General features: G+C 66.0%; 60 protein-coding genes (1 of these 60 only partly in view). 46 read left to right on the top strand and 14 right to left on the bottom strand.

Annotation, left to right across the window (positions count from 1 at the left end):
• The 8 genes from rpoB to ACHAAJ_RS12935 form a co-directional block, all read left to right on the top strand.
• Positions 1–2,868: the 3' portion of a DNA-directed RNA polymerase subunit beta gene (rpoB, locus tag ACHAAJ_RS12970; RefSeq protein WP_435728609.1), read on the top strand. Its footprint begins 639 nt before the window's first position; the window shows 2,868 of its 3,507 coding nt (coding positions 640–3,507); the start codon falls outside the window, past its left edge; it ends in the stop codon at positions 2,866–2,868.
• A gap of 135 nt (positions 2,869–3,003) precedes the next feature.
• Complete coding sequence (locus tag ACHAAJ_RS12965; RefSeq protein WP_435728608.1) at positions 3,004–6,894, top strand: DNA-directed RNA polymerase subunit beta'; 3,891 nt, start codon at positions 3,004–3,006, stop codon at positions 6,892–6,894.
• Positions 6,895–7,364: 470 nt separating this feature from the next.
• Positions 7,365–7,739 carry a 30S ribosomal protein S12 gene (gene rpsL / locus ACHAAJ_RS12960; protein ID WP_071894958.1) on the top strand — a complete coding sequence of 125 codons (375 nt, stop codon included), beginning with the start codon at positions 7,365–7,367 and terminating at the stop codon, positions 7,737–7,739.
• Positions 7,739–8,209 carry a 30S ribosomal protein S7 gene (rpsG, locus tag ACHAAJ_RS12955; protein WP_435728607.1) on the top strand — a complete coding sequence of 157 codons (471 nt, stop codon included), beginning with the start codon at positions 7,739–7,741 and terminating at the stop codon, positions 8,207–8,209. The genes rpsL and rpsG overlap by 1 nt, the downstream gene beginning before the upstream one ends.
• A gap of 84 nt (positions 8,210–8,293) precedes the next feature.
• Positions 8,294–10,408, top strand: a complete 2,115-nt coding sequence (fusA, locus tag ACHAAJ_RS12950; protein ID WP_435728606.1) for an elongation factor G — start codon at positions 8,294–8,296, stop codon at positions 10,406–10,408.
• Between the two features lie 237 nt (positions 10,409–10,645).
• Positions 10,646–11,836 carry an elongation factor Tu gene (tuf, locus tag ACHAAJ_RS12945; RefSeq protein WP_435728605.1) on the top strand — a complete coding sequence of 397 codons (1,191 nt, stop codon included), beginning with the start codon at positions 10,646–10,648 and terminating at the stop codon, positions 11,834–11,836.
• Positions 11,837–12,020: 184 nt separating this feature from the next.
• Complete coding sequence (locus ACHAAJ_RS12940; RefSeq protein WP_435728604.1) at positions 12,021–14,357, top strand: hypothetical protein; 2,337 nt, start codon at positions 12,021–12,023, stop codon at positions 14,355–14,357.
• On the top strand, positions 14,339–15,859 hold the full coding sequence (locus ACHAAJ_RS12935; RefSeq protein WP_435728603.1) for a hypothetical protein: 1,521 nt from the start codon (positions 14,339–14,341) through the stop codon (positions 15,857–15,859). Before ACHAAJ_RS12940 ends, ACHAAJ_RS12935 begins: the two co-directional genes overlap by 19 nt.
• A 48-nt stretch (positions 15,860–15,907) precedes the next feature.
• Here ACHAAJ_RS12935 and ACHAAJ_RS12930 read toward each other — a convergent pair whose 3' ends face one another.
• Entirely contained in the window at positions 15,908–16,285 is a 378-nt protein-coding gene (locus tag ACHAAJ_RS12930) for a VOC family protein (protein WP_435728602.1), read from the bottom strand.
• A gap of 81 nt (positions 16,286–16,366) precedes the next feature.
• Between ACHAAJ_RS12930 and ACHAAJ_RS12925 the strand changes: the two genes are divergently transcribed.
• The 24 genes from ACHAAJ_RS12925 to map all read left to right on the top strand — a co-directional run bounded on the left by ACHAAJ_RS12925 (position 16,367) and on the right by map (position 29,778).
• Positions 16,367–16,513 carry a hypothetical protein gene (locus ACHAAJ_RS12925; RefSeq protein ID WP_435728601.1) on the top strand — a complete coding sequence of 49 codons (147 nt, stop codon included), beginning with the start codon at positions 16,367–16,369 and terminating at the stop codon, positions 16,511–16,513.
• 410 nt (positions 16,514–16,923) lie between these two features.
• Entirely contained in the window at positions 16,924–17,232 is a 309-nt protein-coding gene (rpsJ, locus tag ACHAAJ_RS12920) for a 30S ribosomal protein S10 (RefSeq protein WP_003803825.1), read from the top strand.
• Between the two features lie 18 nt (positions 17,233–17,250).
• Positions 17,251–17,904: a 50S ribosomal protein L3 gene (rplC, locus tag ACHAAJ_RS12915; RefSeq protein WP_435728600.1), complete on the top strand. Its 654-nt coding sequence runs from the start codon at positions 17,251–17,253 to the stop codon at positions 17,902–17,904.
• 1 nt (position 17,905) lies between these two features.
• Positions 17,906–18,511: a 50S ribosomal protein L4 gene (rplD, locus tag ACHAAJ_RS12910; protein WP_435728599.1), complete on the top strand. Its 606-nt coding sequence runs from the start codon at positions 17,906–17,908 to the stop codon at positions 18,509–18,511.
• Positions 18,508–18,813, top strand: a complete 306-nt coding sequence (rplW, locus tag ACHAAJ_RS12905) for a 50S ribosomal protein L23 (RefSeq protein WP_435728598.1) — start codon at positions 18,508–18,510, stop codon at positions 18,811–18,813. The genes rplD and rplW overlap by 4 nt, the downstream gene beginning before the upstream one ends.
• 30 nt (positions 18,814–18,843) lie before the next feature.
• On the top strand, positions 18,844–19,683 hold the full coding sequence (rplB, locus tag ACHAAJ_RS12900; protein ID WP_435728597.1) for a 50S ribosomal protein L2: 840 nt from the start codon (positions 18,844–18,846) through the stop codon (positions 19,681–19,683).
• 12 nt (positions 19,684–19,695) lie between these two features.
• Positions 19,696–19,977: a 30S ribosomal protein S19 gene (gene rpsS / locus ACHAAJ_RS12895; RefSeq protein ID WP_435728596.1), complete on the top strand. Its 282-nt coding sequence runs from the start codon at positions 19,696–19,698 to the stop codon at positions 19,975–19,977.
• A gap of 56 nt (positions 19,978–20,033) precedes the next feature.
• The gene (rplV, locus tag ACHAAJ_RS12890) at positions 20,034–20,399 is read left to right on the top strand and encodes a 50S ribosomal protein L22 (RefSeq protein ID WP_435728595.1); all 366 of its coding nucleotides are present in this window, start codon (positions 20,034–20,036) and stop codon (positions 20,397–20,399) included.
• A 1-nt stretch (position 20,400) separates the two neighbouring features.
• Positions 20,401–21,231, top strand: coding sequence for a 30S ribosomal protein S3 (gene rpsC, locus ACHAAJ_RS12885; protein ID WP_435728594.1), 831 nt, complete (start codon positions 20,401–20,403; stop codon positions 21,229–21,231).
• Entirely contained in the window at positions 21,232–21,648 is a 417-nt protein-coding gene (rplP, locus tag ACHAAJ_RS12880) for a 50S ribosomal protein L16 (RefSeq protein ID WP_435728593.1), read from the top strand. It begins immediately after the preceding gene.
• A 3-nt stretch (positions 21,649–21,651) separates the two neighbouring features.
• A complete protein-coding gene (rpmC, locus tag ACHAAJ_RS12875) occupies positions 21,652–21,981 on the top strand; it encodes a 50S ribosomal protein L29 (RefSeq protein WP_435728592.1) in 330 nt (109 codons plus the stop codon).
• Entirely contained in the window at positions 21,981–22,271 is a 291-nt protein-coding gene (rpsQ, locus tag ACHAAJ_RS12870; protein ID WP_435728591.1) for a 30S ribosomal protein S17, read from the top strand. Before rpmC ends, rpsQ begins: the two co-directional genes overlap by 1 nt.
• 338 nt (positions 22,272–22,609) lie before the next feature.
• Positions 22,610–22,978, top strand: coding sequence for a 50S ribosomal protein L14 (gene rplN, locus ACHAAJ_RS12865; RefSeq protein WP_264270837.1), 369 nt, complete (start codon positions 22,610–22,612; stop codon positions 22,976–22,978).
• Positions 22,979–22,980: 2 nt separating this feature from the next.
• Positions 22,981–23,343 carry a 50S ribosomal protein L24 gene (gene rplX / locus ACHAAJ_RS12860; RefSeq protein WP_435728590.1) on the top strand — a complete coding sequence of 121 codons (363 nt, stop codon included), beginning with the start codon at positions 22,981–22,983 and terminating at the stop codon, positions 23,341–23,343.
• A complete protein-coding gene (gene rplE / locus ACHAAJ_RS12855; protein WP_435728589.1) occupies positions 23,343–23,912 on the top strand; it encodes a 50S ribosomal protein L5 in 570 nt (189 codons plus the stop codon). Before rplX ends, rplE begins: the two co-directional genes overlap by 1 nt.
• Positions 23,913–23,974: 62 nt before the next feature.
• Positions 23,975–24,373 carry a 30S ribosomal protein S8 gene (gene rpsH / locus ACHAAJ_RS12850; protein WP_343900011.1) on the top strand — a complete coding sequence of 133 codons (399 nt, stop codon included), beginning with the start codon at positions 23,975–23,977 and terminating at the stop codon, positions 24,371–24,373.
• 19 nt (positions 24,374–24,392) lie between these two features.
• Entirely contained in the window at positions 24,393–24,929 is a 537-nt protein-coding gene (gene rplF, locus ACHAAJ_RS12845) for a 50S ribosomal protein L6 (protein ID WP_435728588.1), read from the top strand.
• Positions 24,930–24,931: 2 nt separating this feature from the next.
• Positions 24,932–25,303 carry a 50S ribosomal protein L18 gene (rplR, locus tag ACHAAJ_RS12840; RefSeq protein WP_435728587.1) on the top strand — a complete coding sequence of 124 codons (372 nt, stop codon included), beginning with the start codon at positions 24,932–24,934 and terminating at the stop codon, positions 25,301–25,303.
• A complete protein-coding gene (gene rpsE / locus ACHAAJ_RS12835; protein ID WP_435728586.1) occupies positions 25,300–26,025 on the top strand; it encodes a 30S ribosomal protein S5 in 726 nt (241 codons plus the stop codon). The genes rplR and rpsE overlap by 4 nt, the downstream gene beginning before the upstream one ends.
• A gap of 2 nt (positions 26,026–26,027) precedes the next feature.
• The gene (rpmD, locus tag ACHAAJ_RS12830) at positions 26,028–26,234 is read left to right on the top strand and encodes a 50S ribosomal protein L30 (protein ID WP_435728585.1); all 207 of its coding nucleotides are present in this window, start codon (positions 26,028–26,030) and stop codon (positions 26,232–26,234) included.
• Between the two features lie 2 nt (positions 26,235–26,236).
• Positions 26,237–26,692, top strand: coding sequence for a 50S ribosomal protein L15 (rplO, locus tag ACHAAJ_RS12825; protein WP_435728584.1), 456 nt, complete (start codon positions 26,237–26,239; stop codon positions 26,690–26,692).
• A 269-nt stretch (positions 26,693–26,961) separates the two neighbouring features.
• Positions 26,962–28,266 carry a preprotein translocase subunit SecY gene (gene secY, locus ACHAAJ_RS12820; protein ID WP_435728583.1) on the top strand — a complete coding sequence of 435 codons (1,305 nt, stop codon included), beginning with the start codon at positions 26,962–26,964 and terminating at the stop codon, positions 28,264–28,266.
• Positions 28,263–28,841, top strand: a complete 579-nt coding sequence (locus ACHAAJ_RS12815) for an adenylate kinase (protein WP_435728582.1) — start codon at positions 28,263–28,265, stop codon at positions 28,839–28,841. The genes secY and ACHAAJ_RS12815 overlap by 4 nt, the downstream gene beginning before the upstream one ends.
• 106 nt (positions 28,842–28,947) lie before the next feature.
• Positions 28,948–29,778, top strand: a complete 831-nt coding sequence (gene map / locus ACHAAJ_RS12810; RefSeq protein ID WP_435728581.1) for a type I methionyl aminopeptidase — start codon at positions 28,948–28,950, stop codon at positions 29,776–29,778.
• 101 nt (positions 29,779–29,879) lie between these two features.
• On the opposite strand, the gene ACHAAJ_RS12805 is transcribed toward map, so the two are convergent.
• Positions 29,880–30,824: a hypothetical protein gene (locus ACHAAJ_RS12805; RefSeq protein ID WP_435728580.1), complete on the bottom strand. Its 945-nt coding sequence runs from the start codon at positions 30,822–30,824 to the stop codon at positions 29,880–29,882.
• A 498-nt stretch (positions 30,825–31,322) separates the two neighbouring features.
• On the opposite strand from ACHAAJ_RS12805, the gene infA reads away from it, so the two are divergent.
• The 9 genes from infA to ACHAAJ_RS12760 all read left to right on the top strand — a co-directional run bounded on the left by infA (position 31,323) and on the right by ACHAAJ_RS12760 (position 40,157).
• Positions 31,323–31,544, top strand: coding sequence for a translation initiation factor IF-1 (gene infA / locus ACHAAJ_RS12800; protein WP_068731548.1), 222 nt, complete (start codon positions 31,323–31,325; stop codon positions 31,542–31,544).
• Between the two features lie 78 nt (positions 31,545–31,622).
• On the top strand, positions 31,623–31,736 hold the full coding sequence (gene rpmJ / locus ACHAAJ_RS12795; protein ID WP_030148013.1) for a 50S ribosomal protein L36: 114 nt from the start codon (positions 31,623–31,625) through the stop codon (positions 31,734–31,736).
• Between the two features lie 159 nt (positions 31,737–31,895).
• The gene (rpsM, locus tag ACHAAJ_RS12790) at positions 31,896–32,270 is read left to right on the top strand and encodes a 30S ribosomal protein S13 (RefSeq protein ID WP_373971189.1); all 375 of its coding nucleotides are present in this window, start codon (positions 31,896–31,898) and stop codon (positions 32,268–32,270) included.
• A gap of 42 nt (positions 32,271–32,312) precedes the next feature.
• Complete coding sequence (gene rpsK, locus ACHAAJ_RS12785; RefSeq protein ID WP_435728579.1) at positions 32,313–32,714, top strand: 30S ribosomal protein S11; 402 nt, start codon at positions 32,313–32,315, stop codon at positions 32,712–32,714.
• Between the two features lie 165 nt (positions 32,715–32,879).
• Positions 32,880–33,890, top strand: a complete 1,011-nt coding sequence (locus tag ACHAAJ_RS12780) for a DNA-directed RNA polymerase subunit alpha (protein WP_435728578.1) — start codon at positions 32,880–32,882, stop codon at positions 33,888–33,890.
• A gap of 83 nt (positions 33,891–33,973) precedes the next feature.
• Positions 33,974–34,531 carry a 50S ribosomal protein L17 gene (gene rplQ / locus ACHAAJ_RS12775; RefSeq protein ID WP_435728577.1) on the top strand — a complete coding sequence of 186 codons (558 nt, stop codon included), beginning with the start codon at positions 33,974–33,976 and terminating at the stop codon, positions 34,529–34,531.
• 107 nt (positions 34,532–34,638) lie between these two features.
• Entirely contained in the window at positions 34,639–35,592 is a 954-nt protein-coding gene (locus tag ACHAAJ_RS12770) for a tRNA pseudouridine synthase A (protein WP_435728576.1), read from the top strand.
• A 221-nt stretch (positions 35,593–35,813) separates the two neighbouring features.
• Positions 35,814–36,710 carry a hypothetical protein gene (locus ACHAAJ_RS12765; RefSeq protein WP_435728575.1) on the top strand — a complete coding sequence of 299 codons (897 nt, stop codon included), beginning with the start codon at positions 35,814–35,816 and terminating at the stop codon, positions 36,708–36,710.
• Positions 36,711–36,836: 126 nt separating this feature from the next.
• Positions 36,837–40,157, top strand: a complete 3,321-nt coding sequence (locus ACHAAJ_RS12760) for an SH3 domain-containing protein (protein ID WP_435728574.1) — start codon at positions 36,837–36,839, stop codon at positions 40,155–40,157.
• A 780-nt stretch (positions 40,158–40,937) separates the two neighbouring features.
• On the opposite strand, the gene ACHAAJ_RS12755 is transcribed toward ACHAAJ_RS12760, so the two are convergent.
• Entirely contained in the window at positions 40,938–42,629 is a 1,692-nt protein-coding gene (locus ACHAAJ_RS12755; protein ID WP_435728573.1) for a sensor histidine kinase, read from the bottom strand.
• Positions 42,630–42,863: 234 nt separating this feature from the next.
• On the opposite strand from ACHAAJ_RS12755, the gene ACHAAJ_RS12750 reads away from it, so the two are divergent.
• Positions 42,864–43,637: a response regulator transcription factor gene (locus tag ACHAAJ_RS12750; protein ID WP_435728572.1), complete on the top strand. Its 774-nt coding sequence runs from the start codon at positions 42,864–42,866 to the stop codon at positions 43,635–43,637.
• Between the two features lie 13 nt (positions 43,638–43,650).
• Here the strand turns inward: ACHAAJ_RS12750 and ACHAAJ_RS12745 are convergent, their stop codons facing one another.
• The 9 genes from ACHAAJ_RS12745 to ACHAAJ_RS12705 all read right to left on the bottom strand — a co-directional run bounded on the left by ACHAAJ_RS12745 (position 43,651) and on the right by ACHAAJ_RS12705 (position 51,222).
• Complete coding sequence (locus tag ACHAAJ_RS12745) at positions 43,651–44,013, bottom strand: Hpt domain-containing protein (protein ID WP_435728571.1); 363 nt, start codon at positions 44,011–44,013, stop codon at positions 43,651–43,653.
• A gap of 175 nt (positions 44,014–44,188) precedes the next feature.
• On the bottom strand, positions 44,189–45,076 hold the full coding sequence (locus ACHAAJ_RS12740) for a type II secretion system F family protein (protein WP_435728570.1): 888 nt from the start codon (positions 45,074–45,076) through the stop codon (positions 44,189–44,191).
• Between the two features lie 3 nt (positions 45,077–45,079).
• Entirely contained in the window at positions 45,080–46,012 is a 933-nt protein-coding gene (locus tag ACHAAJ_RS12735; RefSeq protein WP_435728569.1) for a type II secretion system F family protein, read from the bottom strand.
• A gap of 9 nt (positions 46,013–46,021) precedes the next feature.
• A complete protein-coding gene (locus ACHAAJ_RS12730; RefSeq protein ID WP_435728568.1) occupies positions 46,022–47,530 on the bottom strand; it encodes a TadA family conjugal transfer-associated ATPase in 1,509 nt (502 codons plus the stop codon).
• The gene (locus ACHAAJ_RS12725; protein ID WP_435728567.1) at positions 47,527–48,720 is read right to left on the bottom strand and encodes a CpaE/TadZ family protein; all 1,194 of its coding nucleotides are present in this window, start codon (positions 48,718–48,720) and stop codon (positions 47,527–47,529) included. Before ACHAAJ_RS12725 ends, ACHAAJ_RS12730 begins: the two co-directional genes overlap by 4 nt.
• Complete coding sequence (cpaB, locus tag ACHAAJ_RS12720) at positions 48,717–49,454, bottom strand: Flp pilus assembly protein CpaB (protein ID WP_435728566.1); 738 nt, start codon at positions 49,452–49,454, stop codon at positions 48,717–48,719. The genes ACHAAJ_RS12725 and cpaB overlap by 4 nt, the downstream gene beginning before the upstream one ends.
• 9 nt (positions 49,455–49,463) lie before the next feature.
• Positions 49,464–50,522 carry a pilus assembly protein TadG-related protein gene (locus ACHAAJ_RS12715; RefSeq protein WP_435728565.1) on the bottom strand — a complete coding sequence of 353 codons (1,059 nt, stop codon included), beginning with the start codon at positions 50,520–50,522 and terminating at the stop codon, positions 49,464–49,466.
• Positions 50,510–50,902 (bottom strand): TadE/TadG family type IV pilus assembly protein, encoded by a 393-nt coding sequence (locus ACHAAJ_RS12710; RefSeq protein WP_435728564.1) that lies wholly within the window; start codon positions 50,900–50,902, stop codon positions 50,510–50,512. The genes ACHAAJ_RS12715 and ACHAAJ_RS12710 overlap by 13 nt, the downstream gene beginning before the upstream one ends.
• A 107-nt stretch (positions 50,903–51,009) precedes the next feature.
• Positions 51,010–51,222, bottom strand: a complete 213-nt coding sequence (locus tag ACHAAJ_RS12705) for a Flp family type IVb pilin (protein WP_435728563.1) — start codon at positions 51,220–51,222, stop codon at positions 51,010–51,012.
• 507 nt (positions 51,223–51,729) lie between these two features.
• Between ACHAAJ_RS12705 and rplM the strand changes: the two genes are divergently transcribed.
• From rplM to ACHAAJ_RS12685, 4 genes are all read left to right on the top strand, one after another.
• Positions 51,730–52,173 (top strand): 50S ribosomal protein L13, encoded by a 444-nt coding sequence (gene rplM / locus ACHAAJ_RS12700; protein WP_435728562.1) that lies wholly within the window; start codon positions 51,730–51,732, stop codon positions 52,171–52,173.
• A 41-nt stretch (positions 52,174–52,214) separates the two neighbouring features.
• The gene (gene rpsI / locus ACHAAJ_RS12695) at positions 52,215–52,718 is read left to right on the top strand and encodes a 30S ribosomal protein S9 (RefSeq protein ID WP_435728561.1); all 504 of its coding nucleotides are present in this window, start codon (positions 52,215–52,217) and stop codon (positions 52,716–52,718) included.
• A 192-nt stretch (positions 52,719–52,910) separates the two neighbouring features.
• Positions 52,911–53,243 carry a hypothetical protein gene (locus ACHAAJ_RS12690; protein ID WP_435728560.1) on the top strand — a complete coding sequence of 111 codons (333 nt, stop codon included), beginning with the start codon at positions 52,911–52,913 and terminating at the stop codon, positions 53,241–53,243.
• Positions 53,237–54,067 (top strand): HTTM domain-containing protein, encoded by an 831-nt coding sequence (locus ACHAAJ_RS12685; protein WP_435728559.1) that lies wholly within the window; start codon positions 53,237–53,239, stop codon positions 54,065–54,067. Before ACHAAJ_RS12690 ends, ACHAAJ_RS12685 begins: the two co-directional genes overlap by 7 nt.
• Here the strand turns inward: ACHAAJ_RS12685 and ACHAAJ_RS12680 are convergent.
• Both ACHAAJ_RS12680 and ACHAAJ_RS12675 read right to left on the bottom strand, forming a co-directional pair.
• Positions 54,064–54,270: a hypothetical protein gene (locus ACHAAJ_RS12680; RefSeq protein ID WP_435728558.1), complete on the bottom strand. Its 207-nt coding sequence runs from the start codon at positions 54,268–54,270 to the stop codon at positions 54,064–54,066. The genes ACHAAJ_RS12685 and ACHAAJ_RS12680 overlap by 4 nt on opposite strands.
• Before the next feature lie 452 nt (positions 54,271–54,722).
• Positions 54,723–55,866, bottom strand: a 1,144-nt coding sequence (locus tag ACHAAJ_RS12675; protein ID WP_435728557.1) for a sialidase family protein, incomplete at its 5' end; no start/stop codon positions are given.

Below are 55,866 nucleotides of genomic sequence, written 5' to 3'. Positions count from 1 at the left end.
GTCCGCCTCGACCGCAAGCGCAAGCAGTCCGTCACCGTGCTGCTGAAGGCCCTCGGCTGGTCCGAGAGCCGCATCCTTGAGGAGTTCGGCCAGTACGACTCCATCCGCGCCACCCTGGAGAAGGACGCGACGGAGACCAAGGAAGAAGCCCTGCTGGACATCTACCGCAAGCTCCGTCCGGGAGAGCCGCCGACGGTCGACGCGGCCGAGGCGCTGCTGGACAACCTCTACTTCAACTCCAAGCGCTACGACCTCGCGAAGGTCGGCCGCTACAAGATCAACCGCAAGCTCGGTGTCGACAAGCCGTTGTCCGCTCCGGATGCGTCCGTGCTCGACATCGACGACATCGTCGCGATGATCAAGTTCCTGGTTGCGCTGCACGCCGGCGAGAAGACCGTCCCGGGCACCCGGGACGGCTCCACCGTCGACCTGCGCGTCGAGGTCGACGACATCGACCACTTCGGCAACCGCCGCATCCGCGCGGTCGGCGAGCTCATCGAGAACCAGGTCCGCACCGGCCTGTCCCGCATGGAGCGCGTGGTCCGCGAGCGCATGACGACCCAGGACGTCGAGGCGATCACGCCGCAAACCCTGATCAACATCCGCCCGGTTGTGGCCGCGATCAAGGAGTTCTTCGGAACTTCCCAGCTCTCGCAGTTCATGGACCAGAACAACCCGCTCGCCGGACTGACGCACAAGCGTCGCCTGTCCGCGCTGGGCCCGGGTGGACTGTCCCGCGACCGCGCCGGCATGGAGGTCCGTGACGTCCACCCGTCGCACTACGGCCGCATGTGCCCCATCGAGACCCCTGAAGGCCCGAACATCGGCCTCATCGGCTCGCTGGCGACCTACGCGCGCATCAACGCGTTCGGCTTCATCGAGTCCCCGTACCGCAAGGTCGTCGACGGCAAGGTCACCGAGCAGGTCGACTACCTGACCGCCGACGAGGAACTCGAGAGCGTCATCGCCCAGGCGAACGCCCCGATGACGGACAACCACACGTTCATCGAGGACCTGGTCCTCTGCCGCGAGCGCGGCGGCGGCGGCGAGCCCGTGCTCGTTCCGCCGGCCGAGATCGACTACATGGACGTCTCCCCGCGCCAGATGGTCTCCGCGGCCACCGCGCTGATCCCGTTCCTGGAGCACGACGACGCCAACCGCGCGCTCATGGGCGCCAACATGCAGCGCCAGGCCGTGCCGCTGCTGGCCTCGGAGTCCCCGCTGGTCGGAACCGGCATGGAGAAGTACGTTGCCGTCGACGCCGGCGACTCGATCACCGCCGACCAGCCCGGCGTCGTGAACGAGGTCTCCGCCGACCTGGTCACCGTCCTGAACGACGACGGCACCGAGTCCGCGTACCCGATCATGAAGTTCGCCCGCTCCAACCAGGGCAACGCGTACAACCAGCGCGTCCTGGTGTCCGAGGGCGACCGCGTGGAGTACCAGAGCATCATCGCCGACGGTCCCTCCACGGACAACGGCGAGCTCGCGCTGGGCAAGAACCTCCTGGTCGCGTTCATGTCCTGGGAAGGCCACAACTTCGAGGATGCGATCATCCTCTCCCAGCGCATGGTCTCCGACGACGTCCTCACCTCGATCCACATCGAGGAGCACGAGGTCGACGCCCGCGACACCAAGCTCGGTGCCGAGGAAATCACCCGCGACATCCCGAACGTCTCCGAGGAGATCCTCGCCCAGCTCGACGAGCGCGGCATCATCCACATCGGCGCCGAGGTCGAGGCGGGCGACATCCTCGTCGGCCGCGTCACCCCGAAGGGCGAAACCGAGCTCACTCCGGAGGAGCGCCTGCTCCGCGCCATCTTCGGCGAGAAGTCGCGCGAAGTCCGCGACACCTCGCTGAAGGTGCCACACGGCGAGTCCGGCACGGTCATCGGCGTGCGCATCTTCGACCGCGACAACGACGACGAGCTGCCCCCGGGCGTCAACCAGCTGGTCCGCGTGTACGTGGCGCAGAAGCGCAAGATCACGGACGGCGACAAGCTGGCCGGCCGCCACGGAAACAAGGGCGTCATCTCCAAGATCCTCCCGATCGAGGACATGCCGTTCCTCGAGGACGGAACGCCGGTCGACGTCGTCCTGAACCCACTGGGTGTCCCGGGGCGAATGAACGTCGGACAGGTCCTGGAGATCCACCTCGCGTGGGCCGCCAAGCAGGGCTGGAAGATCGAGGGCGAGCCGGACTGGGTCAAGAACCTGCCGAACCTGCCCCGCGAATCCGGTTCGACCACCGTCGCGACGCCCGTCTTCGATGGCGCCGCGGAGGAGGAAATCCGAGGCCTGTTGGACCACACCGCCGTTACCCGCGACGGTGACCGGCTCATCGACAACTCGGGCAAGGCCCGCTTGTTCGACGGCCGCTCCGGCGAGCCGTTCCCGGACGCCGTGTCCGTCGGCTACATGTACATCCTGAAGCTCCACCACCTGGTGGACGACAAGATCCACGCCCGTTCCACCGGTCCGTACTCCATGATCACGCAGCAGCCGCTGGGTGGTAAGGCGCAGTTCGGCGGACAGCGCTTCGGCGAGATGGAAGTCTGGGCCCTGGAGGCCTACGGCGCCGCGTACACGCTGCAGGAACTGCTGACGATCAAGTCCGATGACATCCACGGCCGCGTGAAGGTCTACGAGGCCATCGTCAAGGGCGAGAACATCCCGGAGCCCGGCGTTCCGGAGTCGTTCAAGGTCCTCATCAAGGAAATGCAGTCGCTCTGCCTGAACGTGGAAGTTCTGTCCACCGACGGCACGACCATCGAAATGCGGGACTCGGACGAAGAGGTCTTCCGGGCTGCGGAGGAACTGGGCATCGACCTTTCACGGGCCGAGCCAAGCTCCGTCGACGAGGTCTAGCGCGGACGGCGGAGCCGGGCCCCACGGCCCGGCCCCGCCGCCCCTCCCGGACACGCACTAGACCACCGCGGCGGACCAGCGTCCGCCGCAGCACAGACTTCTTCTAAGAATTTTCACGAGAGAGACAGGGACCATATGTCCAGCGAATCCTCATTCGGCCACATGCGCATAGGCCTCGCAACCGCGGAAGAGATCCGTGGATGGAGCTTCGGCGAGGTTAAGAAGCCGGAAACCATCAACTACCGCACCCTGAAGCCGGAAAAGGACGGGCTCTTCTGCGAGAAGATCTTCGGCCCCTCCCGCGACTGGGAGTGCTACTGCGGCAAGTACAAGCGCGTGCGCTTCAAGGGCATCATCTGTGAGCGCTGCGGCGTCGAGGTGACCCGCGCCAAGGTGCGCCGCGAGCGGATGGGCCACATCGAGCTGGCCGCGCCCGTGACCCACATCTGGTACTTCAAGGGCGTTCCCTCGCGCTTGGGTTACTTGCTTGACCTGGCGCCGAAGGACCTCGAGAAGGTCATCTACTTCGCCGCCTACATGATCACGTCCGTCGACGAGGACCGCCGCCACGCGGAGCTCCCGAACCTGCAGGCGCAGCACGACCTGCAGCGCAAGACGCTGGTCGACAACCGCGACTCCGACATCGCGGCGATCGCCCGCGACCTGGAGAACGACCTCGGCAAGCTCGAGGCCGACGGCGCGAAGGCGGCCGAGAAGAAGAAGGCCCGCGACCTCGCCGACAAGACCATGGCCCAGGTGCGCAAGCGCGCCGACGCCGAGATCGAGCGCCTCGAGCAGGTCTGGGACCGGTTCAAGAACCTCAAGGTCGCGGACCTCGAGGGCGACGAGGGCCTGTTCCGCCAGCTGCGCGAGAAGTACGGACTGTTCTTCGAGGGTGCCATGGGCGCCGAGGCGATCAAGAAGCGCCTCGAGTCGTTCGACATGGAGGCCGAGGCAGAGCTGCTGCGCGACATCATCAAGAACGGCAAGGGCCAGCGCAAGACGCGTGCCCTGAAGCGTCTGAAGGTCGTCAACGCGTTCCTGACCACCACCAACAGCCCGCTGGGCATGGTGCTGGACGCCGTCCCGGTGATCCCGCCGGAGCTGCGCCCGATGGTCCAGCTGGACGGTGGCCGCTTCGCGACCTCCGACCTCAACGACCTCTACCGCCGCGTGATCAACCGCAACAACCGCCTGAAGCGCCTGCTGGATCTCGGTGCGCCCGAGATCATCGTGAACAACGAAAAGCGGATGCTCCAGGAGGCGGTCGACTCCCTGTTCGACAACGGCCGCCGCGGCCGCCCGGTCACCGGACCGGGCAACCGCCCGCTGAAGTCGCTCTCGGACATGCTCAAGGGCAAGCAGGGCCGGTTCCGCCAGAACCTGCTCGGCAAGCGCGTCGACTACTCCGGCCGTTCGGTCATCGTCGTCGGCCCGCAGCTGAAGCTGCACCAGTGTGGCCTGCCCAAGCAGATGGCGCTGGAGCTCTTCAAGCCGTTCGTGATGAAGCGCCTGGTTGACCTCAACCACGCGCAGAACATCAAGAGCGCCAAGCGCATGGTCGAGCGCTACCGTCCGCAGGTCTGGGACGTGCTCGAGGAGATCATCACGGAGCACCCGGTTCTGCTTAACCGCGCACCGACCCTGCACCGTTTGGGCATCCAGGCGTTCGAACCGCAGCTCGTCGAGGGCAAGGCCCTGCAGCTGCACCCGCTCGTCTGCGCCGCGTTCAACGCCGACTTCGACGGCGACCAGATGGCAGTGCACCTGCCGCTGTCGCCGGAGGCCCAGGCCGAGGCCCGCATCCTGATGCTGTCCTCGCACAACATCCTGAAGCCGTCGGACGGCCGCCCGGTGACCCTGCCCTCCCAGGACATGATCATCGGTCTGCACCACCTGACCACCAAGCGTCCCGGCGAGAAGGGCGAGGGCCGCGTGTTCTCGACCCCCGCCGAGGCGATCATGGCGCTCGACGCCGGTGTGCTGCACCTCAACTCGGTCGTCAGGATCCGCGTCGAGGGCTTCGTTCCGTCCGCCGAGATGCCGGCCCCCGAAGGCTGGGAAGAAGGCTCCCCGGCCCTCATCGAGACGTCGATCGGACAGGTGCTCTTCAACGAGACCCTGCCCGCCGACTACCCGTGGGTCGAGCGCGTTGCCGGCAAGGACACGCTCTCCGAGATCGTCAACGACCTGGCCGAGCGCTACCCGAAGGTCGTCACCGCGGCGACGCTGGACAACCTGAAGGACGCCGGCTTCAGCTGGGCGACCCGCTCGGGAGTGACCGTGGCCATCTCCGATATCACGTCGAACATGGACAAGGCCGCGATCCTGGCGCCGTACGAGGAGCAGGCACTGAAGGTGCAGGCCCAGTACGACAAGGGACTCATCGCCGACGAGGAGCGCCGCACGGAGCTCATCGACATCTGGAACAAGGCCACCGACGAGGTGGCCGAGGCCATGCGCGCCGGCATGGAGGAACTGAACACCATCAACCGCATGGTGACCTCCAAGGCCCGAGGCAACTGGCTGCAGCTGCGCCAGATCGCCGGTATCCGTGGCCTGGTGTCGAACCCCAAGGGTGAGATCATCCCGCGTCCGATCAAGTCCTCGTACCGCGAGGGCCTGTCCGTTCTCGAGTACTTCATCGCAACGCACGGTGCCCGTAAGGGCCTCGCCGACACCGCGCTGAAGACCGCCAACTCGGGTTACCTGACCCGTCGTCTGGTGGACGTCTCGCAGGACGTCATCGTCCGCGAGCTCGACTGCGGCACCGAGCGCGGCCTGACCGTGCCGATCGCCTCGGTCGACGAGATCGGCACCGTGCGCATGCACGAGACCGTCGAGAACTCGGCGTACACCCGCACGCTGGCCACCGACGTCGTCGATTCCGACGGCAAGGTGCTGGCAGCGGGCGCGTCCGACGTCGGAGACGTCCTCATCGAGGAGCTCTTCAACGCCGGCATCTCCGAGATCAAGGTCCGCTCCGTGCTGACCTGCGAGTCCGTCGTCGGAACGTGTGCGCTGTGCTACGGCCGCTCCCTGGCCACGGGCAAGACCGTGGACATCGGCGAGGCCGTCGGCATCATCGCCGCGCAGTCCATCGGCGAGCCCGGCACGCAGCTCACCATGCGTACCTTCCACACCGGTGGTGTCGCCTCCGCGGACGACATCACGCAGGGTCTGCCCCGTATCCAGGAGCTCTTCGAGGCGCGTACCCCCAAGGGTGTCGCCCCGATCTCCGAGGTTGCCGGCCGCATCACCATCGAGGACGCCGAGAAGCAGCTGCGGATCGTCGTCACCCCGGACGACGGTTCGGAAGAGATCGCCTACCCGGTCCTGCGCCGTGCGCGCATGCTCGTGGCGGACGGGGACAGCGTGGCCGTTGGCCAGCAGCTCGTCTCCGGTGCGATCGACCCCAAGCAGGTGCTGCGGGTTCTCGGACCGCGCGAGGCCCAGAAGTTCCTGGTCCGCGAAGTCCAGGAGGTGTACCAGTCCCAGGGTGTGGGCATCCACGACAAGCACGTGGAGGTCATCGTCCGCCAGATGCTTCGCCGCATCACGGTCATCGAGTCCGGCGAGACCGGCTTGCTTCCGGGCGAGTTGGCCGAGCGTTCCCGCTTCACCAACGAGAACCGCAAGGCCGTGTCCGAGGGCAAGCAGCCCGCGTCCGGCCGCGACGAGCTCATGGGTATCACGAAGGCCTCGCTGGCCACGGATTCCTGGCTCTCGGCGGCATCCTTCCAGGAGACCACCCGCGTCCTGACGCAGGCGGCCATGGAAGGGAAGTCGGACCCGCTGCTGGGTCTGAAGGAGAACGTGATCATCGGTAAGCTGATCCCGGCCGGCACCGGCCTGGACCGCTACACCCAGGTCAACGTGGACCCGACGGAGGAGGCCAAGGCCAACCTCTTCACCGGTCCCAGCGCGTTCACCGGCTTCGACTACGAGGGTGTCGAGCCCGGCATGTCGCCGGAGTTCCACGCCATTCCGATGGATGACTATGACCTCGGGAACGATTTCCGCTAACCCCGGAACCCGACCCTGAGGGGGAGAGGGGCGGCACCGCATTCGCGGGGCCGCCCCTTTCCGCATTCCCGGGTTTCCCCGGCCCGCCCGGCTCGCCCGTCCCGCCCCCCGCGGCCAGCACTCCCGCCGGCATCGGTGTCGGGATACCTGCAGGAAAGCCGCCGTTTTGGATGCATGTACCCCGACACGGATGCGGTCCGTGAGCGCCCCGCGGTGAGCCCGACGATTACCCGCCGCGATCCCGCCGATTAACGGGGCGTCCCGGCCGCGTGCTAGGGTGGTGTTAATTGTTTTATGTGTGGCAAATGGACACGGTCCGGGTTGCGGGGAACTTGCGCAACAGATGCCACACTTTTGCACGCCTACGGTCGAATCCGCAGACGATGCGAGGAAACGACCAAAAGCGCAGCGTCCCGGCCAGCAGTGTGGCAACGGGGCGCGGCAGAACCAAGAAACCGGAGGACACGAAAGTGCCTACTATTCAGCAGCTGGTCCGCAAGGGCCGCTCGCCGAAGGTCAACAAGACCAAGGCCCCTGCCCTGAAGGGCAACCCCATGCGTCGTGGCGTGTGCACCCGTGTGTACACCACCACCCCGAAGAAGCCGAACTCCGCGCTCCGTAAGGTCGCCCGCGTTCGTCTTGCCGGTGGCATCGAGGTCACCGCATACATTCCCGGCGTCGGCCACAACCTGCAGGAGCACTCCATCGTGCTCGTTCGCGGCGGTCGCGTGAAGGACCTTCCGGGTGTCCGCTACAAGATCGTCCGTGGAGCCCTCGACACCCAGGGTGTCAAGAACCGTCAGCAGGCACGCTCCCGCTACGGCGCCAAGAAGGAGAAGAAGTAATGCCTCGTAAGGGTCCGGCGCCCAAGCGCCCCCTCGTTTCCGATCCGGTCTACGGATCCCCGCTCGTCACCCAGTTGATCAACAAGGTCCTGGTCGATGGCAAGAAGTCCACCGCAGAGCGCATCGTGTACGGCGCGCTCGAAGGTGCGTTGGCCAAGACCGGCGGCGATCCGGTTGCGACCCTCAAGAAGGCCATGGACAACGTCCGCCCGGCCCTCGAGGTCCGCTCCCGCCGCGTCGGTGGCGCCACCTACCAGGTTCCGGTCGAGGTCAAGCCGGGCCGCTCCACCGCGCTGGCCCTCCGCTGGCTCGTTGGCTACTCCAAGGCCCGCCGCGAGAAGACCATGATCGAGCGTCTCCAGAACGAGATCCTCGACGCATCGAACGGTCTCGGTGCCGCTGTGAAGCGTCGCGAAGACACGCACAAGATGGCCGAATCCAACAAGGCATTCGCCCACTACCGCTGGTAACCGTGATTTCCGTACGACGGCGGCCGCGCCGCCCAGGTGCCGCAGCCGCCGTCGTGCAGGATCAACAGACACAAGGGAGACACCGTGGCACTGGACGTGCTCACCGACCTCAAGAAGGTCCGGAACATCGGCATCATGGCGCACATCGATGCCGGTAAGACCACCACTACGGAACGCATCCTCTTCTACACGGGTGTGAACCACAAGATCGGCGAGACGCACGACGGCGCTTCGACGACCGACTGGATGGAGCAGGAGAAGGAACGCGGCATCACGATCACGTCCGCCGCCGTGACCTCCTTCTGGAACAACAACCAGATCAACATCATCGACACGCCGGGCCACGTCGACTTCACGGTCGAGGTCGAGCGCTCCCTGCGCGTGCTCGATGGCGCCGTTGCCGTCTTCGATGGCAAGGAAGGCGTCGAGCCGCAGTCGGAGACCGTCTGGCGCCAGGCGGACAAGTACGAGGTCCCGCGCATCTGCTTCGTCAACAAGATGGACAAGCTGGGCGCCGACTTCTACTACACCGTCGACACCATCATCAAGCGCCTCGGCGCCAAGCCGCTGGTCATGCAGCTGCCGATCGGCTCCGAGAGCGAATTCGTCGGCGTCGTCGACCTCATCGAAATGCGCGCGCTGGTCTGGCCCGGCGACTCCAAGGGCGACGTCACCATGGGTGCCGCCTACGAGACCCGCGAGATCCCCGAGGACCTCAAGGAAAAGGCCGTCGAGTACCGTGCGCAACTGGTCGAGGCCGTTGCCGAGTCCTCCGACGAACTGATGGAGAAGTTCCTCGAGGGCGAAGAGCCCACGATCGAGGAGCTCAAGGTCGGCATCCGCAAGATGGTCATCGACTCCAGCGCCTACCCGGTGTTCTGCGGCTCCGCGTTCAAGAACCGTGGCGTCCAGCCGATGCTCGACGCCGTCATCGACTACCTGCCGTCCCCGCTGGACGTGCCGCCGATGATCGGTCACGATCCGAAGGACGAGGAGATCGAGCTCACCCGCGCGCCCTCCTCGGACGAGCCGTTCTCGGCCCTCGCCTTCAAGATCGCGACGCACCCGTTCTTCGGGCAGCTCACGTTCATCCGCGTGTACTCCGGCAAGGCGTCCTCCGGCCTCCAGGTGATCAACTCCACCAAGGGCAAGAAGGAGCGCATCGGAAAGCTCTTCCAGATGCACGCCAACAAGGAGAACCCCGTGGACGAGGCCTTCGCCGGCCACATCTACGCGGCCATCGGCCTCAAGGACACGACGACGGGCGACACGCTGTGCGCGACCGACGCCCCGATCGTCCTCGAGTCCATGTCCTTCCCGGACCCGGTGATCTTCGTGGCCATCGAGCCGAAGACGAAGGGTGACCAGGAGAAGCTCTCCACGGCCATCCAGAAGCTTTCCGCCGAGGACCCGACCTTCACCGTCTCCCTCAACGAGGACACCGGCCAGACCGAGATCGGCGGCATGGGCGAGCTCCACCTGGACATCCTGGTGGACCGCATGCGCCGCGAGTTCAAGGTCGAGGCCAACGTCGGCAAGCCGCAGGTGGCCTACCGCGAGACGATCAAGAAGAAGGTCGACAAGGTCGACTTCACCCACAAGAAGCAGACGGGTGGGTCCGGCCAGTTCGCCAAGGTCCAGATGGCTTTCGAGCCGCTGGACACGACCGACGGCGCAACGTACGAGTTCGTCAACGCCGTCTCCGGTGGACGTATCCCGCGCGAGTACATCCCCTCGGTCGACGCGGGAATCCAGGCTGCCATGCAGTTCGGCATCCTGGCCGGCTACCCGATGGTGGGCGTCAAGGCGACACTGCTCGACGGTGCCTACCACGACGTCGACTCCTCGGAAATGGCGTTCAAGATCGCCGGTTCACAGGTGTTCAAGGAGGGCGCACGCCGCGCCACCCCGATCATCCTCGAGCCGCTGATGGCCGTTGAGGTCCGTACTCCCGAGGAGTACATGGGCGACGTCATCGGTGACCTGAACTCGCGCCGCGGCCACATCCAGTCCATGGAGGACGCCGCCGGTGTGAAGGTCATCAAGGCATCCGTGCCGCTTTCGGAGATGTTCGGATACATTGGCGACCTGCGTTCCAAGACGCAGGGCCGCGCGGTGTACTCGATGAAGTTCGACAGCTACCAGGAGGTCCCCAAGGCCGTTGCCGAGGAGATCGTCCAGAAGAACCGCGGCGAGTAGTCGCCGCGACCAACAACTTGCCGCCAGTCTGGTTCCCCGGACGAGCGGCACCGTGGAGGCCGGTCGGCCGCCAGCCGGACGGCCGGCCTCCACGTGGCAGACTGAGGGGCCCGATAGCGGGGCCTGACGGAAACCGCAATTTCAGGAAAAATATCAGCCCACAGTAGACTTGCATGAGTTTCGCCCACGAACCGCGTGGACGAGGTAAGTCATCTGTATACGTTCTAGGAGGAACCCGTGGCGAAGGCAAAGTTCGAGCGGACTAAGCCGCACGTCAACATCGGCACCATCGGTCACGTTGACCATGGCAAGACGACGTTGACCGCTGCCATTTCCAAGGTGCTTGCTGACAAGTACCCCGATCTCAACGAGCAGCGCGATTTCGCGGCTATCGACTCCGCCCCGGAAGAGCGCCAGCGCGGCATCACCATCAACATCTCCCACATCGAGTACCAGACGGAGAAGCGCCACTACGCGCACGTTGATGCCCCGGGCCACGCTGACTACATCAAGAACATGATCACCGGTGCCGCACAGATGGACGGCGCGATCCTCGTGGTTGCCGCCACCGACGGCCCGATGGCCCAGACCCGCGAGCACGTTCTGCTTGCCCGCCAGGTTGGCGTTCCCTACCTGCTGGTCGCGCTGAACAAGTCGGACATGGTCGACGACGAAGAGCTCCTGGACCTGGTGGAAATGGAAGTTCGCGAACTTCTCTCCGCCCAGGGCTTCGACGGCGACGAGGCACCGGTTGTGCGCGTCTCCGGTCTGAAGGCCCTCGAAGGCGACGCCGAGTGGGTCAAGTCCGTTGCGGACCTCATGGACGCAGTCGACGAGCACGTTCCGGACCCGGTTCGTGACCGCGACAAGCCGTTCCTGATGCCGATCGAGGACGTCTTCACGATCACCGGTCGTGGAACCGTCGTCACCGGCCGCGCCGAGCGTGGCACGCTGCCGATCAACTCCGAGGTCGAGATCGTCGGCATCCGCCCGGTCCAGAAGACCACGGTGACCGGTATCGAGATGTTCCACAAGCAGCTCGACGAGGCATGGGCCGGCGAGAACTGTGGTCTGCTTCTTCGCGGCATCAAGCGCGAAGACGTGGAGCGTGGCCAGGTTATCGTGAAGCCGGGTTCCATCACCCCGCACACCGATTTCGAGGCCAACGTCTACATCCTTTCCAAGGACGAGGGCGGCCGCCACAACCCGTTCTACTCGAACTACCGCCCGCAGTTCTACTTCCGCACGACGGACGTGACTGGCGTTATCACCCTCCCCGAGGGCACGGAAATGGTGATGCCCGGTGACAACACCGAGATGACCGTTGCGCTGATCCAGCCGATCGCCATGGAAGACGGCCTCGGCTTCGCCATCCGCGAGGGTGGCCGCACCGTTGGCTCGGGCCGCGTCACCAAGATCATCAAGTAGTTTTTGCTGATCTGACCTGACGGTCCACCGGAAGGACCCCGCTGCTTCGGCAGCGGGGTCCTTCCGCCTTTAAGCCCGCCGCGCGTGGATGCTCGGCGGCGTTGTCCACAGGGCGGGCAATCCGCTAGGCGAATCGCGACGGTTTGGCTATTCTCGGGACTAACTCTTCTGGACGGCGGATGGCGTGGACTTGGTATCAACGGGCGTGGCCATGGTGCTGGTCTTGATTGTCGGCGCGGGGCTGGCCGGATGGTGGGCCGGTCGCCGCGCGCTACGCCGGCCGGCTGCCGGCGGGGTAGGCACGGGGGAGTCGTCTTCCGCGCAGCGTGCCGCCTTGGCACGTGCCTGGCAGGAGGGGTACGACGCCGGCAGCGGCACCTCCGCGCGGACTTTCCCCGTGACCGTCCCGGCAGCCGCCCCCGCAGCGGGTGCGCCGGCCGCGCCGGAAAGCCAGGGCACGGCGGGATTCGCGGGTGGGCCCGCCACGGCCTTGCTGGGCGATCCGTCCGGTCCGTCTGCGAATATCCACACGGGACCGCCGGAGACCGAGCCGGAAGTGGCTCCAGGGGTGCCACCACTCGGCCCGCCCCGCGGGTCCTGGGAGCCTCGGCCCCGAGAGCACGACCCGGAGCGGCGCGCGCTGCGGAACATCAACATCACGCTCTACGTCGCCGCCATGCTGTTGGTCGCCGCGGCTTCCCTGTTCATAGGGATCTCGTTCCCGGCGGGCGCGAAGTTCGCCGGTCTGGCGCTGCTGACCGCCGGCTTCTATGCGGGCGGCCTCGTGGTGCACGCCCGGAGCGACCGGCTCAGGCCCGCGGCCACGGCCTTTACGGGCACCGGACTCGCCCTGATTCCCGTGACCGGCCTGGCGTTCTATCTGCTGGTGAGCGGAAACGCGGCGACGACCTGGCTCACCACGTCCGTCGTCGGGACGGCCGCGTTCGTCTACGCCGCGGCGCGGCTCCAGAGCAGGGTGCTCGCGGCGTTGTCCCTCACGTTCCTCGTCTCCACCGCCTGGTCCGGGGGAGCCGTGCTGAACCGTGGACTCGTGTGGTACTTCATGTTCACCATGTTGCTGGCAGCGGCCGCCACGGCGGTCGCGTATGCCAGGCCACGCTGGCTCACCAACATCTACGTGCGCGCGTTCACCACGGCACACCGCTATGTCGTGCCCGCCACGCTCGCGGTCGCCCTCCTGCTCCCGGGCGTACTGCGCACCCGCGACTACCTGCTGCTCACGCTCGCGGCAACCGCGTACTACGCGGCGGTGTCCTTCGCCGGTCCGGCCCGGGAGCGGCTGGCGAACATGTACGCGGGCCGCGCCGGCGCGGTGGCCGCCGCCGCGTATTTGACGGCCGAGCTCGGGGCCGACACCACCGGGGTAGCCCGGACCGTAGCCGTGTTGCTGCTTCTCCAGGGACTTGCGGTGGTGCTCTATAGGGGGCACTACACGCGATTGCTTTCCGCCGAACCGCGGCCCGGATGGACGCGGCCCGGATGGACACGGGCCGGGTGGATTCGTGCCGAAGCGCTGTTGCTCTTCGCAGCCGGCATGCTGTTCGCGCTCGCGGGCAACGAACGGGGGCTCGCGGATGCGGCATCCGACCCGGTCTGGTGGTCGTTTAACTGGACCCTGCTCGTGGCGGTGACGCTGGGTGTAGTCGCCGGCGCGCGTGGCGGTGTTTCCTTCCTGTGGGTTCCTCTCGTCGCGGGCGCTGCTGTTCTGCTCGAACCGTGGGACCCCTTGCCGTGGAGGCAGTCGCTGGTTCTGTCGTTGGCCCTTGCCCTGACGGTCGGAGCGGTCGCACGGGTGCAGGACCGGGCAGAGGCTCGAACGCTCACCACCCAGGCCCAAAACGTCGTCGTGCGCGTGCTGTTGCCGGTCGCGCTCGCCAGCGTGGCCGCGTCCGCGGCGTGGGCGTGGGCGGGGGCGTCCGTCTCGACGGGTCGCGTGGGAGTGGCGGACGGCGAGTTGCGCTGGTGGTGGACGGCCTTCGGCGTGGCGTGGCTGGCCGGCTCGGTTGCCGCCGCGTTTCGGCTACGCGCGGCGCGGACCCGCGCGCCGTTGGTGGAGGCCGCCCTGCTGTTGGTGGGCGTGGCGGCGGCATTCGTCGCCGTCGTGATGCTGGCGCCCGGTCCGCAGGGAATGTTGCTGGGCACCGTGGTCGCCGTGGCACTGGTTTCGGCGACGCTCGTGTTGGGCGTCCGCGGACGGGTTGCGCCGGCGCGCCACGGAGGCGCGGGTCGCGGTTGGGCGCGCGGAAGCGGGCACGCCGTCGGGGCGCTCGGACTTGCCGGCGCCGTGGCACTAAGCGGCGGCTTCCGGACGGAATGGGCGTTGGAGGCCGTGTTCGCCGCCGGACTGGCGTATTGCTGTGTGCGCGCCGGCTCGCCCGGACGGCCTTGGGTCCGTGGCGCTTACGCGGCGGCGGGCCAGCTCTTCCTCACGTTCTGCGCGCTTCACATCGCCGACCGGTTCGAGCCGACATCCACGCCACGGTGGCGATCGCCACCGTGACGCTGGCCGCCGGCCAGATGGCGCGGTTGCAGCTCACCGGCGGTAGCGGATCCCGGGGCGGGGGAGCCCGGGGCGCGGGAGAGCAGGGCGCGGAAGCCCTGGGCGCGGGAGCCCGCGGGAGAGGACGTTTTGGCGGGGGAGCGGCTCGAGGGATCGGATTGAACAAGGTGATGGGGTGGTCCGCATTCGGCGTCCTGCTTCTGACGCCCTTCGCCTATTGGCTGGGCACCGGATCCTGGGGCGGCGGTGTCTTCGGCCGCCTCGTGGGCGGCGGTTCCGGCGCGGACCGGGCGTCCCTGCTGGTCCAGCTGCTCTGCCTCGGCGTGTTCGGAGTGTTCTGGTGGCTCCGCGGTGCCACGCCCCGCACTGCCGTCGCGCACCGCTGGACGGTGTTGGCCGTCCCCGTGGCGGCGGCCGGCATCGCGGTCGTGCCGTCCGCGAACACCGGCATGCGCGTCGGCGGCTGGCTTCCGGCCGACTTGTGGGGCCCGCAGGTCGCCATCGCGCTGCTGGTGGCGATGGGGACCGCCGCCATCGTGCACGAGGGACGGGACCGCGGCGGATCGTACCGGTGGCAGCGGGCCGCGGCGGCCGCAGGTTTCCTCGCGACGGCCCTTGCGGTTGCCCCGGCCGAACCCGGGTGGCGCGCCGCCACGCTTTTCGCGGTGGCGGCGGGCTTCGCGGTTTTCGCACACACTTCGGGGGCGGCGTGGCTGCTGTTGGGCACGGCCGCGGCCCTGCCCGCCGCCCTCAACGCCGGGACACTGCAGGTGCTGTGGTTGCCGGACAACGGTTCGGTGACCGACGAAGCCCTGGCGATGTCCGCGGCGCTCGTGGCGGCCGGGCTGTTCCTCTACGCGACGCGGTGGGCTTGGTCCGGCGGGCACGCACGGTACGCGGCGCTCGGCGGCCTGGCCGACGTCGTCCTCGGCGGCGCCCTCGCGCAGGGGGAGCCCTTCCCCCTTGACGTCATCGGCCTGGCGCTGATCTCGGCCGCGACCGTCGCCGCCGTCTTCGAGGCGCCGGCGGGCCGCCGAGTGGCGCCCGCGGAGGCCGCGTTCCTGCTGGTCGCGGCGTGTGCGCAGCGTTCCTGGTGGATCGTCGACGGTCCCCTCGGCTACTTCTGGGTGGCGCAGTACTGGGTCGTGGTCCTGGCATTGGTGGCCGGATACCACTTCGCCGTCCGGGACGCCGGAAGAAGTAGGCGCGGAACGGCGTACCTGTGCGTGGCGGCGGCGGTGCTCACCGCCACCGGCCCGACGACGCTCTTCGCCGACGGTTTCGCGGAACAGGCGTGGACGATCTGCGGCCACGCGGCCCTGCTGGCATTCGGCCTGCTGTCCAACCGCCGGCTCTTCGTGGTGTGGGGCGCCGTCGGGGTCGGACTCGCCGTCCTCTGGTACCTCCGCGGCTTCACCTTCCTGCTGCTGTTGTTCGTGGCGCTCGCGCTGATCGCCACCGCCGTCTGGCGGTTGACGCGGATCGGCAGGGCCGCCCCATAACCGGCCGCCCGTATCCGCCCGGCGCGCCGCGGCGCGATTCGTCCGCGGCTACAACGGCTGGTGCAGGCAGAGGAGATTGCCCTCCGTGTCCGCGAACCACGCCGTCTTGTGGTGCGGGGTCGTGACGATGTGGTCTTCGGTCTTGAGCCCGGGCTCGTCGTAGTCACGGAATACGACGCCGGCGCCCTCCAGGTTCCCGATCGCGCCGGGCAGGTCGTCGACCTGGAAGCTCAGTGCCGTGACGTCGGTCGGAACGACGTCGGGGCGCAGCATCAACTCGATCGCGGTCGAACCGTCGCTGGAGAAGAGCTGGCTCCCGTCGTCGAGCTCAGCGGTCGGCTCGAGTCCGAGGGTGTCCCGGTAGAAGGCCTTGGCCCGTTCCATGTCCTGTACGGGCAGAATCGCGGTCAACTTGCTGGTGCTCAACAATGCGTGTCCTCCTTGGCTGGCTGCTTGGGTCGCGGTGCGCGCTCACCAACAGGCTAGGACGCGACTAGGCTCGTGGCCATGGAAACGATGCTCTGGATCCTGATCGGCGTCGCCGTGGCGGGGGTCTCCGCCGTCGTCTGGGGTCGCCGATACTTCCGCCGCGAAATCGACCGTGCCCGGCGCATCAGGCGCGCCCACCGCGGCGGCCGCGGGGACGGCAACTAGCAGCGACTGGCGCGGGCCCGGAATCCCGGGCCCGATTGGCGTTTGGACGCCCGATCTGCCAGACTAGACAAGTTGTTCAAGCGCCTCTCCATGTCTTGCGCTCGCCGCTCGGTTTACCGATAGCGGAGTCAAGGCCGGTTTCGACAGAGATTGCGTCCCGCCCGGGATAATGCCCGGGGCGGGGGCGGATACGACCGAGACGGTGGGGACCAAAACGGCCCACCCCCAATTCTTTCGGTTTGTGTAGCGGATAATCCGCGACACGCCCGACCGCGGGGGTCGGAGCTCCGACGGGGTGAGGAACCCGGATTCATCCGGATTCAGCCCGTGCGGGGAAGTGCCGGTCCGCAAGGACCCGTAGGGCACAGAAATGTACGTGAAGAGTGCTATCGAGAAAGAGGCATGACGCCATGGCGGGACAGAAAATCCGCATCCGGCTGAAGTCGTATGACCACGAGGTCATTGACGTTTCAGCACGGAAGATCGTTGAGACGGTCACGCGCGCAGGCGCAACCGTAGTCGGCCCAGTGCCGCTGCCGACGGAGAAGAACGTGTACTGCGTTATCCGTTCGCCCCACAAGTACAAGGACAGCCGTGAGCACTTCGAAATGCGCACGCACAAGCGTCTGATCGACATCATCGATCCGACCCCGAAGGCCGTCGACTCGCTCATGCGTCTCGACCTGCCGGCGGACGTCAACATCGAAATCAAGCTCTAGGGGAGGTGCTGAGAGACTATGACCGCAACCCGTAACATCAAGGGCCTGTTGGGCACGAAGCTCGGCATGACCCAGGTCTGGGACGAGAACCACAAGCTCATCCCCGTCACCGTCGTGCAGGCAGACTCCAACGTTGTGACCCAGCTCCGCAACGCGGACCGCGACGGCTACACCGCCGTTCAGATCGGCTTCGGCCAGATCGACCCGCGCAAGGTCACCAAGCCGCTGGCCGGCCACTTCGAGGCCGCAGGGGTCACCCCGCGCCGCCACGTGGTCGAGCTGCGTACCGCCGACGCCGATTCCTACGCCCTGGGCCAGGAACTCTCCGTCGAGCTCTTCGAGGCCGGCCAGAAGGTCGACGTCGTGGGCAAGTCCAAGGGTAAGGGCTTCGCCGGTGTCATGAAGCGCCACGGCTTCCACGGTGCTCCGGCATCCCACGGTGCCCACAAGAACCACCGTAAGCCGGGTTCCATCGGTGGCGCGTCCACCCCGGGCCGCGTCTTCAAGGGCCTGCGCATGGCTGGCCGCATGGGCGCCGAGCGCACCACCACGATGAACCTCACGGTTCACGCTGTGGACGCCGAGAAGAACCTCCTGTTGATCAAGGGTGCCGTTCCCGGCGCCCGCGGCAAGGTCGTCCTCGTGCGCACCGCCGTGAAGGGAGCAAAGTAACATGGCTATCTCCGCACTGAAGGTCGAGCTTCCCGCCACGATCTTCGACGTTCAGACCAACGTCCCGCTGCTGCACCAGGTTGTCGTGGCCCAGCTGGCCGCGGCCCGCCAGGGTACGCACAAGACCAAGACCCGCGCCGAGGTTTCGGGCGCAGGCCGCAAGCCGTTCAAGCAGAAGGGCACGGGACGCGCCCGCCAGGGCTCGATCCGCGCTCCGCACATGACCGGCGGTGGCGTGGTCCACGGACCGACGCCGCGCGACTACAGCCAGCGGACGCCCAAGAAGATGAAGGCCGCCGCCCTGCGCGGAGCCCTCTCCGACCGCGCCCGCCACGATCGCGTCCACGTGATCGAGACCCTGGTTGCCGGCAACACGCCGTCGACCAAGGAGGCCTTGGCCACCCTGCGCGCTCTCACCGAGCGTAAGAACCTGCTCGTCGTCATCGAGCGCGCCAACGATGTTGCCGCACTGTCCGTGCGCAACCTCGAAGACGTCCACGTCATCTACGTTGACCAGCTGAACACCTACGATGTTCTGGTCTCCGACGAGGTCGTCTTCACCAAGGCCGCTTACGATGCCCTGGTCAACAAGGAGGACTCCAAGTGAGCGCCGCCCTCTCCAAGTCTCCGCACGACGTCGTCATTGCACCCGTCGTATCGGAAAAGAGCTACGGACTGATCGACGAAGGCAAGTACACCTTCCTGGTCGACCCGCGCTCCAACAAGACCGAGATCAAGCTGGCGGTGGAGAAGATCTTCTCCGTCAAGGTTGACTCCGTCAACACCATCAACCGTGTCGGTAAGCGCAAGCGCACCAAATTCGGATGGGGATCCCGCAAGGCTACCAAGCGTGCGATTGTCTCCCTCAAAGAAGGCACGATCGACATCTTCGGCGGTCCGCTTTCATAAGCGGAGACCACTTTAACGAGGAAATAAAAAATGGGAATCCGTAAGTACAAGCCGACTACGCCGGGCCTTCGTGGCTCCAGCGTCGCCGACTTCGCAGAAATCACCCGGTCTACGCCGGAGAAGTCGCTGGTTCGCCCCCTGACAAAGTCGGGCGGCCGCAACAACTCCGGCAAGATCACCACCCGACACAAGGGTGGTGGACACAAGCGCGCCTACCGTCTGATCGACTTCCGTCGCCACGACAAGGACGGCGTGCCCGCCAAGGTCGCTCACATCGAGTACGACCCCAACCGCACGGCGCGCATTGCGCTGCTGCACTACATCGATGGCACCAAGCGGTACATCATCGCCCCCAACAAGCTCAAGCAGGGCGACCAGATTGAGGCCGGCGCTGGCGCCGACATCAAGCCTGGCAACAACCTGCCGCTGCGCAACATCCCCGTGGGTACCGTTATCCACGCCGTGGAGCTGCGTCCGGGTGGCGGCGCCAAGATGGCCCGTTCCGCAGGTGCGTCGGTGCAGCTGGTGGCCCGCGAGGGCCGCTTCGCGCAGCTTCGCCTTCCGTCCGGTGAAATCCGCAACGTCGACGTCCGCTGCCGCGCGACGATCGGCGAGGTCGGCAACGCCGAGCAGTCGAACATCAACTGGGGAAAGGCCGGCCGCATGCGCTGGAAGGGCGTTCGCCCGACCGTCCGTGGTGTCGCCATGAACCCGGTCGACCACCCGCACGGTGGTGGCGAGGGCAAGACCTCCGGTGGACGTCACCCGGTCAACCCCAACGGCAAGCGCGAAGGCCGCACACGCCTCGCGAACAAGGAAAGCGACAAGCTCATTGTGCGTCGCCGTCGTACCGGCAAGAACAAGCGATAGGAGCCTGGAGACATGCCACGCAGCCTGAAGAAAGGCCCCTTCGTCGATCAGCACCTGTTCCTTAAGGTCGCTGCTGAGAACGAAAAGGGCACCAAGAACGTCATCAAGACGTGGTCCCGCCGTTCGATGATCGTGCCCGACATGCTCGGACACACGATCGCTGTTCACGACGGCCGCAAGCACATTCCGGTGTTTGTCACCGAGTCGATGGTCGGGCACAAGCTCGGCGAATTCGCTCTGACGCGGACTTTCCGCAGCCACGTGAAGGACGACAAGAAGGGCAAGCGCCGCTAACCCGCGAGGGTTAACGAGTGCTTAGCACTTCTTCGATAGACGAGAGAAGGAAAGCAATGGAAGCCAAGGCAATTGCGCGTCATATCCGCGTAACGCCTATGAAGGCCCGGCGCGTCGTCGACCTTGTTCGTGGCAAGCAAGCGAATGAGGCTCTGGCGATTCTGAAGTTTGCCCCACAGGCAGCTTCGGAGCCGGTTTTCAAGGTAGTAGCGTCGGCCGTGGCAAACGCCCGGGTCGCCGCAGACCGCGACGGTGTCGCGTTCAACGACGACGAACTGATCATCAGCGAGGCGTTTGTCGACGAGGGCGCGACCATGAAGCGGTTCCGTCCGCGGGCCCAGGGTCGCGCGTTCCGCATCAACAAGCGCACCAGCCACATCACCGTGGTCGTCGCAACCCCGGAGAAGGGTGGGGAAAAGTAATATGGGTCAGAAAGTCAACCCGAATGGGTTCCGACTCGGCATCACCACCGACCACGTTTCGCACTGGTTCGCCGACAGCAACAAGCCCGGTCAGCGCTACAAGGACTTCGTCCGCGAGGATGTCCGCATCCGCGAGCTCATGACCGTTGGCATGGAGCGCGCCGGCATCGCGAAGGTCGAGATCGAGCGCACCCGTGACCGCGTCCGCGTGGACATCCACACGGCCCGTCCGGGCATCGTGATCGGCCGCCGCGGCGCCGAGGCAGACCGCATCCGCGGCGAGCTGGAGAAGCTCACGGGCAAGCAGGTTCAGCTGAACATCCTCGAGGTCAAGAACCCCGAGATCGAAGCTCAGCTTGTGGCCCAGGGCATCGCGGAGCAGCTTGCTTCGCGCGTGGCGTTCCGCCGCGCGATGAAGAAGGCCATGCAGTCCGCGATGCGCGCCGGCGCCAAGGGCATCCGTGTCCAGTGCGCAGGCCGCCTCGGTGGCGCCGAAATGTCCCGTAAGGAGTTCTACCGCGAAGGCCGCGTGCCGCTGCACACCCTCCGCGCGAACATCGACTACGGCAAGTTCGAAGCCAAGACCACCTTCGGCCGCATCGGCGTGAAGGTCTGGATCTACAAGGGCGACGTGACCGCCAAGGAGCTCGCGGCGCAGGCCGCGGCAGCTCCGGCACGTGGCCGTGGCGACCGTCCCGGCGGCGGACGTCCGCCGGCGGCCGGCGGAGACCGCCGTCGTCGTAACGACCGCAACACCGGCGCTCCGGCAACCGAGGGCGCTCCGGCGACCGAGGCTCCGGCCGCGGCGGCCGCAGAAGGAGGACAGGCTTAAATGCTTATCCCACGCCGAGTCAAGTTCCGCAAGCAGCACCACCCGACCCGTTCGGGCGCAGCGACCGGCGGCACCACGGTTTCCTTCGGCGAGTACGGCATCCAGGCGCTTACACCGGCCTATGTGACGAACCGCCAGATCGAGGCCGCTCGTATCGCCATGACCCGCCACATCAAGCGTGGCGGCAAGGTCTGGATCAACATTTATCCGGACCGCCCGCTGACCAAGAAGCCTGCCGAAACCCGCATGGGTTCCGGTAAGGGTTCGCCGGAGTGGTGGGTTGCAAACGTGAAGCCGGGACGGGTTCTGTTCGAACTCTCCGGTGTCACTGATGAAGTGGCCCGCGAGGCATTGCGCCTGGCGATCCACAAGCTTCCGTTGAAGGCACGCATCGTGCGTCGTGAGGGTGGTGAATAGGGAATGGCAATCGGATCCAAGGATCACGCAACCGAGCAGCTCGACGGTTACGACAACGGCCGCCTGGTCGAGGAACTGAAGAAGGCCAAGGAGGAGCTGTTCAACCTCCGCTTCCAGTCGGCCACCGGCCAGCTGGAGTCCCACGGCCGCCTGAAGATCGTCAAGCGCGACATCGCCCGCATCTACACGGTGCTGCGCGAACGCGAGCTTGGCATTCGCCAGGAAGTCGTCGTGCCGGTCGAGGAGACCTCCAAGAAGACCAAGAAGTCTTCGAAGAAGGCCGACGACGCCGCCGCAACCGAAGCCGCTGACGCGACCGAGGAAGCCAAGTAATGACCGAGAAGGAGAACGCAGTGGCTGAAGCTACCGAAGCTCGCGGTGACCGCAAAACCCTTCGCGGGTACGTGGTTTCCGACAAGATGCAGAAGACCATCGTTGTCGACGTTGAGGACCGTGTGAAGCACGCCCTGTACGGCAAGGTCCTGCGCCGCAACAAGAAGATCAAGGCCCACGACGAGAACGGAATCGCCGGCATCGGCGACCTCGTGCTCATCGCGGAGACCCGCCCCTTGTCCAAGGACAAGAACTGGCGCCTGGTCGAGGTTATCGAGAAGGCCAAGTAGCCTTTCCGTAGCCCAGTAGGACAACGTGGGACCCGAAGGAATGTGCATAGCACAGGATTTCGGGTCCCGCTGTTTTTAACGTAGACTTAATGGTCTGTGCGCTCTGCATGTCGAGACTATCCACCTTGCATGCAGGCACTCGTGCGCGGCGATCGGGTCTGACCCTCGCCGGCGCGCGGCACGGCTCCTCGGCGCATCGCCTCGGCCCTGCCTCCCCAGCAGACGCGTAACCCTCGGGTTCCGCTCCGTTTGGAGGTGGGGGTAAGCGACAGCCGGGGTGGACCATATCCGTTCCGCAAGGCTCCCAGAGAGAACCAGCGAGACGACAGGAGTTAATAGTGATTCAGCAGGAGTCGCGACTCAAGATCGCCGACAACACCGGTGCTAAGGAAATCCTTACCATTCGTGTTCTCGGTGGATCCGGACGTCGCTACGCAGGCATCGGCGACGTCATCGTCGCCACCGTCAAGGACGCGATCCCTGGCGGCAACGTCAAGAAGGGCGATGTCGTCAAGGCGGTCATCGTCCGCACCAAGAAGGAACGTCGCCGCGTCGACGGTTCCTACATCAAGTTCGACGAGAACGCAGCCGTCATCCTCAAGGCCGACGGCGAGCCGCGCGGTACCCGTATCTTCGGCCCGGTCGGACGCGAGCTTCGCGACAAGAAGTTCATGAAGATCGTTTCCCTGGCTCCGGAGGTGCTGTAACCATGGGTGCAAACATCAAGAAGGGTGACCTTGTTCAGGTCATCACCGGTTCCAAGCAGGACCGCGGCGGCGACCGCGGCAAGCAGGGCAAGGTCCTGAAGGTCTTCAAGGAGTCGGAGCGTGTCCTCGTCGAGGGCATCAACCGCGTCACGAAGCACACCAAGGCCGGCCAGACCGAGCGCGGCACGAAGACCGGCGGCATCGAAGTTGTCGAGGCCCCGATCCACGTGTCCAACGTTGCGATCGTCGATCCGGAATCGAAGAAGCCGACCCGCGTTGGCTTCCGCGTCGAGACCGCGACCAAGAACGGCGTCGAGAAGACCGTGCGTGTTCGCTACGCCAAGGCTTCCGGGAAGGCACTCTAATGACTGAAGCAGCTGTGAAGACCCTCCCGCGTCTGAAGGCCAAGTACAACGACGAGATCCGCGCGTCGCTGAAGTCCGACTTCTCCTACACCAACGTGATGCAGATCCCCGGTCTGGTCAAGGTTGTCGTGAACATGGGTGTCGGCGAGGCCGCCAAGGACTCGAAGCTCATCGAAGGCGCCGTCCGCGACCTGACGTCCATCACCGGCCAGAAGCCGTTGGTGACCAAGGCCCGTAAGTCGATCGCACAGTTCAAGCTGCGCGAGGGAATGCCCATCGGCACGCACGCCACACTTCGTGGCGACCGCATGTGGGAATTCGTCGACCGCCTGGTGTCGTTGGCTCTGCCGCGTATCCGCGACTTCCGGGGCCTCAGCCCCAAGCAGTTCGACGGAAACGGCAACTACACGTTCGGCCTCACGGAGCAGTCGATGTTCCACGAGATCGACCAGGACAAGATCGACCGCGTCCGCGGCATGGACATCACTGTGGTGACCACCGCCAAGACCGACGACGAAGGCCGCGCGCTGCTCAAGGCGCTGGGCTTCCCGTTCAAGACCGACAACTAGATCAACTACGTTACAGGTCCGCCGTCGTGCGGAAACCGTAGCGAGGAAGGGCAGAAGCCCACATGACAATGACAGATCCAGTCGCAGATATGCTGACTCGTCTGCGTAACGCCAACTCGGCATACCACGACACCGTGTCGATGCCGTCTTCGAAGCTGAAGGTTCGCGTTGCCCAGATCCTCAAGGCGGAAGGCTACATCGGCGACTTCGTCGAAGAGGCCGCCGAGGTAGGCAAGAAGCTGACCATCAACCTGAAGTTCGGCCCGAGCCGCGAGCGTTCGATCGCTGGCGTCCGCCGCATTTCCAAGCCCGGCCTCCGCGTTTACGCGAAGTCCACCAACCTGCCGCACGTCCTCGGGGGCCTCGGCATCGCCATCCTGTCCACGTCCTCCGGACTGCTGACAGACCGCCAGGCTGCCAAGAAGGGTGTAGGTGGGGAAGTCCTCGCCTACGTCTGGTAACGGGAAGGGAGAAGAAACCATGTCACGTATTGGACGTCTTCCAATCACCGTTCCCGCCGGCGTCGAGGTCAAGCTCGATGGTTCGGTTGTCTCCGTCAAGGGTTCCAAGGGCGAGCTGAGCCACTCCGTGGCCAGCCCGATCTCCGTGGCGCTCGAGGAGTCCACCCTCACCGTCACGCGTCCGAACGACGAGCGCGCCTCGCGTTCGCTGCACGGCCTGACCCGCACCCTGATCTCCAACATGATCCAGGGCGTCACCGAGGGCTACACCAAGAAGCTCGAGATCCACGGCACGGGTTACCGCGTTGTGGCGAAGGGATCGAACCTCGAGTTCGCCCTGGGCTACTCCCACCCGGTCTCGGTTGAGGCTCCGGAGGGCATCACCCTGACCGCCGAGGGCGCCAACAAGGTCGTCGTCGCCGGTATCAGCAAGCAGCAGGTTGGCGAAGTTGCCGCCAACATTCGCAAGCTCCGCAGGCCGGATCCCTATAAGGGCAAGGGCATCCGCTATGAAGGCGAAGTTATCCGCCGCAAGGTCGGAAAGGCTGGTAAGTAACCATGGCTCTCGGAATCAAGGGTAAGAGCAAGGCTGCCGCCCGCGGCCGCCGCCACCTCCGCGTCCGCAAGCGGATCGAAGGCACCGAGGCGCGTCCGCGCCTCGTCGTCAACCGTTCCGCCCGCCACATCTTCGTTCAGGTTGTCGACGACAGCAAGGGCCTCACCGTGGCCTACGCTTCGACGATGGAAGCCGACCTGCGCGCTTTCGACGGCGACAAGACCGCCAAGGCAAAGCGCGTCGGCGAGCTCGCCGCGGAGCGTGCCAAAGCCGCCGGCATCGAAGCCGTTGTCTTCGACCGCGGTGGCAACCGGTACCACGGCCGCGTGGCCGCGGTCGCCGACGGAGCACGTGAAGGTGGGCTGGCACTGTGAGCGAAGCTACTAACGAGAAGGAAACTCAGGTGTCTGAAGCTACCGAGGCCGCATCGTCGACCACGACGGCGACGGCTGACAACGCCGGCGCACGTCGCGGCGACAACCGCGGCGACAACCGTGGACGCGGCGAAGGCCGTGGACGCGGAGAGGGACGTGGCCGCGGTGGCCGCGACTCGAAGGACAGCCGCAACGACGACAAGGACAAGTTCCTTGAGCGCGTTGTGAACATCAACCGCGTGTCCAAGGTCGTCAAGGGTGGACGTCGCTTCAGCTTCACCGCCCTGGTTGTTGTCGGAGACGGCAACGGCATGGTCGGCGTCGGCTACGGCAAGGCCAAGGAAGTTCCCGCGGCCATTGCCAAGGGCGTTGAAGAGGCCAAGAAGTCGTTCTTCCGCGTTCCGCGCGTCGGTTCGACCATCCCGCACATGGTGACGGGCGAGGCCGCCGCGGGCGTTGTCCTGCTGCGTCCCGCGTCCCCGGGTACCGGCGTTATCGCCGGTGGTCCTGTCCGCGCCGTCCTCGAGTGCGCCGGCATCCACGATGTCCTGTCCAAGTCCATGGGTTCCTCGAACCAGATCAACATCGTCCACGGAACCGTGGCCGCGTTGAAGGCACTCGAAGAGCCGGCGTCGGTTGCCGCTCGCCGTGGTCTGCCCCTGGACCAAGTTGTTTCGCCGCAGATGCTGCGCAACATCCAGAACCAGAAGGTTGGTGCGTAGTTATGGCAAAGAATTTTGTCCCTAGCGACTCCCAGCTGGTTATCACCCAGATCCGGTCCACCATTGGTGGCAAGCAGAACCAGCGCGACACCCTGCGCTCGCTCGGACTCAAGCGCATCGGCCACACCGTGGTCCGTACCGCCGATCCGGTGACCGTGGGCATGGTCAACAAGGTTCCGCACCTCGTAACGGTTGAGGAGGCGAAGTAGACATGGCTATCAAGGAAACCGCACTCAAGGTGCACCACCTGCGTCCGGCCCCCGGCGCCAAGACCACCAAGACCCGCGTGGGTCGCGGTGAAGGCTCCAAGGGCAAGACCGCCGGTCGCGGTATGAAGGGCACCAAGGCGCGCTACCAGGTCAAGGCCGGCTTCGCCGGTGGCCAGTTGCCGCTGCACATGCGCCTTCCGAAGCTTCGCGGCTTCAAGAACCCGTTCCGGGTCGAGTTCCAGGTTGTCAACCTGGACAAGCTCGGCGAGCTGTTCCCGGAAGGTGGCGACGTCACCGTCGACGCCCTGGTCGGTAAGGGCGCCGTTCGCAAGAACCAGCCCGTCAAGGTCCTGGGCACCGGCGACATCACCGTCAAGGTGAACGTGAAGGCCAACGCCTTCTCGGCGTCCGCCAAAGAGAAGATTGCCGCTGCCGGCGGATCGGCGACCGAGCTTTAAGGTCCCCGTGATCCCACGGTTTGGCTGAGGTCCCTGACGGGCCGGGTTCGTCCCGGTCCGTCGGGGACCTTATTCTTTTGTCCCGCACGTTCGTTTCCCCTGCCCGCCGCGCGGTTCTTCCTTTACCTGCCGCGCGCCACATGGTCGGCCCGCCGCGTACGACGCCGGTGCGGTGCACCTTGCGGTGGCGGGGTGGACACTTTCTACGGGTAGACTCACAGAAGCCAATCTCGGCCCTGTGGCCGGAACCACATCTTTCAGGAGGACGCTTGCTCAGCGCCATTGCCCGGGTCTTCCGGACGCCTGACTTGCGACGCAAGTTGCTGTTCACGCTCGCCATCATCGCGATCTATCGCCTCGGCGTGTTCATCCCGACCCCCGGCGTCGACTACGGGAACGTCCAGCAGTGTCTTGCCGCGGGCAACACCACCGGCGGCCTGTACCAGTTCGTGAACCTGTTCAGTGGCGGCGCCCTGTTGCAGGTCTCGATCTTCGCCCTGGGCATCATGCCCTACATCACGGCGTCGATCATCACGCAACTGCTGCGCGTCGTGATTCCCCGCTTCGAGGAGCTGCACAAGGAGGGCTCGGCCGGACAGTCGACTCTCACCCAGTACACCCGTTACCTGACCATCGCGCTGGGCCTGTTGCAGGCGACCACGCTGGTCTCGCTCGCGCGCAGCGGCAACCTGTTCCAGGGTTGCGGGCTCCCGATCGTGCCGGACGAATCCGTCCTGAACATCATCCTGATGGTCGTCACCCTGACCGCGGGCACGGGCCTGATCATGTGGTTCGGCGAGCTCGTCACGGAGCGCGGCGTCGGCAACGGCATGTCCCTGATGATCTTCGTGTCCATCGCCGCCGGTTTCCCGGCGTCCATGGGCGCGATCGCCAATACGCAGGGCTGGGGCGTCTTCGCCGGAGTCATCCTGATCGGCCTCGTCGTCGTCGCCCTCGTGGTGTTCGTCGAGCAGTCCCAGCGCCGGGTGCCCGTGCAGTACGCCAAGCGGATGGTGGGGCGCCGGACCGTCGGCGGAACGTCCACCTACATCCCGATCAAGGTCAACATGGCCGGTGTCATCCCGGTCATCTTCTCCTCGTCGATGCTGGCCCTGCCGAGCATGCTGGTGCAGTTCAACGCGCGTCCGGACGGCTCGCTGCCGGGCTGGGCGCTGTGGCTCCAGACGAACTTCAGCGGCAGCAGCCCGCTCTACATGGCCGCGTACCTGATGCTGACCATCTTCTTCACGTACTTCTACGTCTCGATCACGTTCAACCCCACCGAGGTGGCGGACAACATGAAGAAGTATGGCGGGTTCATCCCGGGCATTCGTGCGGGCAAGCCGACCGCCGAGTACCTTCAGTATGTGTTGTCGCGCATCACGTTCCCGGGCGCCATCTACCTGGGACTGATCGCGCTGACCCCGTTGATCGCGTTCGTGCTCATCAACGCGGACCAGAACTTCCCGTTCGGCGGCGTCTCCGTCCTCATCATGGTTGGTGTGGGTCTGGAGACCGTCAAGCAAATCAATGCCCAAATGCAGCAGCGACACTACGAAGGACTTCTGCGATGACTCGATTGTTGATCATTGGCCCGCCGGGTTCCGGCAAGGGCACCCAGGCGACCCGCATCTCCGAGCGCCTCGGCGTCGTGGCGATCTCCACCGGAGACATCTTCCGCGCCAACGTGAAGGAAGAGACCCCGCTGGGCCTCGAGGCGAAGAAGTACATCGACGCCGGCAACTTCGTCCCCGACGAGGTCACGAACCGCATGGTCCGCGACCGCCTGCTCCAGGATGACGTCCGCGACGGCTTCCTCCTCGACGGCTACCCGCGCACCTCGGCCCAGGTCGACGAGCTGGACAGCATCCTCGGCGAGGGAGGCCAGGAGCTCGACGTCGTGCTCCAGCTGACCGCGGACGACGACGAGCTGGTCCAGCGCCTGCTCAAGCGCGCGCAGATCGAAGGCCGCGCCGACGACAACGAAGAGGTCATCCGCCACCGCCTCGGCCTGTACCACGAGCAGACCCAGGTGGTCGTCGACCGCTACCTTGACCGCGGCATCGTGAAGTCCGTGGACGGACTGGGCGACATCGACGAGGTCACCGAGCGGGTCATGTCCTCGCTCGAGTCCTCGGACGCCCAGTAGCGCACTTCAGCAAAACGGTACGACGACGGCAGCCCCCGCCCCACCGGCGGGGGCTGCCGTCGTCGTACGGGATAATGGAACGAAGCCAACCCGAAGGAATGACCACATGCAGTTCGGCCAGCCGAAGATCGAATACAAGTCCAACGCGCAGATCCTGAAGATGCGCGAGGCCGGGCTGGTCCTGGCCGAGGCGCTGGACACCGCCGTGGCCGCGGCGCGGGTCGGCACCACCACGGCCGAGCTGGACGCGCTGTTCTCCGGCGTCCTGGACAAGCACGGCGCGACGAGCAACTTCAAGGGCTACCACGGGTTCCCCGCGACCATCTGCGCCTCCGTGAACGACGAGGTGGTCCACGGCTTCCCGAGTGACTACGTCCTAGCCGATGGCGACGTGCTGAAGATCGACGGGGGCGCGATCATCGAGGGGTGGCACGCGGACTCGGCGCGCACCGTGATCGTGGGAACCGCGGATCCGGCGGACCAGCGGTTGTCGGACGTCACGCAAGAGGCGATGTGGCGGGGGATCGCAGCGCTCGCCAACGCGCGCTTCGTCGGGCAGATCGGCGACACGATCGACGATTTCGTCTCCGCGCAGGAGGGCGAGCCGCTTGCGATCCTCGAGGACTACGTCGGCCACGGGATCGGCAGCGAGATGCACATGGCGCCCGACGTCCTGAACTACCGCACCGGGCACCGCGGCGCGCGCGTGAAGCCGGGCATGTGCCTGGCGATCGAGCCGATGCTCGTCCGCGGGGCGCTGGAGACGAAGGTGCTCGACGACGAATGGACCGTGGCGACCGTCGACGGGGCCCGCGCCTCGCAGTGGGAGCACACGGTCGCGGTGCACCTTGGCGGCATCTGGGTCCTGACCGCGCACGACGGCGGCGCGGCCGGCCTGGCGCCGTTCGGCGTCACCCCCTCCCCGCTCCGGCCCTAGCCCGTCCCGCCCCCGCCGCCCCTGCATCGGTGTCGGGGTAAGTGTTGGAAAGCCTCTCGGATTCCGACATGTATCCCGACACGGCCGCCGTGGTTCCGGGGTTATGCCGCCGACGCCAGTCCCTGACGGACCACTGCGATGGCGCGGCTGAAACCGTTGGATGCGTCGGACCAATCCAACTTGATGTAGTTCCAGCCACCAGCGGTAAACGCGCGGTCCCGTCGGTTGTCCACGCGGAGCTGTTCCGCCGTGCGGTGGTGCGCTCCGTCGTACTGAATGGCTAGTCGGGCCGAGCGGTATCCAAGGTCACACGACGCGGAGAAGGGGTCATCGGGCTCGGCACGGATTTGGAGCTCGGGCTCGGGAAGCCCTGCGCGGATCAGAGCCAGCCTGAGTTTGGTCTCCATCGCGGAGTCCGATCCAACACGGACAAGTTCCAGCGCGGCACGGGCATTCCCGGAGCCGGGGAAGCCACGGTATCGATCCAGCAGCAGGAGCAGTTGCTCGCGCGTCGCAAGCGGCTCCCGCCTCGCCTCGAAATGCGTGTAGGGCTGGCGGACCAGCTGGTCACCGATGGCGACTAGATCGTCCTGACGGAGGGTCTGGGCCAATTCGAGCCAGGTTCGGGCTGGCGTGGAGATCGGCAGGATGCTGTGCGGCGGACCGTCGCTGGGTGCCGGGATGGTTGTGGTTCCGCCCTTGAACTGGCGGATGCGGTGGCAGGCAACTCCTGTGATTTCGAGTGGCCGGCTCCGGTATCGCGTCAGATGGAGCGGCCCGCCGGACTGGAGGCGGCGCGGAAGCCAAAGCCCGTGGATGCGGCCCGCCGTCAGATGCGACGCGAAGGATCCGTCGTGGATGAGGCACAGACCCGCAGCGACGGCCGCCTCGGATGGTGTTCCGGACCCCTGGAAGTAGAGGCGTCGGTGGAGGAGATGGACGTCGCCGGCGCGCAAACGGTTTGCCGGCACGCCCAGATCCTTCGCCTGCGAGAGCGTAAAGACCCGGTCCATGAGTTCGGCCGGCAGGGGAGAGGCGGTACGCATTCTCCGATTGTCGACGTCGGTTGAGGTCGATGCGCGGTTGTCCACAGGGTTTGGCGGGAGAGTCAGCCAACGCCAGGGGGGAGGAAGCCGGTTGGACGCGCCAAGCCGTCCCGTGTCCTCGCATCGATGTCGGGGTACCTGCAGGAATCCGTTCCGCATTCCCACATTTACCCCGACACCGATAGGAGCGGCGACGGTGGGAGCTGAGGCGGAGGAGCGGGGCGGGGAGACGGCGGTGGCGACGGGAGACGGTAGCGGCGGACGACGGCGGACGACGGCGGACGACGGAGGTCGCGGCTTCGTCGCAACTGGGTCCCGGGAGGGGGTTCCGGCCGATTCGCCATCAGGGACGTAACCGGGTAGGCTTGCTTGTTGGTTGTCTCTACGCCTATGCCCAAAACATCCGCTCCAAGTGAACGGCTGGGGCAGGCGTGCGGAACAACCGAAATCTATACAAGCCGGAAGCATTAGCGACCGGCACAAACGTTAGCGGAGGATATGGCCAAGAAAGAGGGTGTCATCGAGGTAGAAGGCACCGTGTCGGAGGCACTGCCCAATGCGATGTTCCGCGTTGAGCTTCCGAACGGACACGTGGTACTTGCCACTATCTCGGGAAAGATGCGTCAGCACTACATCAGGATCCTCCCGGAGGACCGCGTAGTGGTGGAACTCAGCCCGTACGACCTCAACCGCGGCCGTATCGTCTACCGCTACAAGTAAGGCCGGAGTCCCCGGATCCCCGGGCGACGAAGGTAGCCACAGCTCCACTGAAAACAGCAACCGCAAAGGAACAGTGCCTTGAAGGTCAACCCTAGCGTGAAGCCGATCTGCGAAAAGTGCAAGGTGATCCGCCGCAACGGTCGGGTCATGGTGATCTGCGAAAACCCACGCCACAAACAACGCCAGGGCTAATTTCCGCACGGAAATCCAGACCTGCGCGTAGTTGAGTAATTACGGCAGCACAGCGTCCACTACGCGGGACGCACACCCCCGGGCACGGAGGCCGGGGACCTGGAAACAGGGATTGTGCTGCTCCACACCTCCGCGAATAACGTAAGGAAGACAACCAATATGGCTCGTCTCGCTGGCGTAGACATCCCGCGCGAAAAGCGCGTGATCATCGCGCTCACCTACATCTACGGCGTGGGCAAGACCCGTGCAGAACAGACCATTGCCGAGACCGGGATCTCCCCGGACACTCGTGTCAAGGACCTCACCGACGCTGAGCTTCTCCAGCTGCGTGACTTCATCGAAGGCAGCTTCAAGGTCGAGGGTGACCTCCGTCGTGAAGTGGCTGCCGACATCCGCCGCAAGGTCGAGATCGGCTCCTACGAGGGCATTCGCCACCGCAAGGGCCTGCCGGTCCGCGGACAGCGCACCAAGACCAACGCCCGTACCCGCAAGGGTCCGAAGCGCACCGTCGCCGGTAAGAAGAAGACCCGCTAGAAATAGCGGATCCCATAGCCAATTCATTCGTAGGAGTAAGCAATGCCCCCAAAGACTCGTGGAGCGGTGCGCAAGCCGCGTCGCAAGGACAAGAAGAACATCGCGCTGGGCCAGGCGCACATCAAGAGCACGTTCAACAACACCATCGTGTCCATCACGGACCCGACCGGTGCCGTCATCGCCTGGGCTTCCTCGGGCGAGGTCGGATTCAAGGGCTCGCGCAAGTCGACCCCGTTCGCCGCTCAGATGGCCGCCGAGGCTGCCGCTAAGCGCGCCCAGGAACACGGCATGAAGAAGGTCGACGTGTTCGTCAAGGGACCGGGCTCCGGTCGCGAAACGGCCATCCGCTCGCTGCAGGCCACCGGCCTCGAGGTCGGGTCCATCCAGGACGTGTCCCCGAGCGCCCACAACGGCTGCCGCCCCTCGAAGCGTCGCCGCGTCTAAGTAGCCCACGTTCGGCGCGTGTTGCCGTCGTGTTCCAAGGAGCACGACGGCGGCGCGCGCCACACGCGGCCCACTGACCGACCAAGACGACCGCCTTCGCGGCAGACGTCGTTTCCACCCCCTGTGTTGCGTCATATAGCGGATGCTCGCTGAAAGGAAATGTAAGTGCTTATTGCACAGCGCCCCACCCTTACCGAAGAAGTAGTAGCGGAGAACCGGTCGCGGTTCATCATCGAACCGCTGGAGCCCGGCTTCGGCTACACCCTGGGCAACTCGCTTCGCCGCACGCTCCTGTCCTCCATTCCTGGTGCAGCTGTCACCAGCGTTCGGATCGACGGCGTGCTGCACGAGTTCACCACCGTTCAGGGTGTCAAGGAAGATGTCACCGAACTCATCCTGAACATCAAGAACCTGGCTGTGTCCTCCGAGCACGACGAGCCCGTCGTCGCCTACCTGCGCAAGCAGGGCCCCGGCGTCGTCACGGCCGCGGACATCACGCCGCCGGCCGGCGTCGAGTTCCACAACCCGGACCTGCACATCGCGACGCTGAACGCGAAGGGCAAGTTCGACATGGAGCTGACCATCGAGCGCGGCCGCGGTTACGTTTCCGCGGCGCAGAACAAGAGCTTCGATGCAGAGATCGGCCGCATCCCGGTCGACTCCATCTACTCGCCCGTTCTGAAGGTGACCTTCCGCGTGGAGGCCACCCGTGTCGAGCAGCGCACCGACTTCGACAAGCTGATCGTCGACGTCGAAACCAAGGATTCCATCGTGCCGCGCGACGCAGTCGCCTCCGCCGGAACCACCCTGGTCGAGCTGTTCGGTCTGGCCCGCGAGCTCAACTCGGCCGCCGAAGGCATCGAGATCGGCCCGTCCCCGACGGACGCCGCACTCGCCGCCGACATGGCGCTGCCGATCGAGGACCTGGAGCTGACGGTTCGCTCGTACAACTGCCTCAAGCGCGAGGGCATCCACACGGTGGGCGAGCTTGTTGCCCGCTCCGAGGCTGACCTCATGGACATCCGCAACTTCGGCGCGAAGTCCATCGACGAGGTGAAGGCAAAGCTGATCGAGCTGGGTCTTTCCCTGAAGGATTCCCCTCCAGGGTTCGATCTGGCCGCCCGTGCCGCAGCCATTGAAGAGGACGAAGCCGCCTACGGCGACGAAGAGGTCTAAAGCCGCCTTCGAAGTAATGTACTTTGCCCGTGTTCCCGCGCCGTGAGGCGCGGGGCGCGGGCACCATATGAGGAGAAAAACCAATGCCTACCCCCCCTAAGGGAAAGCGCCTCGGAGGCGGAGCTGCCCACGAGCGCCTCATGCTCGCCAACCTGGCCGCCCAGTTGTTCGAGCACAAGAGCATCACCACCACGGTCACGAAGGCCAAGCGCCTCCGTCCGTACGCCGAGCGCCTCGTCACCTTCGCCAAGCGCGGAGATCTGGCGTCGCGCCGTCGTGTCCAGGCCGAGATCGCGTCGCGCAGCCGCACCAACAAGAGCGTCGTCCACGAGCTGTTCGTGAACATCGCCCCGCTGGTGACAGAGCGCGACGGCGGCTACACCCGCATCACCAAGATCGGCAACCGCAAGGGTGACAACGCCCCCATGGCCGTCATCGAGCTGGTGCTGGAGCCCGTCTCCGCGAAGCAGGCAGTCGTGAAGGAAGCCGAGAAGGCAGCCGCGAAGTCCGCTCCGGTTCAGGAGGCGCCGGTCGAGGAGACCGAGGCCACCGAGGCTGAGGCAGTGGAGACCGAGGCCGCAACGGCCGAGGCCCCCGCAGCCGAGGAAACGGCAGCCGACGAGGACAAGACCGCCAAGTAGGCAGTCGCTTCCGTTCCTTTGTGAACGCATGATGGAACCCGTCGACCATTCGGTCGGCGGGTTCCTTTGCGTCCGGGCGGACCCGGGCGCCGCATAGAATCGGGGGCATGGACTTCTCCCCTTCCGAAGGCGTCGATCCCCATGCGCTGGCGGGGGTTTCGGTCCCGGACAGTACGACGCCGGAGCCCGCCACCGTCCGCATCCGCCTGACGCTGGCCTACGACGGCTCCGGGTTCTCCGGGTGGGCCGTCCAGCCCGGCCGCCGCACCGTGCAGGGCGCGCTCGAGGAGGCCCTCGCGCTCCTGTTCCGACGGCCGGTCCGCACGGCCGTCGCCGGCAGGACCGATGCCGGCGTCCACGCCCGCGGGCAGGTGGTCCACTTCGACCTCACCCCGGCCGAGTTCGCCGGGCTGCCTCGGGGCAAGGACGTGGCGCCGGAGACCGCCCTGCTGCGCCGCGTGCGCGGTGTGGTTTCGCGCATCGGGGGAGCCGTCGTCGTACATGCCGCCGGCGTGGCCCCCGCCGGGTTCGACGCCCGCTTCTCCGCGCTGTGGCGCCGCTACTCGTACCGGATCGCCGACGGCGAGGAGCGCTGGGATCCGCTTACGCGCAACGACACGCTGTGGCACCCGCGCGCCCTGGACGCGGATGTCCTCAACGCGGAGGCCCGCGCGATGACCGGCCGCCACGACTTCCTCAGCTTCTGCAAGCCGCGCGAGCGCGCCACCACCATCCGCACGCTCGAGGAGTTCGGCTTCGCCCGCGGGGAGGACGGGATCCTCGTCGCCCACCTGCGCGCGGACGCGTTCTGCCACAACATGGTGCGCGCGCTGATCGGCGCGGCGCTGATGGTCGCGGACGGGCGGCAGCCGGCCGGCTGGATGGAGGCGCGCCTCGGGGAACGGGTCCGCGACGCCAAATCGTTCCTGTCCGCGCCGCACCCCCTGGTCCTGGAGGAGGTCGCCTACCCGCACGACGCCGGGGTGGCGGACCGCGCGGAGCTCACCCGCGCGCGGCGCCGGCCGGACGACGTCGGACGGCTGGGCGACATCGCTTCGTGAGGCGACACGCCGAGTGCCGCGCCGCGCGACACGCGAGACGAAAAGCTGTCACAAGAGAAGCACGAGTCACATGAGTCCCTTCTAAAACGCCTGTTTCTGGGCGAGTCGCCTACGACACGCCGGATCATAGTGCATATGTAGTGCGCGATGGCGCATTTGCGGATATTCTCTTATTAGAAATCAATCGGGGGGAAGCCGTTTTGAAGTCGATGAACCATGCCGTGGCGCCTAGTGCCGCGACACGCCAACAGGCGGGCTCTGCGGGCACGCGCACGCCCCGCAAGCGGGTGTTGGCTCTGGCCGTCCTCGCGGCTTCTGCGCTGGCGCTGACCGGCTGCGGCCTGGGCGCGTCCGATGCCGCCCCCGGCGGATCCGGCTCCGCCACCCAAACCGCGGCTACGCAGACCGCGGCACCGTCGTCGGCGACGGCCTCCGGTCAGGCGTCCGGGGCGGGGCAGCCCACCGCCCCCGCCGCGTCCGAGGCGCCCGCGGCATCGGAATCAGCGACCACGTCCGCCCCCGCCTCCAGCTCTGACTCCGCGGCGTCGTCCGCCCCGGCCGCGCCGGGAAGCGAAGCCGACGCGCCGGCGTCGTTCTCGGCCCCGGCCTTCGGCGGGCCGGACGCGCTCGAGCCCGGCTTCGAGGACGGCCCCGACTACGTGCGCACCTACGCGCCGAACGAGCTCGGCGCCGCAGCGTTTGTCCGGGACCAGCTCGGACCCCTGGACCAGCACGCCACCTTCAAGATCGAGTCGGAGTTCGGTGGCGACGCCGCCGGCGGGCTGGCGGTCCTGAACGCGTCGCCCGAGGAGTTCCTGGCTACGGAGATAGGAACGCTCGCCGACGAGGTCCCGAGCCGCGACCCCGCCGTCGTCGTCGCGTTCTACCAGGCCGTGGCGCCGTACGTCATCGAGGGCGCCAGCGAGACGCTGAACACCGATGTCCGCGGCCTCGGAACCGCCACCGTGGACGCGGCGACCATCGACGCCGGACGCTTCTTCACCTACCGCGATGGGACGGACGCCTCGGCGCAGTCCGTCGCGCCGGGCACCACGGTCACGCTCACTTACGACGGCGGCTGGATCATCACCGCTTCCTCGGGCGCCGCGGCCGGCTAAGGCCACCCAACAGAACACCACCGTGGCCGACTCATGGCCTCGAAACCACACCAGCACCGCGAGTCATCACTCAGCACAAACAGAACTCGTGTCCGTTAGGCCACTCGCATCTCAAGGAGCAGCACCATGTACGCACCACGATCCACCGGACTGCTTTCCGCGGCCGCCACGGCGGCACTTGTTCTGGGCAGCGTCGCTGTGGTCCCGCACGCGGCCATGGCGGCGCCGGCAGTTGGGATTCCCGCCGTCGCGGCGGACGGGTCCGTGCCGCGGGCCGGCCAGTGGGTCAACCCGCTGCAGGCGGAGACGTACCGCTACTCGTCGCCGTACGGGCCGCGCTGCATCCCCGTGATCGGCGGATCCACGCTGCACATGGGCCAGGACCTGGCGCTCGCTGACGGCTCGCCGATCTACGCGGTCGCCGACGGAAAGGTGGTCAAGGCCAGGAGCGGCACCACCAGCACCTCCGGCTACATCGTGATCGACCACAACGACAACGGCCGCAAGATCCAGACCGTGTACGTTCACATGTGGTCCGCCACGTCCCACGTGCAGGTTGGCCAGATGGTGAAGGCCGGGCAGCAGATCGCCAAGGTCGGCAACTCCGGACCGTCCACCGCCCCGCACCTGCACTTCGAGGTCTGGGACGGGCAGTGGTACGTGCAGGACACCATCGAGCCGATCGACTTCATGAAGAAGAAGGGCGTCGACATCAGGGCCGGCGCGTACCTGGACTACAACCTGCGCCAGCACACCAGCTGCACCTACTACGCGAACAAGTCCACCTCCCTGAAGGCCACACCGTACGCGACGTCGACGACGCTGCGGACCGTCTCCAAGGGCTCGGCGATGACGTCCAAGCCCGGCACCATGGTCAACGGCTACGTCCCGGTGACCACCGGCGGCGTCTACGGCTGGGTCGAGCGCTACGCCGTGAGCCCGGGCCAGGTCTCGTTGGCGCCGGTGGCCAGCACCGTGGTCCCGGTGACCACCGACTCCTCCGTCGAGGGCACCGAATTCACCACGACTTCGACGCTGAACCTCCGCTCCCGCGCCGTCGACGGAAGCATCGTCAAGACCATGGCCAAGGGCGATTCCGTCACCGCGACGGGCAAGGTGACCACGGACAAGAAGTGGTACGAAGTCAAGCACGGGACCACGACGGGCTGGGCGGCCGCCGCCTTCCTCAACGAGGTGGTCGTTGAGGCGAAACCGGTGACCAGGACACTTGACTCGCTGAGGGGCCTGCCGCACACCGTCAACGTCAACCTGAATCTCCGGAGCGAGGCTCCGGACGGCGCGGTCGTGGAGGTCATGCCGGAAGGCGCCGAGGTGACGGCCACCGGCGTCGTCAGCTCGGACTACACCTGGTACAACGTCCAGTTCGGGACGGTCTCGGGGTGGGTGGACGCGGCGTACCTGAACGCGGCACCGCCGACGAGGACCCTCGCTTGGCTCGAGGACAAGGCGTACACCACCAATTCCCCGGCCCACCTGCGCAAGGAGGGGACGGCGACCGCCCCCGCCATCACGGTCCTGGAGAAGGACGCGGCGATGACGGCCACCGGCCTCGTGACCACGGATTCGAACTGGTACCAGGTGAAGGCCGGATCCACGATCGGCTGGGTCGAGCTCCGGCTGATGGACGCCACGCCCCCGGCGACAAAGACGCTCTCCTCCCTCGCCGGCAAGCCGTTTACGACGTCCGCGGCCGCCCACCTGCGCAAGGAAGGGACGGCAACCGCCCCCGCGATCAGGGTCCTGGCGAAGGACGCCGCGATGACGGCCACGGGCGAGGTGACCACGGATTCGAAGTGGTACCAGGTCAGGGCCGGATCCACGATCGGCTGGATCGAGCACCGCCTGATGGAGGTCGCTACGCCGGCGACGAAGACGATCGCCTCACTCAAGGGCAAGGCGTACACCACCAATGCGGCGGCGCACTTCCGGAAGGAAGGCACGTCGGATGCCCCCGCCCTCCGGATCCTGGCGAAGAACGCGGCGATGACGGCCACCGGCGTCGTGACCGCGGATTCGAAGTGGTACCAGGTGAAGGTCGGTTCGACCACGGGCTGGGTCGAACCGCGGTTGATGAAGGCCACGCCCCTGCCGACGAAGACGCTCGCCTCGCTCAAGGGCAAGGCGTACACGACCAATGCGGCGGCGCACCTCCGGAAGGAAGGCACCTCGGCTGCCCCCGCCCTCCGGATCCTGCCGCGGGCAGCCGCGCTGACGGCCACCGGCGTGGTCAGCCTGGACTCGAAGTGGTACCAGGTGAAGGCTGGAACCACCACCGGCTGGATCGAGCCCCGGTTGATGAAGGCCACGGCTCCTGCCCTCGCGACGAAGACCCTGACCTCGCTTAAGGCGAAGCCGCTGGAGGTGGCGTCGACCGTGTACCTGCGGGACGCCCCGGTCAACGGCAAGGTCCTGAAGACCATGCGGCGCGGTTCGGCGCTGACGGCCACCGGCGTCGTGAGCCTGGATTCGCGCTGGTACCAGGTGAAGTCCGGCACGCAGACCGGATGGTCGATGGCCTCCTACCTGAAGGCCGCGCCGCCGGCCGCGACGACGAAGATCGCCGCGTCGCTCAAGGACGCGCCGCTGGAGGTGGCGTCGACCGTGTACCTGCGCCAGGCTCCGGTCAACGGCAAGGTGCTGCGGACCATGCGGACCGGCCTGGCGCTGACGGCGACCGGCGTCGTGAGCCTGGATTCGAAGTGGTACCAGGTGAAGTCCGGCACCCAGACCGGCTGGTCCATGGCCTCCTACCTGAAGGTCGCGCCGCCGGCTCCGGCGACGAAGATCGCGGCATCGCTCAAGGGCGCCCCGCTGGCCGTCGCATCGACCGTGTACCTGCGGCAGGCCCCGGTCAACGGCCGGGTCCTGGCGACCATGAAGCGGGGTTCGGCCCTGACCGCCACCGGCGTGGTCACCACGGATTCGCGCTGGTACCAGGTGAAGTCCGGCACGCAGACCGGTTGGTCCATGGCCTCCTACCTGAAGGCCGCCCCGGCGGTTCCGACGACGAAGACCGTCGCCTCGCTGGCCGGCAAGCCGTACACCACCGCGGTCAACCTCTACCTGCGGCAGGCCCCGGTCTCCGGCACGGTCCTGACGACCATGACGAGCGGCTCGGCCGTCTCGGCGACGGGCGTGGTTTCGCCCGATTCCAAGTGGTACCAGGTCAAGTTCGGAACCCGGACCGGCTGGGTCATGGCCTCCTACCTGAAGCCGAAGGCCACCGCGCCGGTCACGGTCAAGGCCACAACCAAGACGACGACGGCGAACGTCAACCTGCGCACGGGCGCCAGCACCGCGGACGCGGTCGTTGTGCTGCTGAAGAAGGACCAGATCGTCACCCTCACGGGTCAGCAGTCCGGGATCTGGGCCCAGGTCCGGGTCGGCACGCAGACCGGATGGGTCCACACGGACTACCTGCGGTAGTCGGGACGGCGCGCCGGCGCCTTGAGGGGTAAGACGAAAGAGGGAAGGGCGGCCCAGGCCGCCCTTCCCTCTTCGCTGTCGGGGGGTCGGGCGCGGGACCATGGCGCAATATAGTCGAGCCAAGAGCGCACGGGAGGGTGCTTACGGCGGTGTGCCGATTTGAGTTGCCCTCTCCCGCGGCGTCGTCTTCGGCTGCGGGTCCGCCGGAACTCTGTCTTCATGGACGGGAAAGAAGCACAGCCGCGATCGCGGAGGTCGGCAACGCCGAAGCCTGCCGCGCAATCGCGATCTCGGCGCCACGGCGGCGAATCGCGCGCCGGGGGGACCAACGACGAATCCGGCAGCGGGCTGAGCGCCGCCCCACCAGAGGTGACCACTGGCCGCATCGAAGACGGATCCTACGGCAGACGGCGGCTCCAGGGGATGCGAACAAGGTCCCCGATGCGGAGACGTACGCCGTGGCGGCGGCGGACCGGGTGTTCTGGTCTGCCCCGGTGCACGGCTACGTGGTCGTCCGGTCGAGCCCCCGGCGATATTCCTCGGGGGTCTAGTTGCGGAGTTCACCAGCAGCGCGGCGGCCTACGCGCAGTTCGAGGGTCCGGTGGTGGGGCAACTGGGTACCGGTCACGGCATCCTCCGTCAAGGCGTCAAGCACGACGGTGACATTTCGACTGTCTTCCCGGTTTTACCAATGGGAATAACCTGGTCGGAGGGTAACCGGGGATTACACGCCAAGACACTTGTTTGTCGTTCCCGCCGGGATTCAATACAAGGGTCGGGTCAGATGCGCACGCCACGGGATCGGAACCGACTCCTCGATGCGTCTGCGGCTTCCGGGAGCACGACCGTGAAGGTCGTGCCGCGGCCACTCGCGCTGTTGCACCGGATCGTGCCACCGTGGCCCTCAACGATGCCCTTGGCGATGGACAGCCCCAGTCCGGTGCCCGGAATTCCTGAGTTTCGAGCCGTTTCCGTGCGGTAAAACCGGTTGAAGACGTGTACAAGCTCGCCGGGTTCCATGCCCATACCCGTGTCCGCCACCCGGAGTGTCACCGCGTCGGGGTCCTCCTCGGCCGTAACCGTGACAGTTCCGCCGGAGGGGGAATACTTGATGGCGTTGGTCAGGAGATTGTCGAGAACCTGAGCCATCCGCAGTGGGTCGGCAACCGCCCAGAGGGGCGTCCGCGTCTCCCAACGGAGTTCGACGCCGGCGGCTTCGGCCTGGGGAGCGACGGAACCGATGCTGGACTCCACCACGGCGGCGAGGTCCGTGGGCCGCGCTTGTACACTCAGGGTCGAGGAGGCGGCAAAGAGAAGATCGGAAACCAGTTCCAGGAGGCGCTCGGCGCTCTTGCACGCCGCGTCGAGACGGTCCTCGGTTGAGGGGGACAGATCTGGCCATTCCTCGAGGACCAGATCCAGGTTGCCAACGATCGATGTCAACGGCGTGCGGAGTTCGTGCGACACGTTGGACACCAAGTCCTCTTGTGACGCGATCGCTTCCATCAGCGATGTCACGTCGCTGTACATGAGGACGGACCCACGGAACGCACCATCGTCGTCGGACATCGCACGGGCCGCCGTCGAAACCGCGCGCTGCGTGCCGTTCGCATCGATCCACACGAGGTAGTCAGTGAACGTTTCGCCGTTGATGGCCCGCCGCAGGGGATGGCGGTCGCCCTCCAACGGCGTTTGGCGGTCCAGCGACAGCAGGCGGGACGCCCCGGTGTCCGTGGACATGTCCGTGAGGGGGCCACCACCATGCGACGGAAGCCCGTGGAACCGCCTCATCAGGCCGTTCGTCTGGACGAGTTTCCCGTGGCGATCGACTGCGGCGATTCCGACGTCGACCGTCTCGAGTATGGTAGCCAACAGTCGCTCCCGCTCTTCGGAGCGGCGAAGCAGGCTGCGGAGTTCGGCATCCTTCTGCTCCAGGATGTGGCGCTGCAATCTGGCGTTGGCCGTCGCGAAATGGACGGCAGCCCAGACGGTGACCATCATGACGGGCAGGAGCAACGCGGAGAGTGGCTGCGTCGTCGCCGATTGGTCGGGGCGGACAGCGAGGGATGGCAGCACTATCAGTAAGGGGCCCACAAAACTGATCGGCAGGCCGTACCGTGCCTTCAGCCCGGAGGCGGACAGCCAGATGACGGGGAAGACGCTCAGGCCACTCAGTCCGGGGAGCACCTCCAAGGCGGCATGTCGTGTCAAACCGATGGCTGCGAGATCCAACAGAGGCACCACCAGATGGGCCTCGGGATGCAGCCGGTCCCACGGGACCACGAAGCAGCCGACAAACAGGATCAAGTGCATTGCAAGTCCCGCAAGGAACCAGGGATCGGAGAACAGCTCCGGATAGAGGGTTGCGGCAACCACAACCACCGTGCACATCAGGACAGTCAGCGGCAATTGGCATAAGGCCACACGCGTTCTCGGACCGAGCTGGTGGAAGAAGCGGTTGATTTCGCTCATGGGACGCAAGTCAGCCAATGCGGGCGCACCGCCCAGTGTCCGTACCCATTTCTCGTATTTCCCCCCGGATATACATTTGTAAGCAGAATACTGCATACGTCTGCAGGATACTCCATCTTCACCGTCGTCGCCCGGGGGATGGGGTACACCGTCTTTGCGCCAAGGTGCGACGGATGTGCCCAGTGAGGTTTATGGTGGGTGCAGGGACCCGGGTGGGTCGATTAAGGAGCGGATGTGAGCGAACAGGGAATTGCCGTTGTTGTCGAGGATGACGCCGACGTCCGGAACCTTGTCTGTGCCGTCCTTAAACAAGCCGGGTTCAGCGTGGCCGCCGCGGCCACGGGCAAGGAGGGCGTCGAGTTGGTCCGTCTGCACAACCCAAGCGTGGTCACTTTGGACGTGGGTCTTCCCGACATCGACGGTTACGAGGTGCTTCGGCAAGTCAGGCACATCACCGATTGCTACGTCGTGATGCTGACGGCCCGTGCCGAGGAGCTCGACACGTTGACCGCGCTTCAATCGGGCGCCGACGACTACGTCATCAAACCCTTCCGTCCGCGCGAGCTGCGTGCGCGGATCTCGGCCATGTTGCGGAGGCCTCGTTCGCAGACCTCGGCCAATGCCGGTTCGCCGCCCAAGGTAGCGGCCTCGGCGGCTACTCCGCCGCCAAGGAAAGACACGATGGAACACAACGGCCTGTCGGTCAACCGCCAAACGCGGACGGCGGATCTGAACGGCCGCGAGCTGGTGCTGACCAAAAGCGAATTCGAAGTGCTCCTGGAGCTCCTCAAGAGGGAAGGGGCCGTGTGCACGAAGGCGGACCTCGTTCGCTCGGTCCGCGGCGAGTACTTCCGTGTCGACTCCTACATCAGCGAAGCCGACGAGCGTGCGGTGGAGGTCCACGTCGGGAACCTCAGACGGAAGCTGGGCGAGGACTCAGCGTCGCCCAAATGGTTCCAAACTGTGCGTGGAGTGGGCTACCGGCTGGCGCCGGCGCTCGACGGATAGGGCCGCGGCCGCCTCATGCGGCCTTGTCGAGTTCCGCTACCGTTTGTTCCCCGCAGATCCGGACGACGACCAGCGCCTTGTCCAGGCCCACCGGCCAAGCCCCTCCGATGGCCGTCTCGAGCTCGATGGCCAGGTTGCCCAAACGGACAGCGCCGACCATGATCGACGCCACCTTGAGGCTCAGGACGGCGTCGTGCAGGGAATCGTAATCAGCGCGTCCGACCGCATCGCACAGCTTGGAGTACCTCTCGGGCCACAGAGCGACGAAGTCCCTGACGAAGCCGCGCGCGACGTCGGGATCGTCCATTTGTTCCCGTAGCTCATTCAGGACCGAACGGTCCACGAGGGGGTCCTGTCCCCTTGCTTCGAATCCCATGTCGCGCTCCCCAAGAGTTTCTCGCACGACAGCGCAGCTCCGGTCCCCACCGGCTGGTTGCTGACTTGCGTTGATCATGTCTCCAGCTTAGTCTCCGCACATGCCGCCGGACCGTCTCCAGTGGGGATCCTGTGGAAACCCTGCGTTTTGGGTTGAGGGGGGCGGAAAGGCCGGGTCATCCGCCGCTGAAGGTCTCCACGGAATTGATCACGGCAGGCCCGAGGATGGCGATGAAAAGCACGGGAAAAATGAAAAACAGGAGGGGAAACAGCACCGTCACCGGCAGCTTCATGGCCTTCTCCTCGGCGCGCTGTCGCCTTTTCACGCGCATGACCTTCGCCTGGATGCGCAGGACGGCGCCGATGGCGATTCCGTAGGCGTCGGCCTGGACCACGGATTGCACGAAGCTCCGCAACTCCGGAACGTTGGTGCGCTCCGTCAACGCCAGGTACGACTCCCTGCGGCTGCGTCCGACCTGCATGTCCTGCAGCGTGCGGATGATCTCCTCGGCCAACGGCCCCTTTCCGTTCTCGCCCGCCCGGGCCATCGCACCCTCGAAGCCGAGGCCGGCCTCGACCGAGATGAGCATCTGGTCCAGGGTGTTGGCCAACTCGAGCTGGATCGCCTTCTGCCGTTCTTGGCCCTTGCTCATGAGCAGCAGATCGGGGACGAAATAGCCGAAGGGAACCATTGCCACGCCAACGACTCTCAACAGGCCCGAATCGCCAACGGACGTAAAGAAGATGCCGGTCGCGGCCCCCGCGAGCCCGAGGACGACCTTTCCCGCCAGCACCCGATCCAGCGGGATGGATGCCGGGCGTCCGGCAAGGGCAAGCAGTCGGTCGAGCCGCTTTACGTAACCGTCGGGGGTGACCCTTCGGCCGAGCCGCAAGAGCACCCCCTCCGGGGCCGCGGCCACTTCGTCCTCCGGAATCCTCAGGCGCAGGTTGCCGTGTACTGAGCTCTCCGCCTTTCGGTCCGTGGACCAGATCGTCCACGTGATCAGCGCGAGACTGGAGGCCACGAAGACTGCCGCGAGAAGCACCGTGAGTTCGTTTCCCATGGCTCAGAACTTCAAGTCGATGATTTTGCGCAGCCAGAGACCGCCAATGGTCATGAGCACGAAGGAAACTCCGATCATGATCCAACCGAGTATGTGCGTAAACATGACGTCCATGTAGCCGGGACTTACCACAAGGAGCATGAGGACGATTCCGATGGGCAGGCCCATCAGGATGTAGGCGGACATCTTGCCCTCCGCCGCCAGCGACTTGATCTGCCCCTTGATCTCGCTGCGCTCGCGGATCGTCCCGCTGACCTGTTCGAGGACCTCGGCCAGGTTCCCCCCGACCTGCCGGTTGATCTGGATGGCCTGCGCTATCCAGACGAAGTCCTCGCTGGCCATTCGGCTGGCGGTGTCGTTGAGCGCCGACAGGAGGTCCTTGCCCAGACTGGTCTCCGTGACCACCCGGCGCATCTCTTCGGCGGTCGGACTCGCGGATTCCACCGCCGCGGCGTCGATCGCGCGCAGGATGCTGTGGCCGGCGCGGAGCCCGCCGGTCAAGAGCTGCAACGTATCGCCGAGTTGTTCGTCGAACTTGCCACGCCGCTTGCCGGTGCGGAACGCCACGAACAGATGGGCGAGGAGCGGCGTGGGAAGGAACAACAACAGGGCCAACCCCGGACCGGCGATGACAAGGCCCGTGAGGGCGAGGACGGCACCCACCGCGAACATCAGGATGAAGAAGTCGGACTGGCTCAGGCGCAGTCCAGCCGTCTCGAGCGTTTCCCGGTTGAAGAACCGGACGTTGCGCGTCGCAAGGAAGCGGTCCAACCGATCCCCGGCGTGGCCCGCGAAGTGCGAAAGGACGGAGGTGGACGTGGAGGGGTAGGGGCGCCGTCGTTCGGTGGGGATGGGTGGTTCCGTGCGGAGGGCAAGGGTGAGGACCCCGAGCAGGGCGGCCAGAGCCAGGAGGGCCAGTCCGACGGAGAGCAGCATGCGGGTGTCCTATCGGTCCGCGGGCGCGGCGAACACGTTGGGCGAAACATGGATGCCCATGTCCTCGAACCTGTCGATGAACCGAGGCCGGATGCCCGTGGAAATGGGTTTGCCGCGGAAGCGGCCGTGCTGGTCCACTCCGGCCGCGAAGTCGAACACGAACGCGTCCTGCAGCGTCACGACGTCCCCCTCCATGCCCTGCACCTCAGTCACGTGGGTGATCCGCCGCGTTCCGTCGCGCAACCGGGAAATCTGCACGATCAGGTGGACGGCGGAGGCGATCTGCTCGCGGATGGCGCGCAGGGGGAGGTCCATGCCGGCCATCAGCACCAGCGTTTCCAAGCGGGCGACGGCGTCGCGCGGCGAATTGGAGTGCACCGTGGAGAGCGAACCGTCGTGGCCCGTGTTCATGGCCTGCAGCATGTCGAGGGACTCGCCGCCGCGCACCTCGCCCACCACGATCCGGTCCGGGCGCATGCGCAGCGAGTTGCGTAGCAGTTCGCGGATCGTCACTTCGCCACGGCCCTCCGTGTTGGGCGGGCGGCTCTCGAGGCGCACGACGTGGTCCTGCTGGATCTGGAGCTCCACCGCGTCCTCGATGGTGACGATCCGCTGGTCGCCGGGGATGAACGACGAAAGCACGTTGAGCAGGGTGGTCTTGCCGGTTCCCGTGCCACCGGAGACGATGATGTTGAGTTTCGCCTTAACGCAGGCGTTGAGCAATTCCGCCATCTCGGGCGTGAGCGTGCCGAAGTCGATCAGGTTGCGGACCGTCAGGGGAACCTTGCTGAACTTCCGGATGGTCAGGGACGAGCCGCCGACTGCCAGCGGGGGGATGACGGCGTTGACGCGGGACCCGTCCTCCAGCCGCGCGTCGACCAGGGGCGAGGACTCGTCGATGCGGCGGCCCACCTTGGAGACAATCCGCTCGATCACCCGGCGCAGGTGCGCCTCGGAGCTGAACCGCGAGTCGGACAGTGTCAGGTGGCCCTTGCGCTCCACGTAGATCTGGTCCATGCGGTTGACCATGATCTCCGTGACGTCGGGATCGTCGAGGAGGCGTTGCAGCGGCCCGAACCCCAAAACGTCGTCCGCGACGTCTTGGACGAGCCGAAGCCGCTCCTCCGCCGTCATCGGCACCTGCTCGGCGTCGATGATGGAGGTGAGCTCGTCGCGGGCGTTCTTGCGCAAGTCATGCTCGGACTGGTTCGAGTCGCTGAAACGCGCCCCCATCTTCTCGAACAGGGACTGGGCGGCCCGCTGCTTCAGACCGGCAAGGGCGTCAACGGGACTGTGCGTCCCGGCGCTGCGCGGAAGGGCCGTGGCCGGGGAATCGGCGACGAAGGGGGACGGAACGGGCGCCTTCGTCGCAGGCGTCTTGGAGTTGTCCGCCCCGCCGTGCGCGGTCTTCTCGGGTGCCGCAACCGGTTGTCCCTGCCGCGCGACCGTGGGTTTCTTGGGGGCGGGGGCGGGCGCGCCGGAACTCTTGGCGGCGCTGAGGCGCTCGGAGAGGTTCACTTGACGACCACCCGCCTGTGGCTTTTCCGGCGTCCCTTGGCCTCGGGATCGAAGCGTTCCACGAGTTCGCGCAGTCCTTTTCTGGCGGGATCGCGACGTCCCTGCTGCAGTAGCGGGATGCCGCTGTTCGTCGAGTAGGCCACGGCACGCGAACGGGGGACGCTGATGTCCACGGGAACACCCATGGAGGACTCGACGTCCTGGACGGAAAGCCCCGATTTGGAATCGGCCATGTTGAGCACCATGTGCTGCCGGGGCGGAAGCAGGTCGAGCTGCTTCAGCACGCTCAGGGTCGAACGCAGCCCGCGGAGGCTGGGGATGTCCATGCCGCTGACCCACACGATGTCGGTGCATCGTTCGACCGCCGTCAGGGCCAGTTCCTCCAGGCCGGGGGCGGTGTCCAGGACGACGTAGCGGAACTCGCCGGCCAGTTGGTCGATCAGCCGGGCGACCTGGGAAGTGGTGATCGAATCGGCGTCGGCCGGGTTCTTGGGGGCGCAGAGTGCGTAGAAGCCGGCCGGGTGCACGGAGAGGTAGGCCTTCAGGACCAGAGAGTCGTTTCTGGCGGCGGGGCTGACGCCGTCGGTGATGGTGTGTTCCGGGTCCAGGTAGAGGCCGGAGGCGACGTCGCCGAACTGCAGGTCCAGATCGACGAGGACCACGCCCATGGGGGCAAGCTTGGCGAGGCCGACGGCGAGATTGGTGGCGATCGTTGTCTTGCCGACCCCGCCCTTCGGCGAGAGGACGCCCACAACGGACCCGCGGCTGGCGGGGATTGCCTCGGCAGTGTCGAGTGTGCGCCGCCGGCTCGCGGACGCCTGGCAGGCGTGCTCAAGAAGGACACTGATGGCCGCAACGTCCGCGCTGGGGTCCACTACGTCGCGCATGCCGGCGCGCATGGCCTGCAAAACGAGTTCCGGAGTGGGCTCCGCCACCAGGATGCTGCTGATCTCCGGATGCTGGACATCGATGATTGTCGCGAACCGGAGAGCGGTTTCGTGCGGGACGCCGGGGCCGAGGATAAGGACCTCAAGTGGCTCGGGCCCGATTGCGGCGAAGAGATCCTCGAGTTGTTCGGGCACGTCCGCCGTGAGGAATGCCTTCAATTCGCCTGGCAAGGCACCCTCGATCGCCGAGCGCACGCGCTCTTCGAAGTGGGCCTCCGGGGTGATCAGGACAAATCGGCTCACGGGTAAACGTCACTCTTTCGGATCACTGTGGGTGGTTCCTTGGCGGCGTGGTCTGCTTCCTTCGTGAGCCAGATGCGTCCGAACTCGGCTGAATACACGATTTTGGCGGCGTCGACGTCCTTGACGGCGACCGTGACGAGCATGGTTCCGGCGGGCAGGGCCGCGGCGTTCTCGGCCGGTTCGTCAGCGGTGGCTTCCGCGCGTTGAACCGTCGTCACCAGGACCTGGTGGAACACGCGTTGCGTCGTGGAAAGTTTGGGGTCATCCTCCACGGCGCCGTCGTCGAAGGAGACGAACACGCCGACGGTGTCTCCGGCATTGACCTTCCCGCCGACCATGCGCTGCGGATCGAGGGCGAACGTCACCTCCTGCATCCCCTGGGGCACCGGAACGGAACCAGGCTCCTGCAGGTCCGCCGGGTCAACGAGACGATCGGGCACCAGCACTTCCCCGGCTACCAAATTGGTCCCTGCCACTCGTCCCTCCTGACCCTCCAGAGAGCGAAGAGCGGAGTCGGGAACCGCGGACTGCGGCAGCTTCGATGTCACCACGGACTCCTCGAGGACTGTCAGGCTGGCTCCTTCGGGAACCGGCGTTTGAACCACTAGCACGTCGACTGGCTCCATGCCTGCCATCGCACGCTGGTCAGCACCCTGAGCGTAGGAATACACCAGTATCAGGCCTATCAACGCCAATAACAGCGCGGCGGCTCCCGCCAACAAACGCGATCTCATCCGCGGCTCCTAATCCGTCATTTGCACGACTCGTGCACCATTGGCATCCACTGGACCCAACGTATACCCCTCTTCGAGCGAGACATAGGTGATGAATTTCCCAATGATGGCGCGGCAATCACCGGTGCAGGCCTTGTCGCCCACCCAGGTGGACGTGTTGTGGAAGACTCCCGTGACACCGGGGCCTTCATTGCCTCCGGTGAATTTCCAGCCGGCGACGCTGAAGGCGGCAAAGCTGGTGAGCCCGTACACGGCGTTTGACCCTGTGCCCACAACCTTGTTGAAGACGGGCAGCAGAACCACGGGGGAGCGTCCGGCGTTGATGTCGCCGATCCACTTGGTGAACAGCGCGGCGCAGTTTGGCGGTTCGTTGTTGCCTGTTCCGCTGCCGCCTTCACTGGCCGCTAGGTCGATGAATCCTCCGCACTGACCGGGGTCTTGGGCAAGCCAGCCGAACCCTCCCGCAACGGCTTGGCCCGAGGGGCCCAAATTGCAGGTTCCATTCGCATAGGCGCCCCCGTGGAGCCCCAGTCTTTGAAGACCCCCATCGACGCGCCCCTGAACCTGACACACGGAGAACGCTGCGGGGAAGGCGGTGCGGCCGGATCGCGGACTGCCCCAGATGGCAGAGGACCGAGCGCCTACTTCGGCCGACGGGACCCCCAATGCGTTGGCGAAGAACAGCGAGACGGTGTTCTCCGCGCCACCGGACTCTTCGGCGCCGGTGGTCACCGTGACCTTGCGCGTGGTGAGGTTCAGGTCGATGGAGTCGACGTTGTGGAGCCCGTCGCGCGCGTTCGCGTCGGCCAGGGAGGCGGCCAGCGGGGAACTCGGGGAGCAGTCGGCATCCGCAGTACTCCTGGCACACTTTTGCGCGGTCCCCACTGCCGCCGCGTCCGCGCCGTTCTGGAGTTCGGTCCGTTCGGCGTAGAGGAAGCCGACGTCGACCACGAGGGCCGTGAAGCCCAGCAGCGCGACCATCATGACTGCCAGGATCACCGAGGCCGCGCCCCGCTGGGTCTCGGTACCCGGCTCGGAGCCGGACCCGGCGTGCGTTATCCCCCGCATCGCATGACACCCTTTCCCGTCAGGGGAATCGCGGAGCCGAAGAGCCCGGTCAGCGATGGCAACGAGTAGCTGATCGTCACCGTGGCCGTTGCCGCGGGCGCGCACGCGGTGTTGGGAGATGCGGTGGTGACAATGGCGACGTTGGATGCCGACAATGCCGGATTCAGGCCGACGGCGGTGGTGACCGCGCGGTTTTTCGCGGCGACGGGGTTGTTTGAGATGGCCATGGAGCGCACGCTCTCGCGGGCCGAGTGGGTCAGCGTGATCTGGGCGTTGTAGGCCCGTCCGAATTCCATGATGCCCATGACCAGGACCACCAGAATCGGTAGGAGGAGGGCGAACTCAACGGCGACCGCGCCGCGTTGTGAGTCCTTGCGCATCTGCCGTTCCCCCCCTCGGGTAATTCGCGGATGCTACCTCGGTAGCGTCCCGTGGAAAAAAATCTGGGCGGCGGAGTGGCCCCCGCCGCCCAGAGCCTACGCGGTGATCAGGTACCGGCCGGGGCGGCCGGGAGCTCGTTGACGACGTTCTGGAACATTTGGTTCAGCTGGGGGCCGAGCAGCGCTACCGTAGCGATGATGGCGACGGCGATGAGGCCGACCATGATGCCGTACTCGACGGCGGTGGCGCCGGTCTCGTCCTTCATGCGGTTCTTCAGCTTGAGGCCGAGCGTCTGGAGCGTTGCGTAGATGGAAAGCATGGGATGTCTCCTGGATTGTGGATTGTGCCGGTGCGGCTGGCCCTGCACCAGCTCTGAGAAAAATCTAGCAACCAATATCGGCCCGTAGACGCAGTCTTCCCAGATCCTGAGGCAATGCTTCCGCAACCCTGTTTCCCTGCGTCAATGCTGCGTAAATCCTGCGTTTTCACTGCGGCTCGGGACGCGTTGCGTGGCGGCAGGCGCGCCGGGGCAGGCGATGGGGCGCGCCGACCGGCTGCTTTTTGGAACCGGCCCTGCGTTGCTGTATCGTTGCAAGCTGTTGTGCGTGTCCTATGCCTGACACACCTCCTCCGCGTGACGGCCCAGTTGCAGGGCCCTGGTCTGCGGAGGCAGCGGGCAAATACGGGATGGCCGGTTGGAGTCAGTCCTCACCTGATGAACTGGTACAGCGCAGATCGATAACACAGTGCAAGCCCGTCGGTGGATCTCAACGCCGCCAGCCGGGGGAGCGCTTGACCAGTATCCAAGGAAACGAAGGCAATTAACGTGCGTACGTACTCACCGAAGCCCGGCGACGCAGATCGCCAGTGGCACGTCATTGACGCCACTGACATCGTTCTGGGCCGCCTCGCCAGCCAGACCGCAACGCTGCTGCGCGGCAAGCACAAGGCGACTTTCGCCCCCCACATGGACATGGGCGATTTTGTCATCATCATCAACGCCGAGAAGGTCGCCCTGACCGGCGCCAAGCTCGAAAAGAAGCGCGCCTACCGGCACTCCGGCTTCCCGGGCGGCCTCAAGTCCGTCAGCTATGCGGAACTGCTTGAGAAGAACCCGGTCGAGGCCGTGGAGAAGGCCGTCCGCGGCATGCTCCCCAAGAACTCGATCGCGGCGCAGCAGCTGCACAAGCTCAAGGTCTACCGTGGTGCCGAGCACCCGCACGCCGCCCAGCAGCCCAAGACGTTCGAAATCACCCAGGTCGCGCAGTAGCGCTGGGCCCCGAAACAACAGATTAGTTTTCAAGGAGAATCGTGGCTCAGAACACTGAAGAGCAGAATGAATTTGAAGGTGCCGCACCCGCTGCGTACACCTCGGAGTCTTCCGCGGCGGCCGAAGAGGCCGTCGTCAAGGAGCGTCCGGCACTGACCGTGCCCGGCGCCGCAGTTGGCCGCCGCAAGGAGGCCGTGGCACGCGTTCGCGTCGTCCCCGGCACCGGCAACTGGATCATCAACGGCCGCACGTTGGAGAACTACTTCCCCAACAAGCTGCACCAGCAGGAAGTCAACGAGCCGTTCAAGATCCTGGATCTCGACGGCGCGTACGACGTCATCGCCCGCATCCACGGCGGCGGCGACTCGGGCCAAGCCGGCGCACTGCGCCTCGGCATCGCCCGCTCGCTGAACGAGATCGACCGCGAGAACAACCGCGCGATCCTCAAGAAAGCCGGCTTCCTGACCCGCGACCCGCGCGCCGTCGAGCGCAAGAAGGCCGGACTCAAGAAGGCACGCAAGGCCCCGCAGTACTCGAAGCGCTAAACCCGCTTTCCCCGAAGGCCCCGCAGCTTCTGCTGCGGGGCCTTCGGGCGTTTCGTACGGATTCGGCAAAGTGCCCTGCTGATTCCAAATGCCTTCCCTTATGGCTATTGAAAAGTGGAAGATGTCTATAGGCGGTGAACGAGTTCAGCCTGTCAACTCGCGGTGAAAGGGCGGAATCATGGTGGGGTGGAGATGAGGACACTGGCGAATCGGATCTCGGTTGGCCTCCTGACAGCCGCCGTGGCGGCAATGGTTCTCATTCCCGCAGTGAACGCTTTCAAGGATTCCGATCAGATGTTCGGCTGGCAGATGTACGCCCGCATGACTGCGATGCCGACGGTCTCGATTGAGCACGCCAACGGCTCCGTCGAGGATATGCCCTTGGCGTTGCTGGTTTCGCGCGTGCGTCCGGAGGTCGACTATTTCGCCACTGTCCCGGAACATGTTTGCAAAACCGTCGAGACGGCTCGGATTGTCAGAATCGCCCGGGACACGCCGCGCGAAGGGCGGACGTTGACATGCTGAGTGCAACCGCCGATGCGCGGGCTTTGGCAGCTGGTCGCATTCTGCTGGGTCTAGCCGCCCTCTATATGGTCTTTGAGTTGGCCGCTGTACTGCACCGTGCGGGTGACGGAAGGCTATCTATGCCGGCCTTCGCGTGGGCACCGTCAGCAGCCCCGAATACCGCGATGGTAATCCTGGTTGTCGGACTGGTGGCGGCCATAACTCTTATCCTCGGGATATTCCCCAGAGCAGCGGCCACGTGTCTGGCGGCTATCGGCGTCTACGGACTCGTGACGGACCTGCATGCCTACAGCAACCATCTGGTCCTTATGATCTCGCTTTCGACAATCATGGCGATGAGCCAATCCGCAAACGCGTGGGCCGTAGGCGCGGTCGACCGGTCCAATCGAGTCCCGATCTGGCCAGCTGTCCTGATAATGGTCCAAATCAGTACTGTCTACTTCTGGACGGCCGTTTCGAAGATCAATAGCCAATATCTGTCTGGGGAGGTCCTTGCTGGCTTTGTCAACGACTGGGTGAAGCTGCCCCTTTGGGTTTTTAGTTTCGTGGCACTGGCGAGCATCGCTGTGGAGCTCTTTCTCGCCGCGTCACTGTGGTTTGGACGTACCCGCGGAGTCGCATTTTTGGTAGGCGGTGGTCTTCATTTGGGCATCGTGCTTTTGCTCAGCGATCCGACACCATTGGTGGCGTTCGCGTTGCTTATGATGGTCGGATACGCGCAGTTCGCCGCACTGGGCCCGAGTTGGTTGCCATTCTTGGGTCGCAGGGAACTGTGGTCGCGCGAATCGACCCCTTCGTCGAACCTCTCGAACGTCCGCGGCTAACCGACTACGGGCTCAACGGGAACGAGCGTAGGTGGTGCCTCGTCGGGGCAAGGCGCGCCCAGCCATCCGCCGCCGGAGAACACGAAGCAGACGCCCGGAAGGTCCGGCGGCGGCTCGACGGTGGACGAGGCGGATGCGGAGGCCGTCCCGAACAGGATCAGGGCGGAGACGGCCAACGAGGCCAACGCGGTCGACTTCTTCATGGGGTGCCTCCTCGAAAGCGGCGGACTGTGTGGGTCCGTGTCGCCTATAATCCGCCTCGCCCGTGGCGGAAGATAGGTGGCTGACCAGATCGTGACCTCATTGACGGTTGCTGGCGCGCCTTGCCGAAGGTCGACGCGACTGCAGTTCCGACGTAAGGTGCCAAGCGCCGCAATGTGGGCAACGGTAAACGCTGCGCGGCAACTTCTTGTTTTTGGAACGATCTCTGTGTCGGATCGCAGTCAGAGCGTGATGAGCGTTGTCTTGGGACGGGTAGGAGGTCTTGGTGCAGAGAGCCACGGCGATTCCTGGGAGGAAGGTCGCGCGCGGCTCATATCCACACTTGAATGCATCCTCTATCGAATGCATTCCCCGGTTACACGTCTAAGCGTCTTTCCAGCAGGATACACGTTGGCTCCGCTCCCACTCGAGGCATAGGTGCGGCAAGCTGACGTCAAAGAGCCGCGACGTCCCAGCGCAGGTTGAGCGCGGTCCGGCTCCGGTCGACGAGATTATTCAGATGGGACCACACCTCGGTCGCGCCCGGGACGATGGTGCGCGCGGGGCCGGCGTCCTCGACCGATCCACAGGGGCGAACGACGACGGCGCCCGCACCAGTGTTGGTCACGGCGGCTGAGTACGCGAAGACATCACCCGGCCCGACGCCGGTCCGCGGGGGACCGTAGTTGGCCCTGAAATCCCTCCGGGATCCCACGACCTGCGCGCCGGCCTGGCCGACCTCCTTGCCCTCGGACCCGAAGCCGGCATCGGCCTGACCGAGCGCGACGTGAGGATCGCGGAACACCCACCGGTGCGGAGGGGCAGTCGTGATGGACCGGGGGACCACCTCCACGTGCAACTCCGGATGTCCCGGCACGGATTCGTGGTCCTCCGGCGGGGAAGGCGCCGCATCACGGACCGCAGCCAGGGGAACGGCGGCGAACACGATCTCCTCGTAGGCCCCACGCTCGTACAGCACGCCAATGCTCCCGTTCGGCAGTTCGACCGCGGTCGAATAGGCCGAGGCTCCGGGCTCGATAACCAACGGCGGAGTCCAGGTCGCACCGCCGTCGGGCGAGTGCCTCAACGACGTGTTTCGCCGGAGGTGCCGGTGCGCGTTGTGGCTCGCGACGAGACGGTCCCCGCTTCCGGTCAGGCGGAGCACCGAACCGTTGTCGCTGGGATCTTCCAGGAGGGGCTCGGGCAACGGCACCGAGAACGTGTGGCCGCCGTCCGTTGAATACGCCACCAGCCGATGGGGCGTCGCCCGCGAATGCAGGAGCACGGTGCCGTCGGCCAGCGCGGTGACAGAGGATTCGTTGGTGTGGACTCCGGCGGGGCTCGGACCCAGCGGCTCACCGAGGCTCCACGAGTCGCCGTGATCGTCGCTATAGGCTACGGCGGCGGCGATGCGCGTGGTGCCAAGGTTACCCGGACCACCCTCGGCGAGCAGCACCACGCAGGGCTGCAGCAACCGCCCAGCGTGTGTGCCTGCGTCGACCTGCGCCCCGGTCCCGGACGCCGCGAAGATCCCGCGGATCCCCGGCCGTTTCAACATGCCCGTCAGGCGCCGGTGCCGCCAGGTGAGCCCGTCGTCG

This window comes from Arthrobacter arnarulunnguaqae (assembly GCF_051262515.1).
Classification (GTDB): domain Bacteria; phylum Actinomycetota; class Actinomycetes; order Actinomycetales; family Micrococcaceae; genus Arthrobacter_N.
This window is presented reverse-complemented; position numbering and strand designations above follow the sequence as displayed.

What these genes read in the sequence shown, in the direction of transcription:
- rpsG (WP_435728607.1), top strand. Translation starts at nt 7,739, where the DNA reads ATGCCTCGTAAGGGTCCGGCGCCCAAGCGCCCCCTCGTTTCCGATCCG.
- ACHAAJ_RS12925 (WP_435728601.1), top strand. Translation starts at nt 16,367, where the DNA reads ATGGAAACGATGCTCTGGATCCTGATCGGCGTCGCCGTGGCGGGGGTC.
- rpsJ (WP_003803825.1), top strand. Translation starts at nt 16,924, where the DNA reads ATGGCGGGACAGAAAATCCGCATCCGGCTGAAGTCGTATGACCACGAG.
- rpsM (WP_373971189.1), top strand. Translation starts at nt 31,896, where the DNA reads ATGGCTCGTCTCGCTGGCGTAGACATCCCGCGCGAAAAGCGCGTGATC.
- ACHAAJ_RS12685 (WP_435728559.1), top strand. Translation starts at nt 53,237, where the DNA reads ATGCTGAGTGCAACCGCCGATGCGCGGGCTTTGGCAGCTGGTCGCATT.
- rpmC (WP_435728592.1), top strand. Translation starts at nt 21,652, where the DNA reads ATGGCAATCGGATCCAAGGATCACGCAACCGAGCAGCTCGACGGTTAC.
- rpsK (WP_435728579.1), top strand. Translation starts at nt 32,313, where the DNA reads ATGCCCCCAAAGACTCGTGGAGCGGTGCGCAAGCCGCGTCGCAAGGAC.
- rplO (WP_435728584.1), top strand. Translation starts at nt 26,237, where the DNA reads ATGGCTATCAAGGAAACCGCACTCAAGGTGCACCACCTGCGTCCGGCC.
- ACHAAJ_RS12760 (WP_435728574.1), top strand. Translation starts at nt 36,837, where the DNA reads ATGTACGCACCACGATCCACCGGACTGCTTTCCGCGGCCGCCACGGCG.
- rpsS (WP_435728596.1), top strand. Translation starts at nt 19,696, where the DNA reads ATGCCACGCAGCCTGAAGAAAGGCCCCTTCGTCGATCAGCACCTGTTC.
- cpaB (WP_435728566.1), bottom strand. Translation starts at nt 49,454, where the DNA reads ATGAGATCGCGTTTGTTGGCGGGAGCCGCCGCGCTGTTATTGGCGTTG.
- rplE (WP_435728589.1), top strand. Translation starts at nt 23,343, where the DNA reads ATGACTGAAGCAGCTGTGAAGACCCTCCCGCGTCTGAAGGCCAAGTAC.
- rplR (WP_435728587.1), top strand. Translation starts at nt 24,932, where the DNA reads ATGGCTCTCGGAATCAAGGGTAAGAGCAAGGCTGCCGCCCGCGGCCGC.
- map (WP_435728581.1), top strand. Translation starts at nt 28,948, where the DNA reads ATGCAGTTCGGCCAGCCGAAGATCGAATACAAGTCCAACGCGCAGATC.
- infA (WP_068731548.1), top strand. Translation starts at nt 31,323, where the DNA reads ATGGCCAAGAAAGAGGGTGTCATCGAGGTAGAAGGCACCGTGTCGGAG.
- ACHAAJ_RS12680 (WP_435728558.1), bottom strand. Translation starts at nt 54,270, where the DNA reads ATGAAGAAGTCGACCGCGTTGGCCTCGTTGGCCGTCTCCGCCCTGATC.
- ACHAAJ_RS12805 (WP_435728580.1), bottom strand. Translation starts at nt 30,824, where the DNA reads ATGCGTACCGCCTCTCCCCTGCCGGCCGAACTCATGGACCGGGTCTTT.
- rpmD (WP_435728585.1), top strand. Translation starts at nt 26,028, where the DNA reads ATGGCAAAGAATTTTGTCCCTAGCGACTCCCAGCTGGTTATCACCCAG.
- ACHAAJ_RS12965 (WP_435728608.1), top strand. Translation starts at nt 3,004, where the DNA reads ATGTCCAGCGAATCCTCATTCGGCCACATGCGCATAGGCCTCGCAACC.
- rplC (WP_435728600.1), top strand. Translation starts at nt 17,251, where the DNA reads ATGACCGCAACCCGTAACATCAAGGGCCTGTTGGGCACGAAGCTCGGC.
- ACHAAJ_RS12690 (WP_435728560.1), top strand. Translation starts at nt 52,911, where the DNA reads ATGAGGACACTGGCGAATCGGATCTCGGTTGGCCTCCTGACAGCCGCC.
- rplB (WP_435728597.1), top strand. Translation starts at nt 18,844, where the DNA reads ATGGGAATCCGTAAGTACAAGCCGACTACGCCGGGCCTTCGTGGCTCC.
- rplD (WP_435728599.1), top strand. Translation starts at nt 17,906, where the DNA reads ATGGCTATCTCCGCACTGAAGGTCGAGCTTCCCGCCACGATCTTCGAC.
- rpsQ (WP_435728591.1), top strand. Translation starts at nt 21,981, where the DNA reads ATGACCGAGAAGGAGAACGCAGTGGCTGAAGCTACCGAAGCTCGCGGT.
- rplF (WP_435728588.1), top strand. Translation starts at nt 24,393, where the DNA reads ATGTCACGTATTGGACGTCTTCCAATCACCGTTCCCGCCGGCGTCGAG.
- ACHAAJ_RS12815 (WP_435728582.1), top strand. Translation starts at nt 28,263, where the DNA reads ATGACTCGATTGTTGATCATTGGCCCGCCGGGTTCCGGCAAGGGCACC.
- ACHAAJ_RS12710 (WP_435728564.1), bottom strand. Translation starts at nt 50,902, where the DNA reads ATGCGCAAGGACTCACAACGCGGCGCGGTCGCCGTTGAGTTCGCCCTC.
- ACHAAJ_RS12740 (WP_435728570.1), bottom strand. Translation starts at nt 45,076, where the DNA reads ATGGGAAACGAACTCACGGTGCTTCTCGCGGCAGTCTTCGTGGCCTCC.
- ACHAAJ_RS12745 (WP_435728571.1), bottom strand. Translation starts at nt 44,013, where the DNA reads ATGGGATTCGAAGCAAGGGGACAGGACCCCCTCGTGGACCGTTCGGTC.
- ACHAAJ_RS12715 (WP_435728565.1), bottom strand. Translation starts at nt 50,522, where the DNA reads ATGCGGGGGATAACGCACGCCGGGTCCGGCTCCGAGCCGGGTACCGAG.
- rplP (WP_435728593.1), top strand. Translation starts at nt 21,232, where the DNA reads ATGCTTATCCCACGCCGAGTCAAGTTCCGCAAGCAGCACCACCCGACC.
- rpsC (WP_435728594.1), top strand. Translation starts at nt 20,401, where the DNA reads ATGGGTCAGAAAGTCAACCCGAATGGGTTCCGACTCGGCATCACCACC.
- rplV (WP_435728595.1), top strand. Translation starts at nt 20,034, where the DNA reads ATGGAAGCCAAGGCAATTGCGCGTCATATCCGCGTAACGCCTATGAAG.
- ACHAAJ_RS12770 (WP_435728576.1), top strand. Translation starts at nt 34,639, where the DNA reads ATGGACTTCTCCCCTTCCGAAGGCGTCGATCCCCATGCGCTGGCGGGG.
- ACHAAJ_RS12705 (WP_435728563.1), bottom strand. Translation starts at nt 51,222, where the DNA reads ATGCTTTCCATCTACGCAACGCTCCAGACGCTCGGCCTCAAGCTGAAG.
- rplQ (WP_435728577.1), top strand. Translation starts at nt 33,974, where the DNA reads ATGCCTACCCCCCCTAAGGGAAAGCGCCTCGGAGGCGGAGCTGCCCAC.
- ACHAAJ_RS12735 (WP_435728569.1), bottom strand. Translation starts at nt 46,012, where the DNA reads ATGCTGCTCTCCGTCGGACTGGCCCTCCTGGCTCTGGCCGCCCTGCTC.
- rpsH (WP_343900011.1), top strand. Translation starts at nt 23,975, where the DNA reads ATGACAATGACAGATCCAGTCGCAGATATGCTGACTCGTCTGCGTAAC.
- ACHAAJ_RS12755 (WP_435728573.1), bottom strand. Translation starts at nt 42,629, where the DNA reads ATGAGCGAAATCAACCGCTTCTTCCACCAGCTCGGTCCGAGAACGCGT.
- rplX (WP_435728590.1), top strand. Translation starts at nt 22,981, where the DNA reads ATGGGTGCAAACATCAAGAAGGGTGACCTTGTTCAGGTCATCACCGGT.